We start from the raw sequence: 54,547 nt of genomic DNA, 5'->3' as shown, positions 1-54,547 counted from the left end.
GAAGACGTCGTCCTGCCGGTGCACCTGACCTCGACCGGGAAGCTGCTCGCGGGCGAAGTGCGCATGGCAGCCGATCCGGGGTCGGCGCTCGGGCACCACGCACCGGGACGCCTCACCGTGTTCGCTGCCGACACCCGCGAGCAGGTGGGTGAACTCGAGGTCGGGCTCTTCCCGCTGACCGTCACCTCGTCTCCCGACGGCCGACTCGCCTATGTGGCGTGCGCCGTCTCCTCCACCGTCGATGTCGTCGACCTGGAGACGCTGGATCGCCTGGCCCGGCTGGACATCGCCAAGCTCGGCGAGGCCGGCGCGCACGGCCTGGCGTATCTCCCGCGCCCGGCCTGATCACCGTGCGGGGCGGAAGCGGCCGTCGTCGTCTTCCGCCCCGGCCGCGGAAGCCGGGGCAGTGAGGTGCTCGGCCACCCGACAGACGGCGGGTCCGTGAAATGCCGCCCGACAGCGCGGCCGACCCGTGAGCGTCCGGAAGGCGGCGCACGCTCGCGCATCAGCGGGCGGTTCCCCGCTCCAGAAGTGTCATCAGCGCGCGGGCCGCCGGACTGGTGGACTGCGGCGGTGGCAGCAGGGCGACCGTCTCGTAGACCGCCTCGCCGGTGTAGGCGAGAGGGACGGCGTGCAGGGAGTCCCGCTTGTGCCGGAAATGCCGCGGTACGGCAGCGACACCGAGGTCCTCCTCCACCAGGTCGAGGAGGCTGTGCACGTCGTTCACCTCCAGGGTCACGGTGCGCAGGACGCCCGCGGAGGCGAAGGTCGCGTCCGTGGCCCGACGTGGTCCCCAGCCGGGGTGGAAGTCGACGAAGTCCTCCTCCGCGAGGTCTCGAAGCGCGAGGACCGGCCCGGCCGCGGTGAGCGGGTGCTCGGGGTGGCACAGGAGCGTCATCGGCTCGGACGCCAGGGGAACCGAGCGCAGTTGGTCGGTGTCCGCCCGGGTTCGGTAGGCGAAGGCCAGGTCGAGGCGGCCGGCGGCGACGTCCTCGGCGAGGGCGAGCCCACCCTCCTGCCGGAGCCGTATCTCCACCTCGGGGTGCCGCCGCCTGAACGCCGCCAGCAGCCCCGCCACGTGCACTCCCGCGACGCACTGCTCGGCCCCGAGGCGGAGGGTGCCGCGTACGACGCCCTGCACGGCCGCCACTGCCTCGTGAGCGGCCCGTACCTGCGCCAGGATGCGCTCCGCCTCGGCCAGCAGTGCGCGCCCGGCCTCCGTCAGCGTCACCCGGCGGGTGCTCCGTACGAACAGCGGAGCCCTCAGGTCCCGCTCCAGGGCCCGGATCGACGCCGAGAGACCGGACTGGGAGACCATGAGCCGCTCCGCGGCCCGCGTGAAATGCCGGGCCTCGGCGACGGCGACGAAGTGCTGGAGATGCCGCAGTTCCATGATTCAGAAGCCTACGCGCTGAATCCCATCGGATTCTCCTGTTGGATTCATGCCCATGGGGCAGGGGAGATTGGTGGCGGCACGACAATCTCCCCGCCGCCCCCCGTTCACCGGGGGCGTCCCCAGACCCTGGAGTCGCGTTGTACACCGCACATGCCGATCGCTATGCCGACATGCTGTATCGGCGCACAGGGCGCAGCGGCCTGAAGCTCCCCGCCCTCTCTCTGGGGTTGTGGCACAACTTCGGGCCCGACCGCCCGGCGGAGACCCAGCGCGCCATCCTGCGCCGGGCCTTCGACCTCGGAATCACCCACTTCGACCTGGCGAACAACTACGGCCCCCCGCCCGGCGCGGCCGAGTCCGCCCTCGGCGACTTCCTGCGGACGGACTTCGCGCCCTACCGCGACGAACTGGTCGTCTCCACCAAGGCCGGATACCTGATGTGGCCCGGCCCGTACGGCGAGTGGGGCTCCCGCAAGTACCTGCTGTCGTCGCTGGACCAGAGCCTGCGCCGGCTCGGTCTCGACCACGTCGACATCTTCTACTCGCACCGATTCGACCCCGAGACCCCCCTGGAAGAGACCATGGGCGCCCTGCACTCCGCGGTCCAGCAGGGCAAGGCACTGTACGTCGGCGTCTCCAACTACTCCGCCGAGCAGACCCGCGAAGCTGCTCGCATCCTGGCCGAGCTCGGCACCCCGCTCACCCTTCACCAGCCCCGCTACTCGATGCTCGACCGACGCCCGGAGGACGAGGGCCTGCTCGACGCCCTCGACGACCTGCGGATCGGTTCCATCGCCTACTCACCGCTGGAGCAGGGCCTGCTCACCGGCCGCTACCTGGACGGCGTCCCCGAGGACTCCCGGGCCGCGAGCGACAGCCCCTTCCTGGACCGGGACGCCGTCACCGAGGACGTCGTGACCCGGTTGCGTGCCCTGAACGACATCGCGACGTCCCGCGGCCAGACCCTGGCCCAGCTCGCCCTCGCCTGGGTGCTGCGCGGCGGCCGTGTCACGTCCGCCCTGGTGGGGGCGAGCAGCGCACGACAGCTCGAGGACAGCGTCGCAGCCCTCCACAACCTCGACTTCGACGCCGAGGAACTGGCCCTTGTCGACGAGCTGACCCGTTCCTGAGGCGCGACAGTCGTCGGTCGATCACGGGGGGCACCGTGCCTCGCCGACACCGATCACGTGGGGTGAGAAGCAGACCGTGCCGTTCCACAGTGCGGTCTGCACGCGGTCGGCCTGGTCGAGCGGGGCCGTGCCGCATCGAGCAGCACCGCGCTCACAGGGGTGAGCCGGCTCCACCGCTCCACGCTGCAACGATACTCAAGCGGTATCGACGTCGCGGAAGGGGTCTTGGACAGGCGCCGGGTCCTGGCGGTGCACTCGCCACATGACGGAACAAGCGAAGACCACCGCACCGCAGACCGACCCCGCCGTACCGGTGGTCGGTCCCGACGACGGCGAAACGATCATCCTGGGCACCACGCACATGCGCGTCCTCGAAGACGGCAGCCATACCGGGCACCGCCTCGCGATCGCCGAGTCCGTCCTCGCCCCGCACACCGCCGGGCCGCCGCAGCACCGCCACGCCCAGCACGACGAGGGCTTCTACATCGTCTCCGGCACGGTGCGGTTCACCCTCGGGGACAAGGTCCACGACGCCACCGCGGGCGCGTTCGTGATGGTCCCGCCCGGCACGCCGCACACCTTCGCCAACGTCACCGACCAACCCGCCGTCATCCTCAGCACGTTCACCCCCGACCTGTACGTGCAGTACTTCCGGGACCTCCAGAACGTGATCGCAAGCGGCGGGCCGCTGACGCCACAGGCCGGCGCCCACATGATGAGCCGCTACGCGACCGAGCCCGCCACCGACCTCGCCTGAAGCCGGCGGGACGACACCGCCCGGCCGTCCCCCACCGGACCGCCGCAGCCGGGGGCTCCCGCCCTTCGCTTCCGGATCACCCGGACCAGGCTCGGCCTCCTCCAAGAGCGGCCCTGGGACTCGACGGGTCACCTGCGACCGGTGACCGTGAAGGGAATCATGAACATCGCGTACTGGATCGTCTCCGGACTGCTCGCCCTCTTCTCCCTCTACTCGGGCGCGGTGAAGGTCCTCCATGACCGAGAGAGACTCCGCCCGATGATGGCCTGGGTCGATCGCATGCCACTGGCGGCCGTCAAGGCGCTGGGGACGATCGAGATACTCGGCGCGCTCGGGCTGATCCTGCCGCCTCTGACCGGCATCGCGCCCTGGCTGGCACTGGCCGCGGCCATCGGGTTCGTGCTCCTGCAGTGCGGTGCGATCGCCGTCCACCTGACAGGCGAGGACCGCCGGATCGCACTCAACGTCGGGCTCGTCGCCACGGCGGCCGTGACCGGCCGGCTGGCCACCACCTGGCTGTGATCAGCCACGGTTCTCCACCGGAGGACGCGACTGCGGGTCAGCCGCTTCACATCCGCTGCTGTGCCGGCCCGCCGGGTGGTGAGCGCGGGTGGCCAGGCGCAGTGTGGGAGGTATCCGCAGCCGCAGAAGCCCGGCTCCGTGTTCGGACGAAGGGCGCTCCCGATGATCGAATCAGCCGACATCCGTGAGTGGCGCACGCAGGACGTGGTCGATCCTGACGGCCACAAGATCGGCACTCTCGAGGCGATCTACGTGGACACGAGTACGGACGAGCCCGCCATGGCGACGGTGGAGGTGGGACTCCCGACCCGTCGCCGCCTGGTCTTCGTCCCGCTCGACGGCGCGGTCGTGGGGCCCGGATACGTCCGGGTCGCCTACGGAAAGGCGCTCGTGAAGGACTGCCCCTCGATGGGCACGGACGACGTCCTCCCCGCGGAGGAGGAGCCCGCGGTGTTCCACCACTACGGTCTGGCATACCGGCCCGGAGCCAACGGCGAGCGACAGCTCGCACGGCGCTGACCCGCACCCGCGGACGGTTCGCGATGAGAGCCGGTCGATAGCCTGCGCTTCATGATGCGCATCTGGGCTTTGCCGGTACTGCTCGTGCTCTGCGGCTCGGCCGTCGCGACCCGACTCGTCCGCGGGGAACGCCCCGGCGAGGCAGCAGCACTGCTCGTGGTGTTCCTGGTGCTCGCGGCGACGTACTCCCCTCTGATCTTCCCGAAGTCGATCGGCGCGCTGGAGGCGCAGCGTCGCAGCGCGGACGACGGCCGGCCGATCGTCTTCTGGAGGCCGGGCTGTGTGTACTGCCTGCGCCTGCGCATCCGGTTGGGGCGCAGCGCCCGACGGATGTACTGGGTGAACATCTGGCGTGACTCGGCCGGTGCGGCGGCGGTGAGGGCGGCCAACGACGGCAACGAGACGGTGCCGACCGTCCTCGTGGCGGGCCGGCCCCACGTCAACCCCGATCCCGCCTGGGCACGGGAGCAGCTCCGCCGTCCCGCATGACCGGAAGAGGCGTCGCCCGTCGCGCCGTGGGCGGCAGATCGCCAAGCGCCCGAAGGCCGTCTCACGCGGCAGGATTCGCGAGCCTCTCGCACCAGGTCAGGGTGGCGGCCATGGCCAGGCCTCGGCTCTGCCGGACGTTGCGGACCGTGTGACGCGATCTTGAGACCGGCAGCAGCCCATGGCAGGCTCATGCCGCATGATCGATGAATTCGCGAAGGACAACCTGCACGGGAGACTGCGGCGGGACCGCGAGGCGCTGCTCTGGAAGCTCGACGGCTTGTCCGAATACGACGCCCGCCGGCCCTTGACGGCGACCGGGACCAACCTCCTCGGCCTGGTCAAACACGTGGCCACCGTCGAGGCCAGGTACTTCGGCGAGGTCTTCGACCGCCCTTCCCCGGAATCGCTGCCCCGGTGGCAGGACTCCGACGGCAGCGATCTGTGGGCGGCCGAGGACGAGACCCGGGATCGGATCATCGGGTTCTACCGGCGCACGTGGGAACACTCGGACGCGACGATCAGCGAGCTTCCCCTCGACGCCCCCGGCCACGTGCCGTGGTGGCCGGAGCCTCATACGAACACGAACCTGTTCGCCGTCATGGTCCATGTCCTCGGCGAGTCCATCCGGCATGCCGGGCACGCCGACATCCTGCGCGAGGGCCTCGACGGCCGGACCGGGGTGCGCCCCGAACACGAGCAGCGGATCGACGAGGAAGCCCGTGCCGCCCACAGCGCGAAGATCGAGCAGGCCGCCAGGGCGGCCGCAGCGATCACGGCTTACTGATCGTTTCAGAACGAGGCGCTTGGCCGCAGAGTGGTGCGCTGCGAAGACGCGCATGCGACTGGACGGTGGGGACGGGGGCACGGGGTGGACGAGGTGGCAGCTCTTACAGGGAGACGTCCTGGTCAAGCCGTTGCCGGATTCGGGGCTCACGCCGGCCCCGGTCGACGGCGGGCAGCCGCCGTCGCAGCTTTTCAAGGGGAACCCTCCCCTGCGGCGTCGGAGCGAACGTCGTGTTCGCCGAAGTCGGTGGTGATGGCTGATGGTCGGTCGCAGGGGCTGACCACCCCGGAACGGAACGACGACCCGCGGATCTACGAAGCGACGCCAGGGACCGGGCGGTCGAAGCGATGCCCCGTCGGGGGCCGGGAGCGCCGCCCAGGCGGCTCCTCCGGGCCCGGGTGACGACTGGCGTCCCCGTCCTGGGGTAGCCGCCGGTGGAGGCTGCTTCCACGACAGCGAGGACGCGAGGAGGAGGCCGTGACGGACACGGGAACGCTGGCCCGCTACCAGGGCCGGCGGGACTTCGAGAAGACGCCCGAGCCGAAGGGCGGGGCCGGGGTGCAATCGGCCGACGGTCCGCCGTCGTACGTCGTGCAGATCCACGACGCGCGCAGCATGCACTTCGACTTCCGCCTCGAAGCCGATGGCGTACTGAAGTCGTTCGCCGTGCCCAAGGGCCCCTCCAGAGATCCGCACGACAAGCGCTTCGCCACGCCGACGGAGGACCATCCGCTGGAGTACCGCGATTTCGAGGGCGTCATCGCGCAAGGGGAATACGGCGGCGGCACCGTGATCGTGTGGGACGAGGGAACCTACCGCAACGCCACGACGGACCGGCAGGGCCACGAGGTTCCCCTCGCCGAGGCTCTGGAGCGGGGTCACGCCTCGTTCCGGCTCGACGGTCACAAACTGCACGGCGGCTACGCGCTCACCCGGATCCGCCGCACCGAGGACGGGGGACGCGAGGCATGGCTCCTGGTCAAAGAGGCCGACGAACGGGCCGCCGACACCGGCACGCCTGACCCCCGGCGGGCACGTTCGGCCCGTACCGGCCGCACGCTGCGGCAGGTCGCCGAAGCCGAGCGATCGGCGAGCGACCACAAGTGAGGGCATCGCCCCTCTCCCCTCGCCCCTCAGGGGCGGTCCGCGAACGCCAGGAGGAAGAAGGCCGATGACGACGCACCAGCGATCGAGCGGTCCCCGGCGGATACGGGCCGGCGGCCGGAGCGTCGGGATCGGCCACCCGGACAAGATCCTCTTCCCCGGCGACGGCATCACCAAGGCCGACCTCGCCCGGTACTACCGCGCCGCCGCCCGCAGAATGCTGCCCCACCTGCGCGGACGTCCCCTGATGCTGGAACGGCACCCGGACGGAACGCGGGGACCCGCCTTCATGCAGAAGGAGGTGCCGGACCACTTCCCGGACTGGGTCCACCGAGCCGAGCTTCCCAAGCAGGGCGGCACCGTCACGTACGCGGTGTGCGACGACACCGCGACCCTGCTGTACCTCGCCGACCAGGCATGCATCACTCCGCACCGCTTCCTGTCCCGAGCCGACCGCCCCGACCATCCCGACCGGCTCGTGTTCGACCTCGACCCGCCCGGAGACGACTTCCCCCTGGTGCGGGACGCAGCGCATGGCCTCCACGACCTCCTGGACGAACTGGAGCTGCCGTCCCAGGTCATGACCACCGGATCACGAGGCCTGCACGTCATCGTGCCGCTCGACCGCCGGGCACCCTTCGACGACGTACGGTCCTTCGCCCGCGACGTCGCCGGAGTCCTCGCGGCCCGCCACGCCGACCGGTTCACCACCGAGCCGCGCAAGAAGGCCCGCCGAGGCAGGCTCTACCTCGACGTCCAGCGCAACGCCTACGCCCAGACCGCCGTCGCCCCTTACGCCGTCCGGGCCCTTCCGGGTGCCCCCGTGGCGGTGCCGCTGGCCTGGGCCGAACTCGACGACCCCGGTCTCTCCGCGCGCCGATGGACCCTCGGCACCATCGCCCGGCGCCTCGAAGAGAACCCCTGGCACGACCCGCCCAGACCCCGCTCACTCACCAGGGCCCGCACCCGTCTCACCGCACTGACCCCGTGAACCGGTCCCGGCAGAGGCTGAAGGATGCCGGACGGAGGCCGGACGGGAGGGAGGACCGCCATGACCCGGCGCACCACGGTCCGAGACCTGCTGGACGAGCACGGGCACACCCACGCGGAGGAGGCGGGCATCCGGCTGAAGGACACACCCGCCCCTCTGTACCGACTCCTGACGCTGTGCGTGCTCTTCTCCGTACGGATCAAGGCCGGCATCGCGGTGGCCGCCGCCCGCGAACTTCACACGGCGGGCATGGGCACGGCCCGTGCGATGGCCACCGCATCATGGCAGGACCGGGTGGACGCCCTCGGCCGAGCGCACTACCGGCGCTACGACGAGAGCACGGCCACAGCCCTGGGGGACGGTGCGGAGCTCCTCCTGGACCGCTACCGCGGAGACCTGCGCCGGCTGCGCGACGCCGCCGACGGGGACCCGGACCGGATCCGGGAGCTCCTTCGGGAGGTCCCGCGGATCGGCCCGGTCGGAGCGGACATCTTCTGCCGCGAAGCCCAGGGCGTGTGGCCCGAACTGCGCCCCGCCTTCGACCGCCGCGCCCGCGAGACCGCCGCGAGGCTGGGCCTCCCCGAGACGCCCGCCGGCCTCGCCCGGCTCGTCCCTGACGAGGACCTGCCGCGGTTCGCGGCGGCGTTGGTACGGGCCGGCCTCTCCTGAGGACCCGGACGCCGGGCCGGCCGAGACCCACGAGAATCTCCCGACGCGGACGGTCGGCCGGAATGGAGCACCGGGTGCCGGGTAGGCGTGTGCCGAGTGAGGAGTCGCGATGAATGTCCTGACCATGGGCGTCGAGGAAGAGTTCATGCTGGTGGACCACGTCACCCGCGCGCCCGTGAACCGCGCGCCCCAGGTGATCGACCGGGCCTCCCGTGACCTCGGAGGGCAGCTGCAGAGCGAGTTCTTCAACGCGCAGATCGAAACCGGCACCCGGGCGACATCCTGCCGGACGTCCCTGCGCGACGAACTCTCGTGGATGCGTGGAGCCGTCGCCGCGGCCGCCCGGAACGAGCGCTGCGCGCCGGTCGCATGCGGCACCCCTGTGCTTCCCCCGGAGGAGCAGCTGACGGTCGCGAACACCGAGCGCTACCGACGGATGGCCCGGCGCTACGCGCCCCTGATCACGCGCGACGACGGAACCACGCGCGAGGACGGGCTCGTCTGCGGATGTCACGTCCACATCGGGGAGCTCGACCGTGAACGGGCCCTCGCCCTCGCCCAGCACATGAGACCGTGGCTGCCGATCCTCCAGGCCCTGGCCGGGAATTGCTCGCCGTACTGGTCCGCGGGCTCGCCGGCACGTTGCTGCCCCGCGTCGCCGCCCGTGTGCCCGCGCCGCGGATGTCCTGTCCCGACCTGTCGCAGGCGCACCGGCTCGCTGCCGCCCAGGGCCTCGGGGGGCACGGTCTGGACCCGGTCGACGGCCGGGAGCGGCCCGCGGTGACCTTGGTGGACGCCCTGATCGACTTCGCCCGTACCGCCCTGGACGCGACCGACGACACGGAGTGGGTACGTGCGCAGTGGGATCGGATCCGCACGGACGGGGGCGGGGCGGCCAGGCAGCGAGCCGTGCTCCGTCGTAGCGGGCGGTTCGCCGCGGTGGTCGATTCCCTGGCGGCCGCCACGGTGCGGGGCTGAGCACACCGACGGGTGCCGCGGACGGCCCGGGACCGGCGGACGGCCCGCGACCGTGCGGAGTGCGCAGCGGACGATCGTACGGAAGGGGCGATCCAGGGCTCACATGCCGGATCCATGGCCGTGGACGGGCAGCTGGTACAGGGCGAACGCGCGGTCGATGACCGGTTGGGCGACGTTGCGTACGCGTACCCCGCCCGCTGTCCTGCCGTGTTCCGTGCCGAGGTGCGCATGACCGTGCACGGCGAGATCGGCGCCCACCGCGTCGATGGCCTCGGCGAGCAGATAGCTGCCGAGGAACGGGTAGATCTCCACGGGCTCGCCCGCCAGTGTGTCCGGCACGGGGGAGAAGTGGGTCAGCGCGATCCGGACCTCGCAGCGGTCGGCGGACAGCTCCTCCAGCGCGGTCGACAGACGCTCGGCGCCGATGTGCGCCGTACGGACCCAGGCCTTCATCTCCGGTTCGCCGAACGCGCCGGCGCTGCGGCCGGCGAAGCCGCCGCAGAAGCCCTTCGCGCCGGCGACACCGACGGTGTGACCGGCCACGGAGAACGTGACGGACTGTCCTTCCAGGACGCTCACGCCCGCGGCGGCGAGGGCCCGCGTGATGTCGGCCTCCTGATCCGAGTGGTAGTCGTGGTTGCCCAGCACGGCCACCACGGGGACGCCCAGGTCACGGACCTCGTCCGCCACCACGACGGCCTCGTCGACGGTGCCGTGCCGGGTCAGGTCACCCGCGAGGAGGAGGAGGTCCGCGCACTCCGGCAGCGTCGCGAAGGCGGGGCGCAGCAGTCCGGCGCAGTCGGGGCTCAGATGGATGTCGCCCACGGCCGCCACGCGGACCGCGCCGTCCGGCTGCCGGGCGGCCGGGGCCGGAGTCATGGCAGCTCCTCCATCCGCTCCGGTGCGTCCGTGGAGGCCGACGCGAGGTCGTCGAACACGGTGAGTCCGGCGAGTTCGATCCGCGCCAGCCGCAGGATCTCGTCGCGCCGGGCGGCCGTGGGCACGGTGCCGGAGAGCAGCACGGCAGCGCCCCTGAGTTCCACGCGTACGCCGAGCTCGGCCACGTCGTCGCCGGCCAGCCGGTCCCGCAGCCGGGCGAGCCGGTACTCGACCTCGTGCGTCGCGGGTTCACTCATCGGACCGGCCTCCCTCTGCCCGGCCGTCGTGGGGCGGGATGACGTCGAGCAGTTCGAGCAGGTACAGGAAGGCAGCCGCCATCGGCTTGTCCGCCGTCTCGTGGCGTACGAGGTCCCAGTCGACGCGCTCCCGCAGCCCGCGTGCGACCGGGAGGAGCGGGCCGTAGTCGCAGTGGTGTTCCGAGAGCGCCGCCAGTCGCCCGGTCATGAGGTCGGTCGGGTCGATGACCGGCATGTGAACCGAGTCCACGGGCAGAGTCGGGGCGCGATCGAGCAACTCGGTGGTGACGGGCCGACCGGCCAGGGCGAAGATCAGATCGATCTGTTCGCCGTCCTTGCGTGCCTTCACCAGCCAGTCCTCGGGAGGCTCGACGACCTCGAGACCGCGCTCCCGCAGCAGGCCGGTCACCTTCTCGGCATCCTCGCGCCGCACGACGAAGTCGGTGTCGTGCTGGAGCCCGACCGGGATGCCGTACGCGTAGACCGCGACGCTGCCGACCAGGGCGAAGGGACACCCTGACGACTTGAGGACCCCGGCCACCTCCTTCGTGACCTCCAGGATGGCCTGGGTGTGGTCCGGTGGCAGGGCCTGGGCCTGCCGCACCTCCGCGGCGGCCTCGGCCGCGGACGGCGAGTGCGACCGCATGGGCGGCGAGCCCGTGGTGGGAGGGCCGACGTCGGCTCGGCGTCCTTCGGCGAGGTTCATGCGATGCCTCCTGCCGTATGCCTTGTGCCGTAGTCGCCGTCGTCGGGTACGAGGCGGGGAACACGCGAGTACCCCGTGCGCCGGGAAGAATGCGCGGGCGGGGGAGAGCGCGTGAGCGATCACGCGTTCTGCGTTTGACGGCAGCACGGCAGGGGACTGGACTGGATTCATGGAGGCTGTGGCGACTCCGTCCCAAGGAGCAGCGATGACAACCATGGAGAGTTTCGACCTTCTGCAGCCGTACAAGATCGCCGAGGAGACGTTCGTCATCCCGTGGGCTCTCGAAGCCCCGCCGGTCGGCCACTTCCCGATGAACTCGATGGTGATCAGGGGAACCGAACCGGTCCTCGTGGACACCGGGGCGCCCGCCGTGCGCTCCCAGTGGCTGGAGGCGGCCTGGTCCGTCGTGGATCCCCTGGACGTACGGTGGATCTTCCTCACCCACGACGACCGCGACCACGCGGGCAACCTCCTGGCGGTCCTCGCGGAATGCCCGAACGCGACCCTGCTGACGACATGGTTCTCCATCGGCCGCATGGCCGAGGAGTGGGAGACTCCCATCAACCGGTGCCGCTTCATGACCGACGGCGACACGATCGACGCGGGCGACCGCACCCTGGTCGCCAAGCGGCCGCCGCTGTTCGACAACCCCACCACCCGCGCCCTCTTCGACCCGAAGACCGACGTCCTCTGGGCGGTCGACACCTTCGCCACCAACGTGCCGACTCCCATGCCCGAGACGGCGGCGCTGTCGCCGGGCGAATTCCGCGACGGCCAGCTCTTCGGCGGAAGGCTGGTCTCCCCCTGGGTCGCCCTGCTGGACGCCCGGAAGTTCGGGACGGTCGTCACCGACTTCCAACATCTGAACGCCGAGGTCATCGCCGGCTGCCACTGTCCCGTCCTCCGCGGCAGTCACATCTCCGAGGCCTACGACCTCCTTCGCGGGCTTCCCGACGTCCCACCGTGGACAGAGTTCACCCAGGCCGACCTGGACCAGTGGATGGCGGCTGCCGAGAGCTCGGTTCCGCCGGAGCAGCCGCGGCCGTCGGGGACGTGAGCGGCGCCGCGATGTGCAGACACCGTCACGCGGCACCCCGGCGGTCGGACAAGCCCCCGTGGGGCCTCCTGTGAGGTCTCCGGCCGGAATCAGGGCCTTCGAGCCGGCGCAGGTCGTGTGCGTCCCAGGCACGGGTGTCCCGCGGCTCGGTGTACGGCTCCTCGTCCGGCGGCATACCGCCGAGCACAGCCCGCTGGCGCACCGCCTCGGCGTCGAACTCCAGGCCGAGGAGCAGCGCGAGGTTGCCGATCCACAGCCACACGAGGAAGACGATGACGCCGGCCATGGTGCCGTAGGTCTTGTTGTAGGAGGCGAAGGCGCCGACGTAGAGCGCGAACCCGGCGGAGGCGCCCGTCCACATCAGCAGCGCCAGGACGCTGCCGGGAGTGATCCATCTCCAGCCCTTGACCTTGGCGTTGGGACTGGATGCGTACAGCAGCGCGATCGTGAAGGACACCAGCACCACCAGGACGGGCCACTTCGCGAACGACCACACCGTCAGTGCCGTGTCACCGGTGCCGAGCGCGGCTCCGGCGTGACGCGCCACGGACCCGGTGAACACCAGGATCAGCGCGTTCAGCGCCGCCAGCACCGTCAGCACGGCCGTCATCCCGACCCTGAGGGGGAGGAGCTTCCACACCGGGCGGCCCTCGGGCATGTCGTAGACCTGGTCGGCCGCGCGCATGAACGCTCCCACGTATCCGGACGCCGACCACAGGGCGACCACCACCCCGACGACGGCCATGGCCGAGCCCGTGGCGGAGTGGCCCTGCAGCTCTTCCACCGCACGGCCCAGCACGTCACGGGCAGGGCCGGGAGTCAGCTCGCCGACGTGGTCCAGCACCTTCTCGGTGGTCGACGTCCCGCCGAGGCCGAGCAGGGCCACGAGAACCAGCAGCGCGGGGAAGAGCGACAGCACGCCGTAGTACGTGAGCGCCGCCGCGCGGTCGGTCAGTTCGTCGTCCCTGAACTCCCGTACCGAACCCTTGAGTACGGCGAGCCAGGACCGGCGGGGCAGGTCCGTGGGAGCGCCCGGCGCCCGTCGCTCCACTTCGGGCCCGGGGCCGACGTCTTCGGGGGCCGGCGTCTCGTGCGCCGGTGCCTTGCCGGCCGGCGTCCCGTGCGCGGATGCCTCTCCGGCCGGCGCTTCGCGTGCCGCGGCCTCTTCGGCGCGGCCCTGGTGCACTGATCGATTCGATTCGGCCATGCCGTTCGGGTACCCCGGTGCCGTGTCTCCAGGCCCTCGGGGGAGAGGGGCCGCGACCTGCCACACACGGCCCGCCGTCGTGGCCTGCAGTCGCCCCTGCCTCTTCATGCGGCGTCGGCGTGTCCCGCCTCGTGTCCGACGACCGGAGTGGGGTCCGGGTCCTCGACCAGCCGCAGGTGGCTCTGTCTGGCGTGCCGCGCCCGCTTCGGCGCGGCCGCCACCCGGTTCTCGAAGCGGTCCATCATGAACAGGAGCAACCCCATGGCGGGCAGCAGCAACACGGCAACCGCTATCACGGCCCCTTCTCCTCTCGGCCGAACCTCGCTTCGTCGCTGTTCCTCACTCCCTGTCCGCGTTCCCGCACGAACGGACGGTTCACGGCCGTGGATGTGAAGGTTCTGCGACCGCCGGGAACCGGCGGAAGTCGTGCCGGCGAACCGGGTTCGCTCCGGTGGAGTCGGGCAGACGGACCCTATGAGTGCCAGCGAATCGAGCAAGGAAAACCAGTCACCTCGTGGCGGCGCGCATGCCACCCGGTCGGAGACGGCCGACGCCGACGCGACGGTATCCGGAACCCTCACCGCGCTCCCCGCGCCGATGGCCGAGAAGACGCTGGCGGCCGTGCGTGCCGTACAGGGCACCGTCGGTCGGGGCGGCTGGGTCTGGAGCGACCCACGCGCCCGCAAGGCCCTCGCAGGCGGCGCCGCCGCAGGCACGGCAGCCGCTGTCACCGGGGCGTACGTCCTCGGGCTGAGGGTGGAGCGTCGTCGCCACGGTCTCCTCTCCCGGTTCACCGGGGGTTCGGGGCCGAGCAGCTGGTGGGCGCACAGGTAAGGCAGGACGCGCGAGAGCCGATCGAACCGCAGGCCAGGCCGCCGTCAGACGACGGCGGCCTGGCCTGTGACGGCTGGTGGCCCGCTCAAGCCGCCTCGTACCAGTGGGGGCGGCTGCCTCGCCACGTCACCCAGGCGGGATCGTCGAGCAGGTCTTCCGCTCCGGGAAGGCCGGCGCGGCGGAGGAACTCGACGACGTCCTCGTCGCGGTGGGCCAGACCGAGTATCTCGCCCCGCACGGTGACCCGCCGGCCCCCGGTCGGGGAGGGCGGGTGGACGACGATCGGCGCGGTACCCACCCCTCCAGGGTGCCTCCGACCGGTCGAGAACGCCGAGTCCGCCGCCCCGGACCGGCGGGCCGACGGGCGCCGAGCGGGCCGGCCCACGGGCGGGTACTCGCGTACGGGCCTCTGCCGCCCGCCCCTCATGCCGAGGGGCGGGCGGCAGACTTCGTGGCGGGCGAGGAACAGGCCTGCTGAGCACTCGCCGCGCCGCTGGTGGCCCGGGATCAGGGCGGGCGGGTGCGGCACCGGCGACGGCACAGCGGTGGGTCGCGGCGGTACCCGCGGTGGCCCGCGATCGGTCGGCGCGATCCAGAGCTCAGGTCAGAGCGGTCAAGTGGCTCGACGAGCCGGTGGTCAGCTCGGTCGGTGCCCGTCGGAGCCGCCCGGCGGCATCGGCCAGGCCTCCTGCGCTTCCGAAGGGGTGCTCGCCGGGCCGGGCGCGCCGGGCGTCCCCGGGGCCTCGCGTACCGGCGCGTCGGAGGGCGTCGGTGTGACGGGGGGCGGCCCGTCGGCGGTGTCGGAAGGCTGGACGCGGCCGCGCCAGCCACCGGTCTCGTGACCGTGATCCTCGATGAAGCCCTTGAACCGCTTGAGGTCCCCCTTGACCCGGCGGTCCAGGATGCCGAGTGCGTCGGCCGCCTTCTCGGCCAGGCCGTCGGGTTCCACGTCCATCGCGAGACTCACCCGGGTGTGACCAGCGTCGAGCCCTTGGAAGGTGACGACGCCCTTCTGCTTCACGTCGCCGCCGACCGTGCGCCAGGAGATGCGCTCGTCGGCCAGCTGGTCGACGATCTCGGTGTCGAACTCGCGCCGGACGCCTGCGATCTTGGTCTGCCAGTGGCAGTGTCGCTCGTCGAGCTGCGTGACGTCCTCGACGCCCTCCATGAAGCGCGGGAACTCCTCGAACTGCGTCCACTGGTTGTAGGCGTTCCGTACAGGAACGTCCACGTCGATCGTCTGCTGCACCATGCTCATGGCGGTTCCTCCTGCCTGTGTCGCGAATGATTCGGGGTCTTTCCCCGCGTACCCGACGAAACCGAGTGCAATCGCGCGGGGCGCTCGATCCCCGGCGAAGGGCCCCTCCGCCTCGGCGCAGCCGTCCCGCTTCGCGCCCCCTTCGGGCGTTCGTCACCCGTCACCCTGCGGCGTCCGGGCCGCGTGGCCGTCGGGTGCCTCGATCGCTGCGTCGGGCAGTCGGCGGACGAGTGTGAAGCGGTGCTTCACCTGGGCGTGCTCGATCCCCGCGACGTCGCTCAGGCGCGCCGTCATGTCGTACGTGCCGCAGTGGGCGCGCCCGAGGGGCAGCCGTTCGGGCGGAAGGCGGATCTCGTACGGGCCTCCGGCGCGGAAGCCGCCCAAGGCGGCCCGCCGAGCCACGGGCTCCTCGCCCTGCCCGACCCTGACGGTTTCGAAGACCAGTCCGTCGGTGTCCGCGCCCAGCCGGAAGGTGAGCGCGATGCTGACCACCGCGCCCTCCGGCAATTCGTGGGAGAGGCCGGCAGCCTCGCCATCGAGGGGCACCGTGAACGTCCCCAGCTCGTCGGAGACGAACGCCAGCTCCGTCAGTTCGACGGCTCGCGTGGCGATTCCACTGCCGTCCTCAGGGGCGGGGGCCGGCATGGAGGACCGGGATGCACGCGTGGCGGCCGGCATGGGAATCAACTCCGCGAGGTGGGTGCGAGGCTCTGCTGGTGCTGGTGCTGGTGCTGGTGCTGGTGCTGGTGCTGGTGCTGGTGCTGGTGCTGGTTCCGGCTTGCGACGACCGCGCTGGGGCTCGCGTCAGGCGAGTCCGACGCCGGCACGGTTCGGGACGACGGTGACCAGGCGAAGCGTGCCCGTCCGCAGGCGAGGGCCTCATGCAGGCAGGACACGGTGCTGACGCCGAACGAGCCGCTCAGGGCCAGCACGACGGTGCCGGACTCGGACGAGGCTTCCCGGACGACGTGCGCTCCGCCGTCCTCCGCCCGGCAGGGCGGGAGTTCCGTCGGTGTCGGCCGGGCAGACGCGGGGCGCCGGTTCCTGGTCATGGCGGGGGCATCCAGCGCATGCGTCCGTCGTCGGCGACGGGAGCCAGGACTTCCCGGGGCGGGGTGTTCCGAGACCGAAGGCGGCCATCGTGCGTGCGGCGTCCACGACGATCCTGGCCCGGTGGACGCAGGTCGGGTCCGAGGGGCACGAGGTCGCGAGCTGTAGTCATGGCCGGTCACCTCGTACGGGTCGTGGCGAGCGCTTCCCCCGGGGCGCATGCCCGCTGCTCGGTCCCACAACCGTCGGACGCGCGGTTCCTTGCTCGCCCCCTCGCCCTCCGCGCTGCGCCGCCCCGGTTCGCTCGGCCCCCGCGCGGGCGGAGCGAACCGGCGCTACGGGCATGCCGGGTACGACGGACGCATGACATGGTCGGGAACGGGCAACCGCCAGGCAACGGAGGCCGTGCTGAGGATGGCCCGACGGCCCCGGCGGCATTCGGAGGCGACGTCATGGTTCCCCTGCTCCTCGTCCTGTTGGTGATTCTCATCCTCGTCGGTGCCGGCTTCGCGCTCGAAGTCCTGTGGTACATCGCCATCGCCGTACTCGTGTTGTGGGTGCTGGGGTTCCTGATGAGGAGCGGCGACGGTCGCTGGTACCGATGGTGACCTGGAGCCGAATGCGGCCGCACTGATCGAAGGACATCGACCCGATGCAGCAGCCCACCATCGTTCGACGCCGGGCGACGCGCTCACCGTGCCGCGCCCGGCTGTCGGACCTACGGTGGCCTCATGAGCGACCCGGAGAAGAACAAGGCCACGGCCACGGCGTTCTACGACCTGATGTTCAACGAGTGCCGCCCGGCCGAAGCCATCGACCAGTACGTCGGCGACACCTACATCCAGCACAACCCGCACGTCGGCGACGGCAAGCAGGCGTTCATCGACTATTTCGAGCGCATGGCCGCCGAGTACCCGGGCAAGCGCGTCGAGTACAGGCGTGCCTTCGCCGACGGCGACCACGTCGTCCTGCACTGTCATCAGACCTGGCCCGACGAGGAGTACGCCGGGATCGACATCTTCCGTTTCGACGCCGACGGAAGGATCGTCGAGCACTGGGACGTCCTCCAGGTCGTCCCCTCCACGTCCGAGAACGACAACACCATGTTCTGAGCGGGATCTCGGGCCCGTCGACGCGTCTCGCTCCGAGGGTGCGGTGCGGCTGTCGAGTTCCCGCCGGAAGCCGGGACTTCGGTGAGGCAGGTGGTGGTCATGGCGCGGCCGGTGTGGTCAGGGAGTCTGACGTTCGGACTGGTGAGTCTGCCGGTCGGGATCTACACGGCTACGGAAAGTCACACCTTCCACTTCCACCAGCTGGAGCGCGGCACCTCGGACCGCGTCCGCAACCGGCGGGTGAACGAACGGACCGGCGAGGAAGTCGCCCTCGACGACATCGTCAAGGGGTTCGACACCGGGGGCGAGTACGTGCTCGTGGAGCGCCAGGAGCTGGCGGACGTCGCCCCCGGGCGTTCGAAGGCGCTGGAGATCACCGGGTTCGTCGAGCTCGACGAGATCGCCCGAGGCCGAGGTCCGGGGCCGCTCCACCATGACGCGCGACGAGCTGATCGAGGCCCTCGCCGCCTGAAGCGCCCGGCCGCCGGGCCCCCGCTGCCCCGACACGGCCGAGTACACGACCAGGCTCGCGCACGTGGTAGCGCACGCCGAGACTCGCCGACCGCCGGCCCCACGGACGACCGAAGGAGGTCGACCGAAGGAAGCCGACGGGAAGAAGCCGACCGTACGAAGCCTGACACCCGATAGGGAGAAATCGTGTCACTCGAAGGCAAGAACGTACTGATCCTCACGACGAACTACGGCACGGAGCAGGACGAGTTGATGAAGCCGGCCGCCGACCTGAGGAAGGCCGGCGCCCACGTCACCATCGCCGCACAGAAGGACGAGGCGGTCCACACCGTCGTCTCGGACCGCAAGCCGGGCGCCGTCGTCCCGCCGGACACGACTCTGACGAAGGCGACGGCGGACCGGTTCGCCGCGGTGGTCGTGCCCGGCGGCACCGTGAACGCCGACCGGTTGCGGACCGACGCGGACGCACGGCGTCTCCTCTCGGCCTTCGCCCAGGCCGGCAAGCCGGTTGCCGCCATCTGCCACGGACCCTGGCTTCTCGTGGACAGCGGGCTCGCCGGGGGCCGTGAGCTCACGTCGTACCCCTCGCTCCGCCCCGACCTCGAGAACGCGGGCGCCACCTGGCTGGACCGGGAGGTCGTCGTGGACACCTCCGGAAGGCATCCCCTCATCACCTCCCGCAGGCCCGGAGACCTCGACGCCTTCGCCTCGGCGATCGTCGACGCCCTCGGTGCCGGCGGAGACCGGGACTGACTCGGTCGACCGGCGGAACCGCTCGGCGACGCCGAGACGGCGAGCGCGACCACCGCGAGGACGCCGCCGTCAGCGGCGGTTGGGCCGGTCGCTGTCGGCGTCCGCCCCGTCGGCGGTGAAGACCTGTGCCGCTCGCTCCACGCGCAGCGTGTCCAGGACGTGGATCTGCCGTTCCGCACGCCCCAGCAGTTCCCGAACGTGTGCGACGTCGATGCGTGCGTCGGTGTCGGCCAGGGCTTCGAGACAGCGCCAGGCGCAGGCCTTGCCTTCGACGCCCAGGCGCATGGCCTCCAGTTCGAGAACGTCACTCAGCGGTGAGCGGGAGAGGACGCGCCCGTTGAGCTTGAGCCGGCCGGCCTTCTCGGCGAGCCGGCCGAGCACCACGCGGTGTCGCTTCACGGGGAGGTCGAGGGCGGCCATGATGCGGAGGAGGCTCTCGCGGTCCTGGCTGACTTCCAGGGCCATGGATGCCAGGGGTGGGCCGAACGCCGTTCCCCGGTGGGCCCGGGCCGCGCGGCGGAACAGCTCGACTCCGGCTGCTGCGCCGGCCAGATGGTCGTTGAGGTAGATGCCGAGGAACTGCGGGCGGATGGTCATGAGGGCGGTGCCTCCGTGAGATCGGTTCGTGGCGGGGCGCTGCCACCCCGCCGCCGTGGCGGGCCCGGGCATGCGATCACCTTCCGCCTTCCGCGAGGGCCGTGGTCGCCGGCAGCGGACCACGGCGTGCTCCGGCAGCGAGCGGCGACCCCGAGCCCCGGCTACCCAGGCTCGTGGTCGGATGTCGTCGGCTCTTCGCTGTTCTCGTCCACCCCCGTGTCGACGTGCATCGCGGCCTCCTCGGCGGGCGCGGCTCCGTCGTCCAGTCCCACGTCCCGGGCGACGGCGTGATCATCGTGCCCGGCCGCCGTGTCGACCGGCGCGAGCCGTCCGGCGCGGGTGGCGCCCGCCTGCTCGTCGATGGGCTCTCCGGCGCCGCCCGGGAGGTCCCCGATGCCGTCGTCTTCCGGCGGCGGCCCTTCCGCAGGGTCGGGGATCTCCTGCGCGAGACGCTGGTCGAGCGTTTCACCCTCCTGCTGTTCCCGGTGGGTGGTGCCGTGCCGATCGACGCCCCGAGGGCGCTCGGGCGGGGAGTAGCCGGGTACCGCCATGTCGTCGATCGGATCCGTCATGAGCGCGTTGTCGGGGTCGAGATCGCCGGAGGGTTCCGCCCCGTCGGAACCGGCGGGCTGATACACGTCGTCACCGCGGGCACCGTTCCCGCCCGGCTCGTCGCTGCCGGTGGTGGCGTGGGACTCGTCGCTGGCCATGGCCTTCCCTTTCGCTGTGGCGCCGTCGAGGCGGCCGAGGGTGGTGCCCTCCCCGCTTCGTGGGGCCCCGTGGCGGACGCGGAGTACTGCTCAGCCACCGAGCGCGGGCAGCACCTTCTCGCGGTAGGCGGTGAAGAACTGCTCCTGATCCTGTCCGATCTGGCCGACGTACACCTCGTCGAATCCGGCGTCCACGTACGCGCGAACGGCATCGACGTGCTCCTCGACGTCAGGGCCGCACGGTACGGAGTCGGCCACCTGGTGTCGTGTGACGAGCTCGGTGGCCTGCTCGAAGTGGGCGGGAGTGGGGAGGATCTGGTTCAGCTCGCCGGGCAGCTGCTCGGTCGGCCACATGCGGTGCGCCGTGTCGACGGCGACGTCCCGTTCCTGGTCCCAGCAGACCTTCAGGCCGCCGACGACGGGCTTGCCCTCCCCGCCTGCCTCGCGGAACGACGCGAGGGCCTCCTCGTCGGGGCCCATGGTGACGAAACCGTCCCCGATGCGTCCCGCGAGTGCGGCGGCCTTGGGGCCGAAGCCGGAGACGAGAATCGCGGGCGGCGCCGCAGGAACGGTGTAGAGGCGGGCGTTGTCCACCGTGTAGTGGCGGCCCCGACGGCTGACATCCCGGCCGGTGAACAGCTCCCGCATCACCTCCACCGCCTCTTCCAGCATGTCCGCACGCTCGTCGAACGCGGGCCATCGGTCACCGAGCACGTGCTCGTTGAGAGCCTCCCCGGTGCCCACGCCCAGAGTGAACCGACCGCCCAGCAGCACACTGGAGGTCGCCGCGGCCTGGGCGGTCACCGCCGGGTGCAGCCGCACCGTGGGGCAGGTCACGAGCGTGGTGACGGGCAGCTCCACTGTCTGGGACAGGGCACCGATCATCGACCAGACGAAGGGGCTGCTGCCCTGGGCGTTCGTCCATGGGTGAAAGTGGTCGGATACGGCCAGGCGGGTGAAGCCCGCGTCCGCCGCCAGGCGTGCCTGGCGCAGCAGCTGGTCCGGGGTGAACTCCTCGCAGGACAGGAAGTAGCCGAAGGACGTCATGCCGCGTTTCCCTTCACGTCGGCCCCCTTGGTCCGGCTACCCGGGCAGGGCGTCTCAATGCCCCCGAGGAGCGATCGACAGACTCCGCGACGGCGAAGGCGGCGTCGGGGGCGCTGGCGCGGCGGGGACATCGCCGACCGTCGGCAGGTCTGCCGACACGCGCGGCGCCCCGCGGCAGCGGTGCGCTGCCGGAGGGCCGGGCGGGTTCGACGGCTGGGCCCAGGAGCCGGCTCCGTCGTGTCGCAGCGGTGCCACCTCGCCGGATGACGGAGACTTGGAGGCAGGGGGCACGTGAGGAGAGGCGGCGGCTTCATGCCTCGTACGGCGCTCATCGTGATCGACATGCTCAACACCTACGCGCACGAGGACGCCGAGGCCCTGGTGCCGTCCGTCCGCGAGGCACTCCCGGGGATCACGACGTTGCTGCGGCACGCACGTGCCGACGAATCGCCCGTCCTCTACGTCAACGACAACTTCGGCGAGTGGCGCTCTCACCACGGAGAGATCCTGAGGGTCGCCCTCGAAGGCCGCCACCGCGACCTGGTGGAGCCGGTGGCGCCCGACGAGGACTCCCTCTTCGTGGTCAAGGCGCGTCATTCGATCTTCTTCGAGACCCCGCTGGCCTATTTGTTGGGCCGCCTGGAGGTCGAGCGCGTGGTGCTGTGCGGACAGGTGACCGAACAGTGCGTGCTGTACTCGGCTCTGGACGCCCACATCCGGCACTTCGACGTGGTCGTGGCGGCCGACGCGGTCGCGCACATCGACGCCGACCTGGCCGGAGCGGCCCTGCGGATGATGCGTACCAACATGTCCGCGACGATCTGCCGGGCGGACGAGATCGCCTTCGGCGCACGACGGCCGGAGTGACACCGGGGCCGGACCCCGCTGAACGGGAGGGCCGCCGTTCCCCCCGCCTCATGTGCGCGCGGCTCGATGCCCGTACCGGGGCTACGGTGGAAGTGTCCCGTCCCGCATGCGTGATCCGAGGGTGACGGCTGTGTCGACGTCGAGTCATGAGATCGCGGGCGCCCCGTGCTGGGTCAGCCTGATGGCCCGGGAGCTGGCTGCCGCGCAGCGTTTCTACGCCGGAGTGCTCGGCTGGCGGTTCCGTGCCAGCGGCCTGGGGGACCGCTTCGCGGTCGCCCTCCACGAGGGCACGCCCGTCGCGGGGATCGGCGCGCTCGCGGAACCCCTCGACCTGCCGGTGGCATGGACCCCGTATTTCGCCGTCGACGACGCGGACCTGACGGCCGCGCGGATCTGTGAACGCGGGGCGACCATGGCCGTAGGGCCCCTGACCTTCGGTACAGGCCGGGCCGGGCTGGCCGCGGATCCCGCCGGAGCGGTGTTCGGGTTCTGGGAGGGGGCCGTTGTGCCGGACTGGTCGGTGGGGAGCGGCAGCGCTCCGGCCTGGCTGGAGCTCCGCACACGCGACGCCTTCGAATCCTCGGCCTTCTACGGGGAGGTCCTCGGCTGGGCGGGGAGAGGACCGGGCCGGTGTGTGGCGTCCAACGAGCAGGACCACGTCGTCCTGCGCCATGGCCACGACACCGTCGCGCGCATCAGTGGCGGGGCGGACGCCGGGGCGTCGGACCCGGAGGTCCGGCCGCGCTGGCGCGTCCGATTCCCCGTACCGGACATCGAGGGGACGATCGCGTCCGCCGAGGAACTGGGCGGCGAAGCCGTCTCCCCGGTGGGTACGTCCACGGCGAGCCGGTGGGTCGATCTGGCCGACCCCGACGGGGCGCGCTTCACCGTGGTGGCACCCCACCCTCATGGGAGGGGCCCGGCTTCCAGCTGACGAGGCTCGTCGCGCGAGGTGCGCAGCGCTGACCTCCGCCGCGGGTGGGTTAAGGCCGGCACCGGTCGTCAGATGCGTTGGGCGCGGTGGAGGAGGGTGTGGAGTCCCTGGGCCCGGAGTGCCGCCCGGGCGGCGTTCGCGCCGGGTGCTCCGTGTACGCCGCCGCCCGGGTGGGCGGCTGCGGAGGCCAGGTAGAGGCCCTTGACGGGAGTCTCCGGACGTCCGGTGCCGGGGGTGGGACGGAAGATCGCCTGTTGGTGGAGGGCGGTGGTGCCGTTGTTGATGGCGCCGTTGTGGAGGTTCTCGTCCATGGCCTGGAGGGTGGTGGGGGCGAGGATGCGGCGGGCGCGGATCAGTGTGCGGAAGCCGGGTGCGAACCGTTCCACCTGTGCTTCGATGCGGTCGGCCATCGCTTCCTGTTCGCGGGTGTCCCAGCGGCCGGTGATGTGGTCGGGGCCGGCGTCCGAGGCGATGTGCTGGGGCAGGTGGGTGTAGGCCCATGCGGATTCGGTTCCGGCCGGGGAGCGGCTGCCGTCCGCTGTCGTCATCTGCCCGAAGAGGGCGAAGGGTGCGTCGGGGACGTGGCCCATGGCGATCTGTGAGGCGAATCGGGTCAGGCCGTCGATGCCGTCCGCGACGTGGACGGTACCGGCCCCGGCGGCCTGCTGTGCCGTCCACGGCACCGGGCCGGTCAGGGCCCAGTCGACCTTGAAGGTCGAGAAGTCCCATTGGAAGCGTTCCAGGTCCCGTAGCAGGCGGGAGGGGAGATGGTCCTGCCCGACGAGGTCCCGGTAGAGGGCGGTCGCCGACGTATCGGCGAGGACGGCCCGGCGTGCGCTCACCGTCTCTCCGCCGGCCGTCCTGACACCCACGGCTCTGTCACCGCGTACGACAACGGACGTGACACGCTCCCCGCACCGCAGCACTCCTCCACGGCGCCGGAGGCGTCTGACGAGTGCCGCGGTCAGGGCACCGGACCCGCCGACGGGGACCGGGAACCCGTGGCTCTGGCCGAGCATCGACATCAGCCATCCGAACCCGCCGCTGCCGGCGGCCTCCGGGGCCAGGTCGGCGTGGAGGGCGTTGCCGGCCAGCAGCAGTCGGCCGCCTGCACCAGCGAACTCCTCCTCGCCGAGGCGGCGCACGGGCAGGGTGAGGCTCCGGGCCAGCCGGATTCCGCCTGTGGTCCGGAGCTTCGCGGCCAGGCGGAGTCCGGCGCGGACCGGTGGGAAGGGGGTGAACAGGGCCTGGACGAGATCGGGCCCGACCCGGCTCCAGACCGTGTACATGTCCTGCCAGGCGTCTCCGTCGCCCGGCGCGAACGACGCCAGTCCGGATGCCGTGTCCCGCACGCGGCGTTCGAGCACCGCGCACCTGCCGTCCAGCAGGGGGTGGGCCAACACGCGCGGGGCGTGGCTCCACCGCAGGCCCTCGGCGGCGAGGTCGAGGCGGGCGAGGACCGGGGAGGCGGCGGCGAGCGGGTAGAACGCGCTGAAGAGGTCCGAGACGTAGTCCGGATGGACACCGCGGTCGCTGCGTACCGCCCCGCCGGGTACCTCCTGCGCCTCCAGGACCTCCACGCTCCAGGCGGCGTCCGCCAGCAGGTTCGCGGCCACCAGCCCGTTGGGGCCCGCGCCGATCACGACCGCGTCAGGCATGGCGCACCTTGCCGTGCCTGACTTCCACGACCTTGGCCAGGCGGGCCAGCATGCCGCGGTGGCGGAGCTGGAGCAGTGCTTCCGTGGCGGGGTTGTGGAGGGTGCCGCCGATGCCGCGCAGCGGGTGCTCGTCGCAGACGACGAGGGTCTCCTCGCCCCACGGCCGGAGCTGGAGGAAGATCCGGGCCGTACCGAGGGCCTTGAAGGAGGCCTCCAGCTCCAGCTCCCGGCCGGGCTCGGTGTGCCGGACGGTGGTGACGCCGTCGAGCGACCAGGGGCCGACGCGGACGGCGTAGCGGAGCCGCGAGCCGACCCCGGGCCAAGCGCCGTCGAGGGGCGCGGACTCGGAGGGCCCCACCACCCACTCTCCGTACGCGTCCGGATCCGCGAGGACCGCCCACACCGCCCGAGGGGAACGTCGGATCAACTGGTGTCGGACAGCCATGGGACAAGTCCTTCTGCCGGGGAGGCCGCTCGTTCCAGCCTAGGCGCCTTCGTCGCCGTCGGCCTTCGTCACCGTCGGCGTGCAACGCATGAGGAGGGCCCCCTGTCCGTGCGCGAGGCCCCTTCCGCTCCGGACAGGAGCACCGACCGGCTCCGCGGCGGCGCTGTGTGAAGCCGCGGGTGCGGTGCTGGGCGAACCGGCACGGTCGGCGTGCGCACCGCCGCGATCGCCCCGCCGATCGGCCGGACGCACACCTCGAACGGGTGAGGTGCCGGCTCCGCCGCGCCGTGGTCCGGCTCGCGCTGCCCGATGATCGCAGGCGGTTGGTGGACCGCGTCTCTCCGGGCCGCATCGTTCACCGCGACCCGGAAAGGCCCCCATGCGCATCCTGCTCGTCGCCGGCAGCTTCAACAGCCTCACCCAGCGCGTCCTGGTCGAGCTGTGCGACCGCGGGCACACCGTATCCGTGGAGGTCACCCCCGACGGGGCCGCCGTGCGCGGGGCCGTGGCGCTCCACGCGCCCGATCTGGTCGTCGCCCCCATGCTGAAGGCCGTCGTGCCTCGCGATGTGTGGACGGCACACCGTTGTCTGATCGTGCACCCGGGGCCCGTGGGCGACCGCGGCCCGTCCTCGCTGGACCACGCGATCCGGGACGGGGTCGAGGAGTGGGGCGTGACCGTCCTCCAGGCCGACGAGGAGATGGACGCGGGCGACGTCTGGGCGACCGCGACCTTCCGCGTCCCGGAGGTCGGCAAGAGCGATCTGTACCGCAACGAGCTGTCCGACGCCGCTGTGGCCGCCGTGCTCCTCGCCGTCGAAAGGGTCGCCGCCGGGGCGACGCCGCGTCCGCAGACCGGCGAGGCCCGCGCCCGTCCCGCGCTCCGTCAGGAGGAGCGCCGGATCGCGTGGGGCGAGGACACCACCGAGAACGTCCTGCGTACCCTGCGGGCCGCCGACTCGCAGCCCGGTGTACCGGACCGGATGCTCGGCGCCGAGTGGTTCCTGCACGGCGGCCACGCGGAGGACGGTCTGCGCGGCCGGCCCGGGGCCCTTCTCGCGACCCGGGCGGGCGCGGTCTGCCGCGCCACCGTGGACGGCGCGGTGTGGATCCCCGAGCTCCGCGCCCGCACCGGCCGCGGCCGGCCGCGTGCCTGCAAGCTTCCCGCCACCCTGGCCCTCGCCGGCAGGCTGCCGGAGCTCCCCGAAGTGCCGGCGCCCGCCGACCCGGCGCCGGGCCGGCGGACCTGGTCCGACATCCGGTACCGCGAGCAGGGACCGGTCGGCGTGCTGTCCTTCGCGTTCCCCGGCGGGGCGATGAGCACCGACCAGTGTCGCCGCCTCCTGGACGCGTACCGGACCGCCTGCGGGCGCCCCACCTCCGTCCTGGTACTCGGCGGGCAGCGCGACTTCTTCTCCAACGGCATCCATCTGAACGTCATCGAGGCCGCCGCCGACCCTGCCGCAGAGTCCTGGGCCAACATCAATGCCATGAACGACCTGGTCGAGGCCGTTCTCACCACGACCGACCGGCTTGTCGTGAGCGCGATCGGAGGCAACGCCGCCGCAGGCGGGGTGATGCTCGCCCTCGCCGCCGACGAGGTCTGGTGCCGTTCGGGTGCGGTGCTCAATCCGCACTACCGGCGCATGGGCCTGTACGGATCGGAGTACTGGACCCGCACCCTGCCCGGAAGGGTGGGCGAGGCCATGGCCGCGCGCCTCACCGAAGAGGCCCGGCCGGTGTCCGCCGCGGCATCGCTGAGCATGGGTCTGATCGACCGGGTCGTCGACTGCGGACCCGGGGAGTTCGCTGCCGAGATCACTCGATCGGCCCTCCACCTGGCATCCCGTGGCGGTCTCCAGCCGCGGATCGCGGCCAAGAAGGCGGAGCACGAGCGCCGGGAGTCCGTTTTTCCCCTAGCGGCCCACCGTGAGCAGGAGCTCTTCCGTATGCGGTCGATCTTCGATGATCCCGCCGCGAGCTACCACGCACGGCGCCGGGCCTTCGTCCGGAAGGAGGCCCCCGAGCGGAGTTCCCCGGCGGCCCAGGTGCGGGCGCGGGCGGATCGTCCGATCGTTGAGCAAGACCCAGGCCTGACATGAGGCCTTCGCCCCACCCCTCCTCAGGAGGCGACCTATGAGCGCAGCAAAGCCGGTCCCGGTCGAGGACCAGGGCGCCGCACCCGGCAGCGAAGAGAAGCCGATCCACATCCTCTGGATCAACGCGGGCCTGAGCTGCGACGGCGACTCGGTGGCCCTCACCGCCGCCATGCAGCCCAGCATCGAGGAGATCGCCCTCGCCGGGCTGCCAGGGCTGCCCAGGATCGCGGTCCACTGGCCACTGATCGACTTCGAGTGCGGTCCGGTGGGCGGCGCCGACACGTTCATCGAGTGGTTCTTCAAGGGCGAGCGGGGCGAGATCGACCCGTTCGTACTGGTCGTCGAGGGATCCATCCCGAACGAGGCCATCAAGCAGGAGGGCTACTGGAGCGGCTTCGGCGACGACCCGGAGACCGGTCAGCCCATCACCACCAGCGAGTGGATCGACCGGCTGGCGCCCAAGGCCCTCGCCGTGGTCGCGATCGGCACCTGCGCCACGTACGGCGGCATCCACGCCATGGCGGGGAACCCGACCGGCGCCATGGGTCTCCCGGACTACCTCGGCTGGGAGTGGAAGTCGCATGCCGGCATCCCCATCGTGTGCGTGCCCGGCTGCCCCATCCAGCCGGACAACTTCGCGGAGACGCTGACCTACCTGCTCTATCAGGCGGTCGGCTCCGCGCCCATGATTCCGCTGGACGACAAGCTCCGTCCGACCTGGCTGTTCGGTGCGACCGTGCACGAGGGCTGCGACCGGGCCGGCTACTACGAGCAGGGCCAGTTCGCCTCGACGTACGACTCGCCCAAGTGCCTGGTCAAGCTCGGCTGCTGGGGCCCGGTCGTCAAGTGCAACGTCCCCAAGCGCGGCTGGATGAACGGCGTCGGCGGCTGTCCCAACGTCGGCGGCATCTGCATCGCCTGCACGATGCCCGGATTCCCGGACAAGTTCATGCCGTTCATGGACGAACCTCCCGGCGGCAAGGTCTCCAGCACCGCCAGCGGCGTGTACGGCTCCGTCATCCGCCGCCTGCGGTCCATCACGGCCAAGACCGTGGACAAGGAGCCGAAGTGGCGGCACACCGGCGAGCGCATCACCACCGGATACCGGCCTCCCTGGTGACCGTGACGCCGTCGCACCACCCCCGCAGTACCCCCCATCCATCCCACTGTTCGCGAAGTCGAAGAGTTGACGAAGGGCACCACAGCAACCATGGCATCTCCGGCGAAGACGACGGGTGACGGCTCCGGCCTTGTGGAGATGGCCTGGGATCCCATCACCCGGATCGTGGGCAGCCTCGGCATCCACACGAAGATCGATTTCAAGCAGAAGCGCGTCGCGGAGTGCTACAGCACGTCCTCCGTCTTCCGCGGCTACAGCGTCTTCATGCGGGGCAAGGACCCCCGCGACGCGCACTTCATCACCAGCCGCATCTGCGGCATCTGCGGTGACAACCACGCGACCTGCTCGGTGTACGCCCAGAACATGGCGTACGGCGTGAAGCCCCCGCACCTCGGTGAGTGGATCATCAACCTCGGCGAGTCCGCGGAGTACATGTTCGACCACAACATCTTCCAGGAGAACCTGGTCGGGGTCGACTACTGCGAGAAGATGGTCCGCGAGACCAACCCCGGTGTCCTGGAGCTGGCCGAGCGCACCGAGGCGCCGCACGCCGCCGAACACGGCTACCGCACGATCGCGGACATCATGCGCTCCCTCAACCCCCTCGAAGGCGAGTTCTACCGCGAGGCGCTCCAGGTCAGCCGCTACACCCGGGAGATGTTCTGTCTCATGGAAGGGCGGCACGTCCACCCCTCCACCCTCTATCCCGGCGGTGTCGGCACGGTCGCGTCCGTGCAGCTGTTCACCGACTACATGAGCCGCCTCATGCGGTACGTGGAGTTCATGAAGCGGGTCGTCCCCCTCCACGACGACCTCTTCGACTTCTTCTACGAGGCGCTGCCCGGCTACGAGGAGGTCGGCCGCCGCCGGGTGCTGCTCGGCTGCTGGGGCGCCCTCAACGACCCCGAGCACTGCGACTTCACCTACGCCAACATGACCGACTGGGGCCGGCGGATGTTCGTCACCCCCGGTGTCGTCGTCGACGGCAAACTGGTGACCAACGACCTCACCGAGATCAACCTCGGCATTCGCATCCTGCTCGGCAGCTCGTACTACGAGGACTGGCAGGGCCAGGAGCAGTTCGTCACCCACGATCCCCTCGGCAACCCGGTCGACCCGCGCCACCCGTGGAACCAGCACACGATCCCGGCCCCGCAGAAGCGGAACTTCGACGACAAGTACAGCTGGGTCATGTCCCCGCGATGGTTCGACGGCAAGGACCACCTGGCGCTGGACACCGGGGGCGGCCCCATCGCGCGCCTGTGGTCCACCGCGCTCTCCGGCCTCGTCGACATCGGCTACATCAAGGCCACCGGGCACAGCGTCGTCATCAACCTCCCCCGGACGATGACCAAGCCGGAGACCACCTTCGAGTGGAAGATCCCGAAGTGGAGCAACGCCCTGGAGCGCAACCGCGCCCGGACGTACTTCCAGGCGTACGCGGCGGCCGTCGCCCTGCACTGCGCCGAGAAGGGCCTGGAAGAGGTCCGCGCCGGACGCACGCAGACGTGGGAGAAGTTCGAAGTGCCCGACGAGTCCATCGGCGTCGGCTTCACCGAGGCCGTACGCGGCGTCCTCTCGCACCACATGGTCATCAGGGACGGCAAGATCGCCAACTACCACCCCTATCCGCCGACGCCGTGGAACGCCTCCACGCGGGACACGTTCGGGACCCCCGGACCGTACGAGGACGCGGTGCAGAACACCCCGATCTTCGAGGAGAACACGCCCGAGAACTTCAAGGGCATCGACATCATGCGCGCCGTGCGCAGTTTCGACCCCTGTCTCCCGTGCGGCGTCCACATGTACACGGGCAACGGCAGGACCGTGAAGCAGATGCACGTGCCCACCGGCCTGAGCGGTCTGGCCGGATGAGCACGACCACCGCCGAAGAGGCGGGCCGACGCGTCGAGGAGGTCCTGGACCGGCTGGCCGAGAACGGCGACGCCGAGGCCTCCGCGGCCGCGGAGGAAGTCGTACGCGTCCTCATGGAGTTCTACGGCAGTGGCATCGCCCGCGTGGTCGAGCTCCTCGGGAGCCCCGCCGCCCGTCCGCCCGCCGACCCGCTGGGTCCGCTGCTCGCGGACGAACTCGTCGCGAGCCTGCTCAACCTGCACGGACTGCACCCCGAGGACGCGCCGGCGCGCATCGACCGCGCCCTGTCCGCCCTGCCGCAGCCCGTGGAGAACGCCGGGTTCGACACGGCGACGGGCGTGCTGCGGCTGCGGGTCACCGCCTCGACCGGCTGCGGCTGCTCCGGCACCCAGGAGTCCGTCCGGCAGGCGGCCGTGGACGCCCTCGCCTGCTTCGCGCCCGAGGTCACCGCCGTGGAGCTGGAGACCGGCGCTCCGCGCGAGCCGGCGCTGCTCCAGATCGGCACCCGTCCGTCCCTCGCGGGCGCGGACGGCCGCTCGTCGGCCGCCCTGTGAACGGGCCGCCGAACGGCGCCGTGCGGCCCCCGCGGCCCACGGGCCTGCGCCGGTTCACCACCCCGCGTCCGCCCCGCGAGGAACGGTGCGAACTGTGTGGGGCGGCACTCGCGGCCGAGGTGCGTCACCCGCATCTCGTCGACACGGACAAGCGGGCCCTGGTGTGCGCATGCGGCCCGTGCGCGCAGCTGATGGACCGGTCCGCGGCCTCCCCTGGCCGCTTCAGGGCGGTGCCCGGCCGTTTCCTGAGCGACCCGGGACACCGGATCGACGACCGGGCGTGGGAGTCGCTGCGAATCCCGGTCTCCGTCGCGTTCCTCTTCCGCAATTCCGCCCTCGACCGACCGGTGGCGCTCTACCCGAGCCCCGCCGGTGCCACCGAGAGCGAGCTGGAGGAGGACGCCTGGCGGTCCGTCCTCGACGCCACCCCGCTGGCCGCCCACCTCGAACCCGACGTGGAGGCCCTGTTGCTCCGCCGCCACGAGGGCCGCACCGAGTGCTTCCTCGTACCGATCGACCTCTGTTACGAACTGGTGGGCCGCATGCGACTGCACTGGCAGGGGTTCGACGGAGGCGCGGAGGCACGCGCCGCCCTCGACGAGCTCTTCGCCCACGTACGCGGCCTGGCGCGCGAGCCGCAGGGGAGCCGGCCGTGACCGAGTTCTCCTTCGGCTGCACCGACGTCCGCGCCGATCCCTACGCGGCCGGCCCCACGCTCGTGTTCCGGCTGCGGATCACCGCCACCGGCGGTGACCGGGTGCACGCCATGGCCCTGCGCTGCCAGATCCGTATCGAACCCGCCCGGCGCGGCTACGACGACCAGGAGGCCGCAGCGCTGGGCGACCTCTTCGGGGAGCGCTCCCGGTGGGGCAGCAGCCTCAACCCGGTGCAGTTCGCCCAGGCCTCCGTCATGGTGCCCGGCTTCACCGGCGAGATCGAGACCGACCTCGTCGTACCGTGCACCTACGACACCGACATCGCCGCGTCCAGGTACTTCCGGGCGCTCTCCGACGGCGACGTCCCGCTGCTCCTGCTCTTCTCCGGCACCGCGTTCACCGGCGCCGGCGGCTTCCACGTCGAGCCCGTTCCCTGGGACAAGGAGGTCTCGCACCGCATGCCTGTGAAGGTGTGGCGCGAGATGATCGACCAGCACTTCCCCGGCTGCGGATGGATCCGGCTCCCGGGCGACGCGATGGACGCCCTGCTCGCCTACCGCTCGCGCCGGGCCCTCCCGTCATGGCAGGCCACCGTCGAGTCCCTGCTCGAAGCGGCGGGGGAGAGGACAGCATGACCACCGTCGCCTTCACTCCCGGCACCGAGGCGCGGTTCGCCGTCGCCCGGCATGTCGCCGACGCCGTCCTCTTCGAGGGGTACGTCCTCTACCCGTACCGTGCGTCCGCCGCGAAGAACCGGCTCCGCTGGCAGTTCGGCGTCCTGGTGCCACCGTCCTGGAGCGCCGTCGCCGAGGAGCACGACCTCCAGCGCACCGAGTGCCTCATGGAGCCCAGGACCGGCGCCGAACTCGCCGTGGAGGTCCGCTTCCTGCGCGCCCAGCGGCGCACCGTCGAAGAACTCCGTGAGGACGGGACGTACGCCCCGACCGACGAACTCCGCCTGGCCGACCGGGTCCTGGTGCCCTGGGACGAGGGCGTCGAGGAGCGGGTCACCCTCGCCGTCCCCGTCGCCGAGCTGCGCGGTGACGGTGCCGTCCTGCCCTTCACCCGCCCCGCGGCCGACGAGGTCGAGAAGGTCACCGACGACGGCCGCGTCCTCGGCCGACTCGTACGCCGGCGCGACGAGATCAGCGGTACTCTGCGCATCTCCTCGGCAGAACTCGACGGCCCGTACCGTGTCGAGCGCCTCTCGGTCACGGTGGAGAACACCAGCACCTGGACCGCCGAACGGGACACCGACCGCCACGCGGCACTGCCGTACTCCCTCGTCGCCGCGCACGCCCTGCTGCGCCTCGACGGCGGCTCGTTCCTGTCGATGACAGACCCGCCGGAATGGGCCAAGGGTGCCGTCGCGGCCTGCCGCAACCTGCACACCTGGCCCGTCCTGGCCGGCGAACCCGGCCGTGACGACCTGATGCTCTCCTCGCCGATCATCCTGGAGGATCATCCGGCCATCGCGCCCGAGAGCCCCGGCGCCCTCTACGACGCGACCGAGATCGACGAGATCCTCGCCCTGCGCACGGCGGCCCTCACCGACGAGGAGAAGCGCGAGGCCAGGGGGACCGATGCCCGCGCGGCGGCGGTGATCGAACTGGCGGACACCATGCCCCCCGAGGTCCTCGAACGTCTGCACGGAGCGGTGCGGAGCCTCCAGAGCGTCACCGGGACCCCGAAGCCGGCCGGAAACATCCTCGAACCGGAGACGCCCTGGTGGGACCCGGGCGGCGACACCGGTGTCGATCCGGGCAACGACCACGTCCTCGTCGACGGACGCGCCGTCCGCGCGGGCAGCAGGGTCGTCCTGCGCCCACGGCTCCGCCACACGGACGCCCAGGACCTGTTCCTCGACGGGCGCAGCGCCCTGGTCGAGGCGGTCCTCCACGACGTCGACGGAGGAGTCCACATCGCGGTCACCGTGGAGGACGACCCGGGCGCCGACATCCGTCGCGAACAGGGCAGGTTCCTCTACTTCCAGCCCGACGAGGTCGAAACACTGGAGGACAGGTGAACGGCCCCGCGCCCGAGGCCGGAACGCCCGGTACGGCCCGCACCCTCGTGGCCGGGGTGGGCAACATCTTCCTCGGCGACGACGGCTTCGGCGTGGAGACCCTGCGGCGGCTCACCCGCGAGGAACTCCCCGCCTCCGTCGAGCTGGCCGACGTCGGCGTCCGGGGCGTCCACCTCGCCTACGAACTCCTCGAAGGCTGGGACACGCTCGTCCTCGTCGACGTCACCGCCCGCGGCGGTCCACCGGGGACGCTCTATCTGATCGACGCCTCGGCGGCGAACGACCGCGGCCACGGTACGGAGCCCGCGCCGCTCGACGGCCACCGGATGACGCCCGACGCCGTCCTCGCCCTGCTCGACACCCTGTGCGCGGGAACCGGGGCCGCGCCGCCACGGCGGATCCTCGTCGTCGGCTGCGAACCGGCCTGCCTCGACGAGGGCATCGGGCTCAGCCCCCAGGTCGCCGCGGCCGTACCCGAAGCCGTGCGCATGGTGACCGAACTGGTCCGGCAGGAAGCCGTCGTATGAACAGGGAAACGGAGAGCACCATGCACAGGAACATCCTCGGCATCGCAGCTGTCGCCACCGCCGCACTGGCCGTCGCGGCCGTCGTCGCCGGAGTCCTCCCCGACCTCCGGCGCTACCTGCGGATCAGCAGGATGTGACGCACCCGCAGGTTCGGTGGCGGCGGCTGCACCGAACGGACGACACCGACGGCCGGTCCCGGCGCGCCGGGCGTTCCTCCGCCACCCCCCGTTCTCTAATGGCGCCCGAGACCCACCCCGGCGCCCAGGACGGAGACCGATGCACGAGATGTCCCTCGCGGTCGCCGTCGTCGACCAGGTCGAGACCGCGGCGAGGTCCCGGGGGGCCATCGGTGTCAGCAGCATCGAGCTGGAGGTGGGCGAGCTGGCCGGCGTCGTCGCCGACGCCCTCGCCTTCTGTTTCGAACTCGCCTGCGCCGGAACCGTCGTCGAAGGCGCCGAGCTGATCACCCGAACCGTCCCCGGAACCGCGCGCTGCACCCCATGCGCCGAGGTCTGGCCGGTCGGCATGCCGCCGTGCCTGCTCTGCCCCGGCTGCGGCGCCGCGGCCGACGGACTCGTCTCCGGCCGCGAACTCCAGATCCGGGAGGTCCGCTGGGCCGACCCGGAGGCGTCGCGCGAAGAAGCGCACCAACCGATCACCGAGGAGAGCTGAGCATGTGCCGAGCAGTCGATCTCCAGCGTGCCGTTCTCGCGAAGAACGAGGCCGCGGCACAGATCCTGCGCACCGAACTGACCGCCCGCGGCACCACCGTGGTCAACCTGCTCTCCAGCCCCGGCAGCGGCAAGACCGCCCTGCTGGAGCGAGAACTCCGCCTCGCCGCCGAACGGGGCGTCAGCGCCGCCGCGCTCACCGCCGACCTCGCCACCGAGAACGACGCCCGTCGCCTGGCCCGCTCGGGTGTCCCCGTCAAGCAGGTGCTCACCGACGGCCTCTGTCATCTGGAGGCCGACATGGTCGCCCGCCACCTGCACGACTGGCTGCCCGAGTCGACCCGGCTGCTGTTCGTCGAGAACGTCGGCAACCTCGTCTGCCCCGCCGGCTACGACCTGGGAGAGTCGCTCCGCGTCGTGCTCGCCTCGGTCACCGAGGGGGAGGACAAGCCGCTCAAGTATCCCAGCGCGTTCGGCCTCGCCCAGCTGGTGATCGTCACCAAGACCGACATGGCCGAGGCCGCGGAGTTCGACGAGACGGCCTTCCGCACCCACGTGGAGCAGGTCAACCCCGGCGTCGAGGTCGTTCTCAGCTCGGTGCGGGACGGCCGAGGAGCCGGCACGCTGCTCGACCGGGCCCTCGCCACGGCCGAGGGCAACCGTGTCCACACCCCGGTGATGGCCCGGGCCGGCGCGTGACCACGGCGCGGCCCGGACCCGCACCCGCCACGGCCCTGCGGCGCAGCCGCGTGGTCGTCCGCGGCGTTGTGCAGGGTGTGGGTTTCCGGCCCTTCGTCTACGGTCTCGCCACCGGACTGCGGCTGTCCGGCCACGTCACCAACACGGCGGACGGCGTCGTCGCGGAGGTGGAGGGCGACCCCCAAGCCGTCGAGACCTTCTGTGCCCGCCTCGCGCCCGACGCCCCGCCCCTGGCCCGGGTCGAGTCGGTCGAGGCGGCCGACGTCACCGCGAGTGGCGCCAGCGGATTCACGATCGTGCCCTCCCGCCGGGGCGGCGCCGTCCGCACCCTCGTCCCGCCGGACACCGCCACCTGCGACGCCTGCCTCGCGGAACTCGCGGACCCGGCCGACCGGCGGTACCGGCACCCCTTCATCACGTGCACCCACTGCGGCCCGCGGTACACCATCGTCACGGGACTGCCGTACGACCGGCTCCACACCACCATGGCCGGCTTCCCGATGTGCCCGGACTGCGCCCGGGAGTACGCGGACCCGGCCGACCGGCGCTTCCACGCGCAGCCCGTCGCCTGCCCCCACTGCGGCCCCCGGCTGCGGCTGATCACGGCACCGGGCGACCCCGCGTCGTCCGGTACGGATCCGTCCCCCGACCACCCCCGCGCCGACCCCGGCCGCGATCCCGATGCCGACCCGATCGCCGCCGCACGCAGGATGCTCGCCTCCGGCGCCATCCTGGCCGTCAAGGGCCTCGGCGGCTACCACCTGGCCTGTGACGCGACGAACCCCGCGGCGGTGGCCGAACTGCGCCGCCGCAAGGCACGCGGTGACAAACCGTTCGCGATGATGGCCGCGGACCTCGCCGACATCGAGCCCCTCGCTCACCTCTGCCCGCTCGAACGTGAACTTCTCACCGGCAGCGTTCGGCCCGTCGTGCTCCTGCGCCGCCGCGACGACGCGCGGCCGCGCCAGGGGGCCGCGCCCGCGGAGGCGGTGGCGCCGGGCAGCCCCGACCTCGGCTTCATGCTCCCGTACACCCCGGTGCACCATCTCCTCCTCGGCCTCGGCCTCGGCGCGGCGGACGGGCAAGGGCCCCGACTGCTGGTGATGACCAGCGGCAATCTCGCGGGCGAGCCCATCGTCACGGACGACGGGGAGGCACTGACCAGACTCGCCGGCCTGGCGGACGCCTGGCTGCAGCACGACCGGCCCATCCACGTTCCCTGTGACGACTCCGTCGTGCGCGTCTGCGACGGCGAGCGGCTGACGCTGCGCCGCTCCCGGGGCTATGCGCCGCTGCCGGTCGCGCTGCCCGTGGAGGTCGCCCCCTCCCTCGCCGTCGGAGGGGACCTCAAGAACACCTTCTGTCTCGGCGACGGACGCCAGGCCTGGCTCTCCGCCCACATCGGCGACATGGACGACCTCGCCACCCAGCTCGCCCTCACCTCCGCCGAGTGGCGGCTCGAGTCCGTCACGGGCGTGCGGCCCGGACTGCTCGCCGCCGACCGTCACCCCGCCTACCGGTCCACCCGCTGGGCCCGCGAACACGCGGAAGGACGGCCTGTCGTCGCCGTACAGCATCACCACGCGCACGTCGCGGCGGCGATGGCCGAGAACGGGCTCGACGGCACGGCTCCCGTCATCGGCGTGGCCTTCGACGGCACCGGCTACGGTCTCGACGGCGCCGTGTGGGGCGGTGAGTTCCTGCTCGCGGACTACGCCGGGTTCGAGCGGTTCGCGCACCTGTCCTACGTACCCCTGCCCGGCGGCGACGCGGCCGTACGACGGCCCTACCGCATGGCCCTGGCCCACCTTCGCGCCGCGGGTCTCGCCGCCGACCGCGCTCTGCCCTGCACGCGAGCCTGTCCTCCGGGCGAACTCCCCGTACTGGAAAGGCAGTTGGCCGGCGGAGTGAACTGCGTGCCCACGTCCAGCATGGGGCGCCTGTTCGATGCCGTCTCGTCCCTCGTGGGGATCTGCCACCACGCGGGATACGAGGCGCAGGCCGCGATCGAGCTGGAGGCCGCGGCCCTGCGCGCACCCGATGTGGCCGAGGACGAACGGTACGCCTTCCGGCTCGGTTCACCGCAGTCCGGCGCCCCGCTCACCGCCGACCCCGCACCCCTTCTGAGAGCGGTGGCCGCCGACGTCCTGGACGGGACCCCGACAGCCGTCGTCGCGGCGCGGTTCCACCGCGCCGTGGCCCGACTGGTGCGTACGGTCTGCGCCGCCGCCCGCGGCGGAACCGGCGTGGAGACCGTGGCCCTGACCGGGGGAGTGTTCGCCAACACGGTGCTCTCCTCGGCCTGCGCCGAAGGGCTGCGGGAGGACGGCTTCACCGTGCTGCGCCACCGCTCGATCCCGCCGAACGACGGCGGTCTGGCTCTCGGCCAGCTCGTCGTGGCCGCCCGGATCACGGACCGGACGGCCCCCGTCACGCCGCGACGAGAGCGGCATTGAGGAGACACCCATGTGCCTGGCGGTACCCGGAAGAGTGCTGGACGTCGAGGACCGGGACGGCACCCGGATGGCCACGGTCGACTTCGGCGGTGTGGTCAAGGAGGTGTGCCTGGAATACCTGCCGGACCTGAAACCCGGCGAGTACGCCATCGTCCATGTGGGCTTCGCCCTCCAGAGGCTCGACGAGGAGTCCGCCAAGCGGACGCTGGAGCTGTTCGAGACCCTCGGCCTGCTCCAGGAGGAGTTCGGGGACCCGTGGGAGGCCGCCGAGGCCGCGGGAAGCGAGTGGCAGGCGCAGGACGACGTCCACGGAGAGGTGCGGCCGTGAAGTACATCGACGAGTTCCAGAACCCGGACCTGGCACGTCGGCTGCTCGACGAGATCAGCGCGACGGTGACCCGCCCCTGGGCCCTGATGGAGGTCTGCGGCGGCCAGACGCACAGCATCATCCGGCACGGCATCGACCAGCTCCTGCCCTCCGAGATCGAGCTGATCCACGGCCCGGGCTGTCCGGTCTGCGTCACTCCGCTGGAGATGATCGACAAAGCCCTGGAGATCGCTTCCCGGCCAGGGGTGATCTTCTGCTCGTTCGGCGACATGCTCCGCGTCCCCGGCACGGGCCGCGACCTGTTCCAGGTCCGCGGGCAGGGCGGCGACGTCAGGGTGGTCTACTCCCCGCTGGACGCGCTGCGGATCGCCGAGCAGAACCCGGACCGGGAGGTGGTCTTCTTCGGGATCGGCTTCGAGACCACGGCGCCCCCCAACGCGATGACGGTCCATCAGGCGCGCAAGCGGAACATCCGCAACTTCAGCCTGCTCGTGTCCCACGTCCGTGTCCCCCCGGCCATCGACGCGATCATGCGGTCCCCGGACTGCCGCGTCCAGGGCTTCCTCGCGGCCGGACACGTCTGCAGCGTGATGGGCACGGCCGAGTACCCCGACCTCGCACAACGCCACCAGGTGCCGATCGTGGTCACCGGATTCGAGCCGCTGGACATCCTGGAAGGCGTACGCAGGACCCTGCTGCAGCTGGAACGGGGCGAGCACACGGTCGAGAACGCCTACCAGCGCGCCGTGACAGCCGAGGGCAATCCGGCAGCGCAGGCGATGCTGAGTGATGTCTTCGAGATCACCGACCGGGCCTGGCGCGGCATCGGCGTCATCCCGGACAGCGGCTGGCGCCTGTCCGATCGCTACCGTGACCACGATGCCGAGCACCGCTTCTCCGTCGAAGGAATCGTCACTCGCGAGCCCGCGGAGTGCCGCAGCGGCGAGGTCCTCCAGGGCCTGCTGAAACCGAACGAGTGCGAGGCCTTCGGCACCACCTGCACGCCTCGCTCCCCGCTCGGCGCCACGATGGTGTCCAGCGAGGGCGCCTGCGCCGCCTACTACCTCTACCGGCGGCTCGACGCGGGAACCCCGGGACCGCGGCCCGCGGTCGCGGCCCGTGTGGGCTCTGGAACCCCGTCCCCGGCCACCGCCTCTCTGGAGGGCAGCCCCCTTGCCTGACACCGTCAGCACCACCCCTGCGGTCGACGCCGCACAGCCGGCACCCGACATGCTCGCCTGGACCTGCCCGGCGCCCCTGCGCGACCAGTCACGCATCGTCATGGGCCACGGCGGCGGAGGCGCGCTGTCCGCCGAGCTGATCGAGCACGTCTTCGCGCCCGCGTACGGCGGACCGGCCCTCGCCCACACCGCCGACGCCGCCGAGCTCCGCATCGGCGGCGCCCGCCTGGCGTTCTCCACGGACTCCTTCGTGGTGCGCCCGCTGTTCTTCCCGGGCGGCAGTATCGGCGACCTCGCCGTCAACGGCACCGTGAACGACCTCGCCATGATCGGCGCCCGGGCGAGCCACCTCTCCTGCGGGTTCATCCTGGAGGAAGGCGTCGAGACCCACGTGGTCGCCCGTGTGGCGCAGGCCCTCGGTGCGGCGGCGCGCTTGGCCGGCGTTCAGGTCGTCACCGGCGACACCAAGGTCGTGGAGGCCGGTCACGGCGACGGCATCTACCTCAACACCTCGGGGGTCGGGCTGATCCCCGACGGAGTCGACCTGCGTCCACAACGGGTGGTGCCCGGAGACGTCGTCATCGTGAGCGGCCCGATCGGTATGCACGGCGTGGCCATCATGAGTGTGCGGGAGGGTCTCGAATTCGGTGTCGAGATCACCAGTGACTGCGCACCGCTCGGTGGCCTCGTCGAGGCGATGCTCGCCGTCACGCGGGACCTGCATGTGCTGCGCGACCCCACACGCGGAGGCCTGGCCGCCTCGCTGAACGAGATCGCGGCCGCCTCGGGCACGGGTGTCGTCATCCAGGAGCGGGCCGTTCCGATCCCCGAAGCGGTCGCCAACGCCTGCGCGGTGCTCGGCCTCGACCCCATGTACGTGGCGAACGAGGGGAAGCTCGTGGCCTTCGTCCCGCGAGAGCACGCGGACGCCGTACTCGCCGCGATGCGCGCCCACCCCTCGGGTAGCGGGGCAGCGGTGATCGGCGAGGCGGTCGAGACCCATCCCGGCATGGTGGTGGCTCGTACCGGACTCGGCGGTACCCGGGTCGTGGACCTGCCGCTGGGAGAGCAGCTGCCGCGGATCTGCTGAGCTCAGGCCCGGCGGCCGCGTCGCTCACGGGAGGTGTCGAGGGTCCACATGTGCGTGCAGTTCGGGCACTGCAGGTGGACCCGGTGCCCGTCGTTCCCGATCAGATAGCGCCAATGGCTCCGGCAGTTCCGGCGGTCCAGGCAGGTTCCGCAGTCGCGGGCGTCGTCGCAGCCGGGGCACGCGACCCAGGCCCGCCGGGCCAGGTCGGCGTGGGGATCAAGCGGAAGACGCACGGCCCGGCACCTCCCCGGGCAGGACCCCGGCCGCGACCAGCATCGCGTGGATCCTCTGCTGCTCCTCGTCCAGGCCCGAGTACAGCAGGGCGTGTGCCGCCTCCTCCTCGCGCAGCACGGCCACGGGGTCCCAGTCGGGCCCGAGGGCCGCCACGACTTCGACACGCCGGCGTGCCTCTTCGGCGGTGAGGTCGATGCTGAAGTCGACCAGGGCGGAACGAGGGTCTGGGCCGTGGTTCATAGCTGGGCTTTCAGGGGGAATCGAACACGTACGCCACCAGCTCTACCAGAGCGGCCGCCGCGTTCGGAAGCGCCTGACCTGCCTTCGGTGGTCGTTGTGGCACACCTCATGCCGAACACGCGGAGGCGCTGCCCGGCGTTTCACGGGAGCCGACCCAAGGCGGCATCCGGGCCTGGCGCGGTGGCTCGGCCCGATCGACACTCTTTCCCTGCAGGTCTCTTGACGGGACACCTGCAACGCTGGCTTCATGAATTGATGGGAGCGCTCCCATCGATCTGCTCCCCTTCGTGGAAGGCCCCCACCCTTGCCTCCTGTCATCCTCCCCGGCGTGTTACGTCGCGCCACCGTCGTGCTCACCGGTCTCGCCCTGGCCGCCGGCACCCTGGCCACCACCGCCTCCGCGGCGGACACCACCGGCGCGGACAGCGGTGCGGTCCTCGCGGCGCCCGCCGACTTCCCCGTCCGGGTCAACCAGCTCGGCTACCTGCCGGACGGGCCGAAGCGGGCCACCCTGATCAGCTCGGCCACCGCTCCGCTCGCCTGGCAGCTTCGCGACGCGACCGGCGCGCAGGTCTCGTCGGGTACGACCACGGTGAGAGGCGCCGACCAGGCGTCCGGCCAGTCGACGCACCTGGTGGACTTCGGCGGCTACACCGGCACAGGGTCAGGCTTCACCCTGGTCGTCAGTGGACAGACCAGTCACCCGTTCGACATCTCCGCCGCGCTGTACGACGGCTTGCGCACCGACAGCATGTCGTTCTTCTATCAGCAGCGCAGCGGCATCGCGATCGACGCCGGTCTGGTGGGCGGCGAGTACGCCCGCCCCGCCGGCCACCTGGGTGTGGCACCGAACAAGGGCGACACCAGCGTGCCTTGCCAGGCCGGAGTGTGCGACTACCGGCTGGACGTCCGCGGCGGCTGGTACGACGCGGGCGACCAGGGCAAGTACGTGGTCAACGGCGGGATCGCGACCTGGCAGGTGGTCAACTCCTTCGAGCGGGCCCGTCGCTCGGGCGGCGACGCCGCACTCGGCGATGCGACCCTGCGGGTGCCCGAGCGCGGCAACGGAGTGCCGGACGTGCTGGACGAAGCCCGCTGGGAGCTGGAGTTCCTGATGCGGATGCAGGTCCCGGCAGGCAAGCCGTCAGCCGGCATGGCCTTCCACAAGATGCATGACACCGAGTGGACCGGCCTCCCCACACGTCCCGAACTCGACGAGAAGCAGCGCGAGTTGAACCGTCCGTCCACGGCCGCCACGCTGAATCTGGCGGCCACGGCCGCCCAGTGCGCCCGGGTGTACGCACCCTACGACTCCGCGTTCGCCACCCGCTGTCTGGACGCCGCGCGCCGGGCCTGGACGGCGGCCGAGGCCGACCCGAACGCGCTCGCCCCGGCGACCGACAACGCCGGAGGCGGGGCGTACGAGGACGCGGACGTCTCGGACGAGTTCTACTGGGCCGCGGCCGAACTGCTCGCCACCACCGGCGAGACGCGGTACCGGGACGCCGTGACCACCTCTCCGCACCACACGAAGCCCGCGGACGCGTTCTGGTGGGGAGGCACGGGCACCCTCGGGCGGATCACCCTCGCCACCGTCCCCGGGGTGACCCTGCCCGCCGACGACCTGACCCGTGTACGCGGCCTGCTGACCGCCGCCGCCGACGGGCACCTTTCCACCATGGCCGCAGGGGGCTACGCGGTGCCGATCCCCGTCACGGGATACGGGTGGGGATCCAACAGCGCTGTCGCCAACAACGCGATGACCCTCGCCGTCGCCTACGAGATCACCGGTGCACAGCGCTACCGCGCGGGCGCCCTGGAGTCGCTCGACTACCTGCTGGGACGCAACGCCCTGGACCACTCCTACGTCACCGGCTACGGCGAACGCGCCTCCGAGAACCAGCACCACCGCTTCTGGGCCCGTCAGAACGACGCCTCCCTGCCCCACCCGCCGGCCGGCTCCTTCGCCGGCGGGCCGAACGCCGGGCTCGACGACCCGGTGGCGAAGGAGCGTCTGAACGGCTGCGCCCCGGCGGCCTGCTACATCGACGACATCGGTTCGTACTCCACCAACGAGGTGGCGATCAACTGGAACTCCTCGCTGGCGTGGCTGGCGGCGTTCGCCGCGGAGCGGCGCGGCCTTCCGGCGACACCCGCGGTGCAGGTGGCGCCCGCCGCGGTGACCGTGCCTGAAGGCGGCGCCGCCTCCGTGAGCGTACGGCTGTCGGCCGCGCCCGCGCAGAGCGTCACGGTGACGGTGTCCCGCGCCGCGGGCGACCAGGACCTCACCGCGACCACGGGCTCGACGCTCGTCTTCACGCCCGCCGACTGGGCCGCCGCGCAGCAGGTTTCCGTGTCCGCCGCGCAGGACGGCGACACGGTCGCGGGCAGCGCGACGTTCACCGCCGGTGGCACCGGCGTATCGGCGGCGACCTTCACCGCGACGGAGGCCGACGACGACGTCGCGCCGCCCACGGCGTCCTGCGCGGTGACGTACCGGGTGGAGAACTCGTGGGGCAACGGCTTCACGGCCACAGTGGCCGTGAAGAACACCGGCGCCTCGGCGATCTCCGGCTGGATCCTCGGGTGGGCCTTCACGGGTGACCAGAGGATCAGCAGCGCCTGGAACGCCACGGTGAGTCAGTCGGGCAGCACCGTGACCGCCCGGGACGCCGGGTGGAACGGCACGCTGGCGGCAGGCGCGAGCGCTTCCTTCGGGTTCCAGGCGACGTACGCGGGTGTGAACGCGGCACCCGCACGGTTCGCCTTGAACGGTGCGATCTGCTCCTGAGGCGCATGAGTCCGCCGCCGGCCTCTGCCGGCGGCGGCTCCGGTGCCGGAGATCAGCTGGAGTGAATCGGCGCTCTTTTCGATCACCGCATCGGGTCGCCGGGCCGCCGGGAGGTCGGGTAGCCCTTCGGTTCAGGCCTCGGGGTCGCGCAGGCCGACGCAGTCGAAGGCCCAGAAAGCCTCGGAGTAGACGAAGGTGCCCGTCATCCACGGCTCGTGAGCGGACAACCGGGCGACCTGAAAAGCGGCTTCAGGAATACGCAGCGACGGCGAGCGAAAGCCCACCGCACCGGCTCCCTCGAAGCCGCGCGTGCCGTAGTAGTGCGGCGAACCCTCCAGGAACACCAAGGGCACACCCTGGCTGTCGGCCGCCTGGAGGGCGTGGGCGATGAGCTGTGTACCGATGCCCCGCCGCTGGAACTCGGGGACCACGCCCAGTGGTGACAGCGACAGGACGTCCACGATCCGGCGCGGGGCGTCCAACCGCGTCGCACTCAGCAGGACATGCCCGACGACCTGGTCATCGACGACGGCCACGAAGGACATCGGCGCCCATGCGGCCTCCGCGACGCGAAGTGCCTCCACGAGCCCGGGAACCCGATCGCTGTCACCGAACGCGCGCGTATGAACCTCGCGCACATCTCGGTGATCGTCAGCGGTCTCTCGCCGGATCACGAGTCCGGCACCACCGGGATCGTTCCGGGAGTCTTCGAGTACACCGGGAGACGCCATGGCCGCGAGGGTAGATCGCGGGGCGGCTCACGCGCGACTCAATTGCCCACGGGGCAGGCCTCGTCACGTCACCGGAGATCGCGTCGGCCTGGACGCTACGCACCCGGCGCCCGGTACTGGACCCGTTCGGCCTTGCGCAGCGCATCCATGGTCTCGTCGACGGTCAGGAGGACTGTCGTCTCGAACGAGCTGAGCGCGCCACCGCCGCTGATCGCCAGCGCGACCGCGGCCATGGACACGTTGTCAGGGGCCTCCCACAGGTTGTAGCCGTCGTGCGTGCCGAAGGCGTACCAGAAGCCGTGGAGCTTCCCGCCGACGGACTCGATGTACGCCTGAGCGGCCTTCGCGCGGTCCTCGGGGTGGCCGGTCAGCCTCGCCCAGGTCTCCGGTGTGTAGCTGAACCTCGAAAGATAGAGCGGCATCACGTTTCCCTTTCGTTCCACCAAGGGATGCCCGGCGCGGCGGGAAACGCCCCGGATGCGGCCCGTGTGTCCCCTGAACGGCCGGGGACGACGACCGTGACGGCCACACCAGGCGGCTTGGTGGCGCTGCTCTTCACCCGGTAGGGGGTAAGGGGGGCCGAGCAGCGCCGGCTCACCGCCCGGTTCACAGGCACCGGGCACCGGTCAGCCGCGTCTCGCGTCGAGCTCCTTCGGACCGTAGAGGGCCGCGGCTTCGCCTGCCGTCAAGGCCGCGTAACGGTCCCCGAAGGACCAGTGCCACCACTCCGTGGGATAGTTCACCAGCCCCGCGGCCGTGAGCACCGTGCACAGCAGCTTCCGGTGGGCGCGGGCCTCGTCGGTGATGTTCGTGGCGTGGGTGTAGCAGGCGCCCGCGCTCTCCTCCGGGTCCGCGTTCATGCGCGTGCCGAGGTCCAGCTCGTACCCGTCGGCATCGGCGAGGGTGAGGTCGACCGCCGCGCCGGCGCTGTGCGGCGCGATGTCGGGGGGTGACACGTATCTGCTCGCCGCCGAGTGGATCTGATGGGAGGACCACCCGGGGTTGTCGGCTCGCAGCCGGCCGGCGTACTCCTCGAAGTACTCCTGCTGGAGAGAAGGGGGCCGGTAGCCCTCGACGAACAGCAGCCGCATGCCCGCCGGAAGCAGCGTCTGCGCCGTGAGCAGCCGCTCCAGCACACCTTCCCGCAGGTGGGCGAAGGCGTCCGCCGGGTCCTGCTTGCGGGTGTCGACGAGCAGCCGGCCGCCGATGCGGACGTCCACGAGACGTTCCCCGGACTCGATCACAGGTATGGCGGCGACCCTCGGATCCGACATCAGCACGATCTCGTTCACGGCGTTGCCCTTCATCCGGCCCGCGTGGCCGGGGGACGCACGCCGAACCACTGGTCGGCGCCGTACTCCTCGAACCGCTCGACCTCGGTGAAGCCCAGCTTCGCCGCGAGGCGCATGGCGCGGTCGTTGGCGCTCTGGGTGGAGAGCACCACGGGTTCGCCGGGACGTGCGCCGGTGAACCAGTCGAGTGCCGCCGCGCACGCCTCGAAGGCATAACCGCGTCCCCATGCCGCCCGCAGGAACAGGTAACCGAGCTCGGCCTCACCGGCCTCGGGGCGGACATGCCCCGGGCGCTCGGTACCGCGGGGGTCGAAGGTGATCATGCCGATCATCGTTCCGTCGAGTTCGACCACGAAACAGCCGGGACGTCGGCCAGGTGCGTCGGGCATCGCGCGCTCGAGTTCTTCGCGGGGCTGGGCGCCACCGATGTAGGTGCCCACATCCGGTGAGGCGAACAGCTCGACGAACGCCGCCCGGTCCCGTGGCTCGGACTCGCGGAGCACGAGCCGTTCGGTCGCTATCGGGGCGGGTGGCCAGGCGAAGGTTCCAGGTTCGATCATGGCCCGGAACCCTAGCGCACGCCCCGTCAGAACGATCGGCGAAGAAGCCCGGATCCGCCGTGGTGATCAGGCCGTGGTGATCTTTTTCCAGCAGTCTGCAACCGGGACCACCGCGGCGCGCGTGTCGATGATCTGAGAAGTGCGAAGCGGGAAGCCGTTGTCCGTACGGCCGTCACGAGGGTGCGAACCGCCCGGCCGAGAGAATCTGGAGCCGTTCCATGTCGGATGAGATCGCCCTGCGTCATGTCACCGCCGAGGATCTCGACCTGTACGAGAGGGAGTTCATCGGGCAGGACGGCTACGGCGTCCATCCGTGGAGCGGGCTCCGGTCGGCAGCCGGCCCGCGTCGTCGATTCGACGGGACGGCGAAGTGAGCGTGCTGCGCCGAACGGACGGAGGGCGGCACGGCGTGGACCACGACCTGGTGCTCGAAGCCTTCCGGCAGGAATGCGGAGCCCTCAGCGGCGCTGTGGCCGGACTCTCCGAGGCTGCGTGGAACCTCCCGACACGCTGCACACCGTGGACCGTACGCGACCTGCTCGGGCACGTTGCCGTGGTGATCGACTGGCTCCCGGCCATGCTGGACGCTCCGGCACCCGACGAAGCGGAGACCTCCGCGGTGGAGTACTACCGTCCGGACGACCGCTTCTCAGCCCGGACCAATGCCATGCGGATCGCCTTGGCCCAGGACCGGGCGGCGGGACCCGTCGACGGCGCCGCCTTCGCCGAGGACTTCGCCGCGACGTGGCGGCGATGCGACAGGCTGTGCCGGACCCAAGCACACGCTCGGACTGTCCGGACACGCCATGGCGACGCCATGTTCCTGTCGGAGTTCCTCCTCACCCGTGTCGTGGAGGTCGCCGTCCACGGCCTCGACCTGGCCGACGCACTCGGACGCGAAGCCTGGCTCACCCCGGCGGCCGGTGACGCCGTGACGGAGCTGCTCCTCGGCCCGGAGCACGCCGCGGCGGCCGACAGGCTGGGGTGGAGCCGTCCTCATTTCCTGCGCAGGGCCACGGGCCGCGAGCCGTTGAACGAAGCGGAGGCCGCACAGATCGAACAGCTCGGCGTCCGCTGGATCGCCCTGGGCTGACCTCGCACCTGCCCGTACCCCGCGCAACCGGCGATCGCTCGGTCTGCGAGTCCCGTATCCGCCACGTCCAGCGGATCATCCGGTTCGGATGACGAGCAGGGGGTGGGCGGGCCGCCCGGCTTCGTGCGTGCCGGGCGACCCACCAGGTGTTACTTGACGTTGATCGCCGTCCAGGCCTTGGCGACCGCGGTGTACTCGGCGCTGCCCGCGCCGTAGAGGTCGGTGGCCGCGGACAGGGTCGCCGTGCGTGCGCCGGCGTAGTTGGTGGAGGAGGTCATGTAGGTGGCGAGGGCCTTGTACCAGATCTTGTAGGCCTTGGTGCGGCCGATGCCCGTGAGGGTGGAGCCGTCGCTGGTGGGGGAGTTGTAGGAGACGCCGTTGATCGTCTTGGCGCCGCTGCCCTCGGACAGCAGGAAGAAGAAGTGGTTGGCCGGGCCCGAGGAGTAGTGGACGTCGAGGCGGCCGACGCTGCTGGACCAGTAGTCGGCGGAGTTGCCGTCGCGGCTCGGCTTGTCCATGTAGCGGAGCGGGGTGCCGTTGCCGCGGATGTCGATCTTCTCGCCGATGAGGTAGTCGCCGGCGTCCGTGGTGTTGGCCGCGTAGAACTCGACCGAGGTGCCGAGGATGTCGGAGGTGGCCTCGTTGAGGCCGCCCGACTCCTTGCTGTAGCGCAGGCCGGCGGTGGAGGCGGTCAGGCCGTGGGACATCTCGTGGCCGGCGACGTCGAGGGAGGTCAGCGGCTTGAGGTTGCCGGCTCCGTCGCCGTACGTCATGCAGAAGCAGGAGTCCGACCAGAAGGCGTTGACGTACGCGTTGCCGTAGTGGACGCGGGAGTAGGCGGCGACACCGTCACCGCGGATGCCGTTGCGGCCGAGCTCGTTCTTGTAGAAGTCCCAGGTGACGGCCGCGCCGTAGTGGGCGTCCGCGGCGGCGGTCTCCCGGTTCGTCGCGAGGCCGTTGCCCCAGGTGTCCGTGCCGTTGGTGAACAGGGACCCGGTGCCGTTGGTGCCACCGTTCAGGTCGTACGTCTTGTGGCCGCCCCGCGCGGTGTCCGTCAGGGTGTACGAGGGCGCCGTGCCGAGTGTGACCTGGCCGCTGTACTGGGTGTTGCCGGTGCCCGTCTCGATCGCTTCGTAGGAGTACAGCTCCTTGCCCGAGGTCGCGTCGGTGATGACGTGACGCTCGCTCGGGGTGCCGTCGGCCTGGACGCCCGTGACGGTCGTCTCCCAGGCGAGCGTCGGCTTGCCGGTGGCCGCCCAGATCACCTTGCGGGACGAGGCGGGGGCGGCGGACCGCGCGTCGGAGGAGGCCGCGGCGGCCTTGCCCGCGGTGGTGGCCGTGACCGACGGGGCCGTGCTCGCCACGGCTATACGGGCGTTGGTCGCCTTGGTGGTGGCGCGGGTGCCGTTCTTCTTCTGGTGCACGACGAGGTCGCCGCCGAGGACGGGGAGACCCTCGTAGGTGCGCTCGTACCGCGTGTGCACCGTGCCGTCGGCGTCCTTGACGACATCCCGGACGAGGAGCTTCTCCTGGCCGGAGAGGCCGATGGCCCTGGCCGTGGCGGCGGCTCCTGCCTGGGCCTCCTGGACGGCGGCGGCACGCTGGGTGCCGGAGAGCACGAGCGCGGTCGCGCCGGCTTCGCGCTGGACATCGGCGCTGGCGGATCCGGTCTGGACTCCGACGACGACCATGGCGGCCGATGCGATCAGGGCGGCGGCGGTGGCGGTGCGGCGGTGCGAGGACTGCTGGCGGGTCACGCGGGCTCCTTCGCTGAAAAGCGTGGGGATCGTGGGGGGTGTGGTGCGGCTGCGAGCGTGCCAGCGAAAGAGCCCGTTTGACAGGTATGCAACAAGGATTTGACCATCTGTTGTCCGAAGGACAGAGAACCGTGTCCGCTATGCGGCCAGTTGACCGCTCCGTCGGCCCGATCCTCCTCGGGAGCCGGCCCGTTCCTCCCGGCAGGGGCAGGGGCAGGGGCAGGGGCAGGGACGGGGGCCGCAGGTCGCGACGGAAGCGCCTCGCCCCCGTCCCGCTGGCTGCGGGACGGGGGCGAGGGATCGTACGGACACCGTGTGATGGGTGTCAGAGCTGCTTCTCGAAGAACGTCACCCGGTCGAAGCTCCAGTTGCCCGGGGCGGCGTACCAGCTGTCCATGGGAGCGTCGAGCTTGTTGGAGGCGTTCGCCAGCCAGGTGAACGTGCGTACGGCCCCCGTGTTCGGTGCGACGTCGTACCCGTACAGGCCGGCGAACTCGTCCTTCCCGTCACCGTTGTAGTCGCCGGTGACGAGCTTGATGTTCCCGCGGAACATGAAGTCCTTGGCGCCGGTCCACGCCGGGTATGCGTTCGCCAGACCACCGGCCACCGTGCTCGTCCAGATGTGGATGCCGTCGGTGCCGTCCGCGTAGTCGTACCAGGCGGCCACGTCGTCGCGTCCGTCACCGTTGAAGTCGCCCGCGTGGATCGTGGTGCGGTTCCAGTCTCCCCAGGTGGTGGCACTCCACTTGTCGGCGGGGACGAAGGTGCTGTTCACCGTGGCCGAGAAGATGCGGATCTTCTCGCTTCCGTCCGGCAGGTGGTAGAAGGTCGCGAGGTCGTCGCGTCCGTCGCCGTTGAAGTCACCGCTGACGGTCTTCGCGCGGGACTGCTCCCAGCCGGTGAGGCCGCGCCAGTACTGCACCGGGTGGTTGAACGTGCCGGTGACCGTGGTGGTGAACGTGAAGAGGGTGTCGGTGGTGTCCGAGTAGTCGTACCAGACCGCGAGGTCGTCGCGCCCGTCGCCGTTGAAGTCGCCGCTGTACGGGGTCATGTTCTCGAAGTACCAGTGGCCGGGATCGGCGGTCCAGGACCTCGTCGCGCTGCCGAACGTGCCGTCGCCCTTGCCCAGCCAGGTGAACAGCGAGACGCGCCCGTCGCTGTAACCGTAGATGCTGGCGAGATCGCCCACGCCGTCACCGTTGAAGTCACCGGTGACGCGCTTCATGTGCTCCGAGTAGAACTCGCCGGCGGGGACGGACCAACCCGCACGGGGCGACGTCTCGAACTTGCCGTTGGAGGCCGGGGTGAAGACGTGCACCGAGTCGTGGCCGTCGTAGTAGTCGTACCAGTTGGCCATGTCGCTGCGGCCGTCGCGGTTGTGGTCGTGGCGGACGGAGGTGCCGCTGGACCAGAGGGCCTGGCTCTTGTCGTTGTAGACGACGAGGTCGCCGGAGTCCTTGAGGACGGCGAAGCCTTCCCCGAGGTTGACGGCGCCCGTGGTCCACGGGCAGCTGTTGTCGGCGTCGCAGACGGAGAGGTTGCCGTTGTTCTCGACGCGGGCGAAGGAACCGGGCGTTCCTGCTGCGCTGCTCCAGACCTTGGCGCCGGCCTTGTTCGCGATGGACAGTTTGCCGTCGAGTCCCATGGTCAGGGTCGAGGACTGGGCCGTGACGGAGTGACCAGAGGCGATCACGGTCTTGGGCGCCAGGCGCATGCCGCCGGTGATGCCGTCGATGACGTACGGGGCGTCGAACCCGGTGAGGTTGGTCGGCGTGCCCTTGCCGCGCCAGCCGACCATGGTGTTGTCGGCCTTGCGGGCCCACAGGTCCATGATCCCGTCACCGTCGACGATTCCGTCGCCGGAGCCGTCGCCGTCGAGGTCGCCGGAGACGCCGAGCTGGGGGTACAGGGCCTTCGTCAGACCGCTGCCGACCTTGACTCGGTTCCTTCCCCACGTGGCGAGGTTCATCCTCCCCGGGTTGGCGGGGTCGGGAGTGGCGTACGAGCGGAGGAGGTCGCCGGTGGCGTCGTCGCGCAGCAGCAGATCCGGCAGGTCGTCCCCGTTGATGTCGCCCGTGGAGACGATCGTGTACTTGTTCCACTGCGATTCGGGGCCGCCGACGAGGGCGAGGCCACCGCTCCTGCCGAAGCCGATCGTGGCGGCGCGGGTGCCGCGGTAGAACCACAGCTTGTCGGCCGTCTTGACGAGGACGTCGGGCTCCGCCTCAGGGTCCGCGTCGAAGTCGCCGCCGATGACCTGGTCGGCCGCGGACCAGTAGTTGGGGGTCGACGATGTCGTCCGGAGGGTCAGGGGGCCCTCCTCGGCGTTGACGAGCCCGGAGCCGTTGTTCTTGTAGACCTGGAGGTCCTTGGCTCCGTTCTGGTTCGGGTTGGGCACGAGGGCGAGGAGGTCGTTGAAGCCGTCTCCCTGCCAGTCGCCGACCGCGGAGACCTGCTGACCCGGGAAGGTCGCCGCTCCGGAGGCGGCGTTCATGGTGGAGAACGCTCGGTCGCCGTGGCCGGTGTAGGCGATCAGGGTTCCGTTGCCGTCGGGGCTCCAGATGTCCTTGAAGCGGTCTCCGTTGACGTCGTTGGACTCGTCCCGCTCCTGGTCCTTGTTGGCGTAGTAGAGGTAGGTCGCGGTGTCGGAGCGATTGCCGGCCGCGTCCACGCTGTATGCGTAGATCATGTGGGGGCCGTAGGACGGGATCGACACCAGGCCCGCGTAGACGCCGCCGGCTGGCGACACCTCCTTGACGTCCGGGTCGGAGTCGGTCCACCAGTAGATCTTCTTGACGTCCGACTCGACCGGCTGGAAGGTGAAGGTCGCCTTCTGGCGGGCCGGCCCCGTCGGCGTCGGCCATCCCGCGTCACCCGAGGGGAAGACGGGCTTGCCGTCGGCACCCACGGGCGAAACGATCTTGGGCGGGGTGCCCGGTCGCTGACGGTCCAACTTGAAGGCGCAGGGAGCGTTCTTCCAGGCCGACTCCGCCTTGTCGGAGTCGACGGCACGCACGCGCCAGGAGTACGTGATACCGGTGCCCCCGACGGTCAGCGCCACCGGCACGGACAGTGTGGCGACTCGGCCGTTGAGTGCGGGGACGGTCTTGGTGAACACGCGAGTGCTGCTGCCGGCCTTGTTCTCGTAGAGCTCGAACTCGGCACTGAGGTTGCCGTAGTCGGCATCCTTGATCGTGGCGTACAGGCCGACCGTCGCGTTGCCGAGGGTCGCGCCGCTCGCGCACGGGGTGGCCGGGCTGGTGCCGAGCTTCTCCGGAAGCTCCGGGGGCGTGTTGTAGACGGTTTCGAGGACGACGGTCTTGGGGTCGAACTTCTTCCAGCCGAAAGTGTCGTTCTCGTCGGCGTACAGACCGAAGGAGATGCTCTCCGCGCCCTCGGACGCCTTGGTCCTGACCCAGCTGGTGGCGTCGAACTCGAGGTTGCCGGCGGGGCAGGACGAGGAGGAGCCCGAGGGAGGCACCCAGCCCTTGGCGTCGTTCACCGTGTCGAGAGGAGAGCTCGTCAGCTTGCCCGGCTGGTTGGTCCAGTTGGTCTTGGAGTTGATCGCGCCGGTCGGGTACAGGTGCACCTCACGGGCCTGGCAGGACCAGGACCACGTGTTCTTCACCCGGAAGGTCGCGGACTTGACCTCGGTGTTCTTGAGGTGCGAGACGTCGAGTTGGAAGAAGGACCGTGAGACGCGGTCGGAGCCGCCGGTCTGGGCCTCGTAGCCCACGCGGACGGGATCCTTGGAGTTCCAGAACGACTGTCCCGGGTACGCCTTGTAGACGCGGGTCCAGTTCCACTTCTGGCGGTCGCCGAAGCCCCAGCTGGGGTCGATGTAGACCGGGTAGGTCGTCTCGGCGCCGGTCAGGAGCTCCTGGTCCGGAGTGATGGTGAGCGTGTCCGACGTCAGCTCGGTGGGCATCACGGCGTCCTGCGCGCCCAGCCCCGGGTCGAAGGCGCTACCGTCGTCCGACGCCCCGGCGGTTGCCGTGGCTTCGGTCGTCATCGCCATCGCGCCGCGCAGGGTGGTCGCCGCGGCCTGCTGGCTGGTCGTCGTGGTGGAGTCCCACATCATCGGGGCGGAGCTGGAGAAGACGATCTGGCCGGCCGGGTCCTTGGCCGTCAGGCTCCCGGTCTCGGCGTCCTTCTCGACCGTCAGACCGTCTGCGGCGATACCGAACTGCAGCCGGGCGAGCTCTGCGTTCTGCGCGGCCTGTGGTGTCTTGACGACGAAGACCTGGGAGAAGCCTTCGATCTCCGCCTTCAGCTGGAGGTCGACGCCCGGCAGTACCTCGGCGTATGTGGCGACGTTGCCGTCCAGAGTGGGCTTCGGCAGCGCGTTCGGCCAGGTCAGTGTCAGCGTGCGGCCGTTCATGGCGCCCTGGATCAGGGGTGCGGTCCCGCCGCCGGAGAACTTCGTGGCGATGTCGGTGGCCTTCGTGACCACGGACCCGTCCGGGGCGAACTCCAGGGTCGGGTCGGCGGCGACCCATTCCCCCTCACGCCACAACCGTACGGGCGTGCCGTGTTCGGTGACCTTGAACGAACCCTCGGGCTGTGCCCAGGTCTCGGAGCTCTCGGTCCGCCGGGAGACGACCTCGAAGGGCTGTCCCGTCGTGGCGGCCTGCTGCAGCGCGTAGTCCTCCTCGCTCAGCGAGCCGTCGGCCACGGGGTTGTTCACGACCGGCGCGCTCGCGGCCGCCGCGGGGGGCGCCTGCGGGGCGAGGGCCCCTGCGGGCACCGCCGCCATGACGGACGTCATCATGGCGCCGGCCAGGACGCCCGGTATCAGCGCAGCCCCCCTGCCACGTCTGAAGCCTTTATTTCTGGCATGGACACGCCTTAATTCCTCCCCTTGCTTGTGTCCCGATTTCGCTCGTCCTGGCGCCCGAAAATCGCTCCAGTGCGCGCGAAGTGGCTCGACTCTACAGGGCCGCTCCGATTGCGCCGGGCCTGATAAGGCGCCTGGAAAGGCCATGTGTTTACGGTGTAAAGACGGGCAAGATCGGGGAACTCGGGAGGGTTCGGATGCCATGCGCCGATCGGCCCCGACCTGGGACTCTGTGGGACAGCTGTGCGGTAACAGGGCTCATCGGAACCTTGCGGTGCAATTTCCGTACGCGAGGGTGGGCCGTGGCATTGTCCGCGGTGATGGCAGTGGGACTGCTGCCGGCCACCTCCGTCGCACTCACAGAACAGGACCCGGGCATCAGCACCTCGCTGCCCGGTCTGAAGCAGCCGAAGCCGGTACCGGTCGAACCGCTTCGCGCGGGGGGAGCCAGGCGTCCGGACGTCAGCATCGTCAAGGCGCCCGTCCGTGCGGCGTGGCCGCAGCCTGGCGTGCAGACGGTGAGCGTCTCGGCGGGGCGGACGCCGCTGGG

General features: G+C 71.2%; 61 protein-coding genes and 1 pseudogene (1 of these 62 cut by a window edge). 39 read left to right on the top strand and 23 right to left on the bottom strand.

Annotated elements, in window-relative coordinates; all coding sequences use genetic code 11:
- Positions 1-345, top strand: the end of a protein-coding gene (locus IF00_RS0117260; protein ID WP_030318992.1) for a YncE family protein. 705 nt of this gene lie to the left of the window's left edge; only the last 345 of its 1,050 coding nucleotides appear in the window; its start codon lies off the left edge, out of view; it ends in the stop codon at positions 343-345.
- 160 nt (positions 346-505) lie between these two features.
- On the opposite strand, the gene IF00_RS0117255 is transcribed toward IF00_RS0117260, so the two are convergent.
- Entirely contained in the window at positions 506-1,393 is an 888-nt protein-coding gene (locus IF00_RS0117255; protein ID WP_030318990.1) for a LysR family transcriptional regulator, read from the bottom strand.
- A gap of 140 nt (positions 1,394-1,533) precedes the next feature.
- On the opposite strand from IF00_RS0117255, the gene mgrA reads away from it, so the two are divergent.
- From mgrA to IF00_RS46980, 11 genes are all read left to right on the top strand, one after another.
- Entirely contained in the window at positions 1,534-2,526 is a 993-nt protein-coding gene (mgrA, locus tag IF00_RS0117250) for an L-glyceraldehyde 3-phosphate reductase (RefSeq protein WP_030318988.1), read from the top strand.
- A gap of 262 nt (positions 2,527-2,788) precedes the next feature.
- Positions 2,789-3,283 carry a cupin domain-containing protein gene (locus IF00_RS0117245; protein WP_030318987.1) on the top strand — a complete coding sequence of 165 codons (495 nt, stop codon included), beginning with the start codon at positions 2,789-2,791 and terminating at the stop codon, positions 3,281-3,283.
- A 159-nt stretch (positions 3,284-3,442) separates the two neighbouring features.
- Positions 3,443-3,805, top strand: coding sequence for a DoxX family protein (locus IF00_RS0117240; protein ID WP_030318983.1), 363 nt, complete (start codon positions 3,443-3,445; stop codon positions 3,803-3,805).
- A 162-nt stretch (positions 3,806-3,967) separates the two neighbouring features.
- Entirely contained in the window at positions 3,968-4,324 is a 357-nt protein-coding gene (locus IF00_RS0117235) for a PRC-barrel domain-containing protein (RefSeq protein WP_030318981.1), read from the top strand.
- Positions 4,325-4,375: 51 nt separating this feature from the next.
- Entirely contained in the window at positions 4,376-4,813 is a 438-nt protein-coding gene (locus IF00_RS0117230; RefSeq protein ID WP_030318980.1) for a glutaredoxin domain-containing protein, read from the top strand.
- Positions 4,814-5,009: 196 nt separating this feature from the next.
- Positions 5,010-5,597, top strand: coding sequence for a DinB family protein (locus IF00_RS0117225; protein ID WP_030318978.1), 588 nt, complete (start codon positions 5,010-5,012; stop codon positions 5,595-5,597).
- Positions 5,598-6,074: 477 nt separating this feature from the next.
- Positions 6,075-6,704 (top strand): DNA polymerase ligase N-terminal domain-containing protein, encoded by a 630-nt coding sequence (locus IF00_RS0117220; protein WP_030318977.1) that lies wholly within the window; start codon positions 6,075-6,077, stop codon positions 6,702-6,704.
- 64 nt (positions 6,705-6,768) lie between these two features.
- Complete coding sequence (gene ligD / locus IF00_RS0117215; protein WP_030318975.1) at positions 6,769-7,692, top strand: non-homologous end-joining DNA ligase; 924 nt, start codon at positions 6,769-6,771, stop codon at positions 7,690-7,692.
- A gap of 60 nt (positions 7,693-7,752) precedes the next feature.
- The gene (locus IF00_RS0117210) at positions 7,753-8,361 is read left to right on the top strand and encodes an endonuclease (protein WP_030318973.1); all 609 of its coding nucleotides are present in this window, start codon (positions 7,753-7,755) and stop codon (positions 8,359-8,361) included.
- A 109-nt stretch (positions 8,362-8,470) separates the two neighbouring features.
- Complete coding sequence (locus tag IF00_RS41300) at positions 8,471-9,145, top strand: carboxylate-amine ligase (RefSeq protein ID WP_051820324.1); 675 nt, start codon at positions 8,471-8,473, stop codon at positions 9,143-9,145.
- Entirely contained in the window at positions 9,142-9,339 is a 198-nt protein-coding gene (locus IF00_RS46980) for a hypothetical protein (RefSeq protein ID WP_051820322.1), read from the top strand. Before IF00_RS41300 ends, IF00_RS46980 begins: the two co-directional genes overlap by 4 nt.
- Positions 9,340-9,438: 99 nt before the next feature.
- Here the strand turns inward: IF00_RS46980 and IF00_RS0117200 are convergent, their stop codons facing one another.
- From IF00_RS0117200 to IF00_RS0117190, 3 genes are read right to left on the bottom strand one after another with little or no spacing between them, the layout of a single operon-like run.
- The gene (locus tag IF00_RS0117200) at positions 9,439-10,218 is read right to left on the bottom strand and encodes a metallophosphoesterase family protein (protein ID WP_051820320.1); all 780 of its coding nucleotides are present in this window, start codon (positions 10,216-10,218) and stop codon (positions 9,439-9,441) included.
- Complete coding sequence (locus IF00_RS0117195; protein ID WP_030318970.1) at positions 10,215-10,475, bottom strand: BON domain-containing protein; 261 nt, start codon at positions 10,473-10,475, stop codon at positions 10,215-10,217. Before IF00_RS0117195 ends, IF00_RS0117200 begins: the two co-directional genes overlap by 4 nt.
- Positions 10,468-11,181, bottom strand: a complete 714-nt coding sequence (locus IF00_RS0117190) for a nucleotidyltransferase family protein (protein WP_342451041.1) — start codon at positions 11,179-11,181, stop codon at positions 10,468-10,470. Before IF00_RS0117190 ends, IF00_RS0117195 begins: the two co-directional genes overlap by 8 nt.
- Before the next feature lie 205 nt (positions 11,182-11,386).
- On the opposite strand from IF00_RS0117190, the gene IF00_RS0117185 reads away from it, so the two are divergent.
- Positions 11,387-12,238, top strand: coding sequence for an MBL fold metallo-hydrolase (locus tag IF00_RS0117185; RefSeq protein WP_030318967.1), 852 nt, complete (start codon positions 11,387-11,389; stop codon positions 12,236-12,238).
- Positions 12,239-12,263: 25 nt separating this feature from the next.
- Here IF00_RS0117185 and IF00_RS0117180 read toward each other — a convergent pair whose 3' ends face one another.
- Together IF00_RS0117180 and IF00_RS0117175 are read right to left on the bottom strand one after the other, a co-directional pair.
- On the bottom strand, positions 12,264-13,445 hold the full coding sequence (locus IF00_RS0117180; RefSeq protein WP_078944716.1) for a YihY/virulence factor BrkB family protein: 1,182 nt from the start codon (positions 13,443-13,445) through the stop codon (positions 12,264-12,266).
- A gap of 104 nt (positions 13,446-13,549) precedes the next feature.
- Positions 13,550-13,741: a hypothetical protein gene (locus tag IF00_RS0117175; RefSeq protein ID WP_030318964.1), complete on the bottom strand. Its 192-nt coding sequence runs from the start codon at positions 13,739-13,741 to the stop codon at positions 13,550-13,552.
- Positions 13,742-13,919: 178 nt separating this feature from the next.
- On the opposite strand from IF00_RS0117175, the gene IF00_RS0117170 reads away from it, so the two are divergent.
- The gene (locus IF00_RS0117170) at positions 13,920-14,279 is read left to right on the top strand and encodes a hypothetical protein (protein WP_030318963.1); all 360 of its coding nucleotides are present in this window, start codon (positions 13,920-13,922) and stop codon (positions 14,277-14,279) included.
- Between the two features lie 85 nt (positions 14,280-14,364).
- On the opposite strand, the gene IF00_RS0117165 is transcribed toward IF00_RS0117170, so the two are convergent.
- The 4 genes and pseudogenes from IF00_RS0117165 to IF00_RS45645 form a co-directional block, all read right to left on the bottom strand.
- Positions 14,365-14,577: a hypothetical protein gene (locus IF00_RS0117165; protein WP_030318961.1), complete on the bottom strand. Its 213-nt coding sequence runs from the start codon at positions 14,575-14,577 to the stop codon at positions 14,365-14,367.
- 489 nt (positions 14,578-15,066) lie between these two features.
- A pseudogene (locus IF00_RS0117160) lies at positions 15,067-15,537 on the bottom strand (SRPBCC family protein); the annotation flags it as partial.
- Between the two features lie 153 nt (positions 15,538-15,690).
- Positions 15,691-16,182 (bottom strand): hypothetical protein, encoded by a 492-nt coding sequence (locus IF00_RS42675; protein ID WP_106975822.1) that lies wholly within the window; start codon positions 16,180-16,182, stop codon positions 15,691-15,693.
- Positions 16,183-16,220: 38 nt separating this feature from the next.
- Positions 16,221-16,589: a hypothetical protein gene (locus IF00_RS45645; protein WP_030318957.1), complete on the bottom strand. Its 369-nt coding sequence runs from the start codon at positions 16,587-16,589 to the stop codon at positions 16,221-16,223.
- Between the two features lie 450 nt (positions 16,590-17,039).
- Here IF00_RS45645 and IF00_RS0117145 point away from each other — a divergent pair, with 450 nt between their 5' ends.
- The 4 genes from IF00_RS0117145 to IF00_RS0117130 all read left to right on the top strand — a co-directional run bounded on the left by IF00_RS0117145 (position 17,040) and on the right by IF00_RS0117130 (position 18,923).
- Positions 17,040-17,195: a hypothetical protein gene (locus IF00_RS0117145; RefSeq protein WP_030318955.1), complete on the top strand. Its 156-nt coding sequence runs from the start codon at positions 17,040-17,042 to the stop codon at positions 17,193-17,195.
- A gap of 123 nt (positions 17,196-17,318) precedes the next feature.
- Positions 17,319-17,699 carry a nuclear transport factor 2 family protein gene (locus IF00_RS0117140; protein WP_030318954.1) on the top strand — a complete coding sequence of 127 codons (381 nt, stop codon included), beginning with the start codon at positions 17,319-17,321 and terminating at the stop codon, positions 17,697-17,699.
- A gap of 141 nt (positions 17,700-17,840) precedes the next feature.
- Positions 17,841-18,347 (top strand): Ku protein, encoded by a 507-nt coding sequence (locus IF00_RS48230; RefSeq protein WP_466728711.1) that lies wholly within the window; start codon positions 17,841-17,843, stop codon positions 18,345-18,347.
- Between the two features lie 9 nt (positions 18,348-18,356).
- Entirely contained in the window at positions 18,357-18,923 is a 567-nt protein-coding gene (locus IF00_RS0117130) for a type 1 glutamine amidotransferase domain-containing protein (RefSeq protein ID WP_030318950.1), read from the top strand.
- A 69-nt stretch (positions 18,924-18,992) separates the two neighbouring features.
- Here the strand turns inward: IF00_RS0117130 and IF00_RS0117125 are convergent, their stop codons facing one another.
- The 3 genes from IF00_RS0117125 to IF00_RS0117115 form a co-directional block, all read right to left on the bottom strand.
- Positions 18,993-19,520 carry a hypothetical protein gene (locus IF00_RS0117125; protein ID WP_037638428.1) on the bottom strand — a complete coding sequence of 176 codons (528 nt, stop codon included), beginning with the start codon at positions 19,518-19,520 and terminating at the stop codon, positions 18,993-18,995.
- Positions 19,521-19,681: 161 nt separating this feature from the next.
- On the bottom strand, positions 19,682-20,230 hold the full coding sequence (locus tag IF00_RS41295; RefSeq protein ID WP_209439771.1) for a DUF5709 domain-containing protein: 549 nt from the start codon (positions 20,228-20,230) through the stop codon (positions 19,682-19,684).
- Positions 20,231-20,320: 90 nt separating this feature from the next.
- The gene (locus IF00_RS0117115; protein ID WP_030318943.1) at positions 20,321-21,277 is read right to left on the bottom strand and encodes a TIGR03557 family F420-dependent LLM class oxidoreductase; all 957 of its coding nucleotides are present in this window, start codon (positions 21,275-21,277) and stop codon (positions 20,321-20,323) included.
- Positions 21,278-21,589: 312 nt separating this feature from the next.
- On the opposite strand from IF00_RS0117115, the gene IF00_RS0117110 reads away from it, so the two are divergent.
- Positions 21,590-22,144, top strand: coding sequence for a cysteine hydrolase family protein (locus tag IF00_RS0117110; protein WP_030318941.1), 555 nt, complete (start codon positions 21,590-21,592; stop codon positions 22,142-22,144).
- Positions 22,145-22,325: 181 nt separating this feature from the next.
- Positions 22,326-23,078 carry a VOC family protein gene (locus tag IF00_RS0117105; RefSeq protein ID WP_037638425.1) on the top strand — a complete coding sequence of 251 codons (753 nt, stop codon included), beginning with the start codon at positions 22,326-22,328 and terminating at the stop codon, positions 23,076-23,078.
- 68 nt (positions 23,079-23,146) lie between these two features.
- Here IF00_RS0117105 and IF00_RS0117100 read toward each other — a convergent pair whose 3' ends face one another.
- Positions 23,147-24,736 carry a phytoene desaturase family protein gene (locus IF00_RS0117100; RefSeq protein ID WP_030318938.1) on the bottom strand — a complete coding sequence of 530 codons (1,590 nt, stop codon included), beginning with the start codon at positions 24,734-24,736 and terminating at the stop codon, positions 23,147-23,149.
- Positions 24,729-25,181: an SRPBCC family protein gene (locus IF00_RS0117095; protein WP_030318936.1), complete on the bottom strand. Its 453-nt coding sequence runs from the start codon at positions 25,179-25,181 to the stop codon at positions 24,729-24,731. The genes IF00_RS0117100 and IF00_RS0117095 overlap by 8 nt, the downstream gene beginning before the upstream one ends.
- Before the next feature lie 379 nt (positions 25,182-25,560).
- On the opposite strand from IF00_RS0117095, the gene IF00_RS0117090 reads away from it, so the two are divergent.
- From IF00_RS0117090 to hypE, 15 genes are all read left to right on the top strand, one after another.
- Positions 25,561-27,282, top strand: coding sequence for a hydrogenase maturation protein (locus tag IF00_RS0117090; RefSeq protein ID WP_030318934.1), 1,722 nt, complete (start codon positions 25,561-25,563; stop codon positions 27,280-27,282).
- A gap of 34 nt (positions 27,283-27,316) precedes the next feature.
- Positions 27,317-28,399 (top strand): NADH-quinone oxidoreductase subunit B family protein, encoded by a 1,083-nt coding sequence (locus IF00_RS0117085; protein WP_030318932.1) that lies wholly within the window; start codon positions 27,317-27,319, stop codon positions 28,397-28,399.
- Positions 28,400-28,489: 90 nt separating this feature from the next.
- Positions 28,490-30,274, top strand: coding sequence for a nickel-dependent hydrogenase large subunit (locus IF00_RS0117080; protein WP_026057905.1), 1,785 nt, complete (start codon positions 28,490-28,492; stop codon positions 30,272-30,274).
- Positions 30,271-30,828, top strand: coding sequence for a hypothetical protein (locus tag IF00_RS0117075; protein ID WP_030318931.1), 558 nt, complete (start codon positions 30,271-30,273; stop codon positions 30,826-30,828). Before IF00_RS0117080 ends, IF00_RS0117075 begins: the two co-directional genes overlap by 4 nt.
- A complete protein-coding gene (locus tag IF00_RS0117070; RefSeq protein WP_051820317.1) occupies positions 30,825-31,484 on the top strand; it encodes a DUF5947 family protein in 660 nt (219 codons plus the stop codon). The genes IF00_RS0117075 and IF00_RS0117070 overlap by 4 nt, the downstream gene beginning before the upstream one ends.
- A complete protein-coding gene (locus IF00_RS0117065) occupies positions 31,481-32,119 on the top strand; it encodes a DUF6084 family protein (RefSeq protein ID WP_030318929.1) in 639 nt (212 codons plus the stop codon). Before IF00_RS0117070 ends, IF00_RS0117065 begins: the two co-directional genes overlap by 4 nt.
- Positions 32,116-33,510, top strand: a complete 1,395-nt coding sequence (locus IF00_RS0117060; protein WP_030318927.1) for a hypothetical protein — start codon at positions 32,116-32,118, stop codon at positions 33,508-33,510. Before IF00_RS0117065 ends, IF00_RS0117060 begins: the two co-directional genes overlap by 4 nt.
- Positions 33,507-34,037, top strand: coding sequence for a hydrogenase maturation protease (locus IF00_RS0117055; RefSeq protein WP_030318925.1), 531 nt, complete (start codon positions 33,507-33,509; stop codon positions 34,035-34,037). The genes IF00_RS0117060 and IF00_RS0117055 overlap by 4 nt, the downstream gene beginning before the upstream one ends.
- 20 nt (positions 34,038-34,057) lie before the next feature.
- Positions 34,058-34,174, top strand: coding sequence for a DUF6893 family small protein (locus tag IF00_RS48030; protein WP_425338331.1), 117 nt, complete (start codon positions 34,058-34,060; stop codon positions 34,172-34,174).
- Positions 34,175-34,313: 139 nt separating this feature from the next.
- A complete protein-coding gene (locus IF00_RS0117045; protein WP_030318922.1) occupies positions 34,314-34,709 on the top strand; it encodes a hydrogenase maturation nickel metallochaperone HypA/HybF in 396 nt (131 codons plus the stop codon).
- Positions 34,710-34,711: 2 nt separating this feature from the next.
- Positions 34,712-35,407, top strand: coding sequence for a hydrogenase nickel incorporation protein HypB (gene hypB, locus IF00_RS0117040; protein WP_030318920.1), 696 nt, complete (start codon positions 34,712-34,714; stop codon positions 35,405-35,407).
- Positions 35,404-37,863, top strand: coding sequence for a carbamoyltransferase HypF (hypF, locus tag IF00_RS0117035; protein WP_030318919.1), 2,460 nt, complete (start codon positions 35,404-35,406; stop codon positions 37,861-37,863). Before hypB ends, hypF begins: the two co-directional genes overlap by 4 nt.
- A 10-nt stretch (positions 37,864-37,873) precedes the next feature.
- Positions 37,874-38,191, top strand: coding sequence for a HypC/HybG/HupF family hydrogenase formation chaperone (locus IF00_RS0117030; RefSeq protein ID WP_078944713.1), 318 nt, complete (start codon positions 37,874-37,876; stop codon positions 38,189-38,191).
- Positions 38,188-39,372 carry a hydrogenase formation protein HypD gene (hypD, locus tag IF00_RS0117025; protein ID WP_030318913.1) on the top strand — a complete coding sequence of 395 codons (1,185 nt, stop codon included), beginning with the start codon at positions 38,188-38,190 and terminating at the stop codon, positions 39,370-39,372. The genes IF00_RS0117030 and hypD overlap by 4 nt, the downstream gene beginning before the upstream one ends.
- A gap of 49 nt (positions 39,373-39,421) precedes the next feature.
- Entirely contained in the window at positions 39,422-40,462 is a 1,041-nt protein-coding gene (gene hypE, locus IF00_RS0117020) for a hydrogenase expression/formation protein HypE (RefSeq protein WP_106975829.1), read from the top strand.
- A 2-nt stretch (positions 40,463-40,464) separates the two neighbouring features.
- Here hypE and IF00_RS0117015 read toward each other — a convergent pair whose 3' ends face one another.
- Both IF00_RS0117015 and IF00_RS0117010 read right to left on the bottom strand, forming a co-directional pair.
- Complete coding sequence (locus IF00_RS0117015) at positions 40,465-40,695, bottom strand: hypothetical protein (RefSeq protein WP_030318909.1); 231 nt, start codon at positions 40,693-40,695, stop codon at positions 40,465-40,467.
- Complete coding sequence (locus IF00_RS0117010; RefSeq protein ID WP_030318907.1) at positions 40,679-40,936, bottom strand: DUF6400 family protein; 258 nt, start codon at positions 40,934-40,936, stop codon at positions 40,679-40,681. Before IF00_RS0117010 ends, IF00_RS0117015 begins: the two co-directional genes overlap by 17 nt.
- Before the next feature lie 328 nt (positions 40,937-41,264).
- On the opposite strand from IF00_RS0117010, the gene IF00_RS0117005 reads away from it, so the two are divergent.
- The gene (locus tag IF00_RS0117005) at positions 41,265-43,727 is read left to right on the top strand and encodes a glycoside hydrolase family 9 protein (RefSeq protein WP_245234547.1); all 2,463 of its coding nucleotides are present in this window, start codon (positions 41,265-41,267) and stop codon (positions 43,725-43,727) included.
- A gap of 131 nt (positions 43,728-43,858) precedes the next feature.
- Here the strand turns inward: IF00_RS0117005 and IF00_RS0117000 are convergent, their stop codons facing one another.
- The 4 genes from IF00_RS0117000 to IF00_RS0116985 form a co-directional block, all read right to left on the bottom strand.
- Positions 43,859-44,401 carry a GNAT family N-acetyltransferase gene (locus tag IF00_RS0117000; protein ID WP_030318904.1) on the bottom strand — a complete coding sequence of 181 codons (543 nt, stop codon included), beginning with the start codon at positions 44,399-44,401 and terminating at the stop codon, positions 43,859-43,861.
- A 152-nt stretch (positions 44,402-44,553) separates the two neighbouring features.
- Positions 44,554-44,880, bottom strand: coding sequence for a GYD domain-containing protein (locus tag IF00_RS0116995; RefSeq protein WP_030318902.1), 327 nt, complete (start codon positions 44,878-44,880; stop codon positions 44,554-44,556).
- 204 nt (positions 44,881-45,084) lie between these two features.
- Complete coding sequence (locus tag IF00_RS0116990) at positions 45,085-45,750, bottom strand: M15 family metallopeptidase (RefSeq protein ID WP_030318900.1); 666 nt, start codon at positions 45,748-45,750, stop codon at positions 45,085-45,087.
- Positions 45,751-45,761: 11 nt separating this feature from the next.
- A complete protein-coding gene (locus IF00_RS0116985) occupies positions 45,762-46,310 on the bottom strand; it encodes a GNAT family N-acetyltransferase (protein WP_030318898.1) in 549 nt (182 codons plus the stop codon).
- A 218-nt stretch (positions 46,311-46,528) separates the two neighbouring features.
- Here IF00_RS0116985 and IF00_RS45640 point away from each other — a divergent pair, with 218 nt between their 5' ends.
- Both IF00_RS45640 and IF00_RS0116975 read left to right on the top strand, forming a co-directional pair.
- A complete protein-coding gene (locus tag IF00_RS45640) occupies positions 46,529-46,684 on the top strand; it encodes a hypothetical protein (protein WP_158710473.1) in 156 nt (51 codons plus the stop codon).
- A 35-nt stretch (positions 46,685-46,719) separates the two neighbouring features.
- Positions 46,720-47,403, top strand: a complete 684-nt coding sequence (locus IF00_RS0116975; RefSeq protein ID WP_030318896.1) for a maleylpyruvate isomerase N-terminal domain-containing protein — start codon at positions 46,720-46,722, stop codon at positions 47,401-47,403.
- A gap of 149 nt (positions 47,404-47,552) precedes the next feature.
- Here the strand turns inward: IF00_RS0116975 and IF00_RS0116970 are convergent, their stop codons facing one another.
- Positions 47,553-49,094: a M4 family metallopeptidase gene (locus IF00_RS0116970; RefSeq protein WP_078944737.1), complete on the bottom strand. Its 1,542-nt coding sequence runs from the start codon at positions 49,092-49,094 to the stop codon at positions 47,553-47,555.
- 391 nt (positions 49,095-49,485) lie between these two features.
- Positions 49,486-53,931, bottom strand: coding sequence for an FG-GAP-like repeat-containing protein (locus IF00_RS0116965; protein ID WP_158710472.1), 4,446 nt, complete (start codon positions 53,929-53,931; stop codon positions 49,486-49,488).
- A gap of 368 nt (positions 53,932-54,299) precedes the next feature.
- On the opposite strand from IF00_RS0116965, the gene IF00_RS46440 reads away from it, so the two are divergent.
- Positions 54,300-54,547 (top strand): hypothetical protein (locus IF00_RS46440; protein WP_209439770.1); only part of this gene is annotated, 248 nt, incomplete at its 3' end.

Source organism: Streptomyces flavochromogenes, assembly GCF_000717595.1.
In the GTDB taxonomy this organism is placed as follows: Bacteria; Actinomycetota; Actinomycetes; order Streptomycetales; family Streptomycetaceae; genus Streptomyces; species Streptomyces flavochromogenes.
The sequence above is the reverse complement of the archived record's forward strand: the minus strand, read 5'-3'. Positions and strand labels throughout refer to the sequence as shown.

What these genes read in the sequence shown, in the direction of transcription:
- IF00_RS0117030 (WP_078944713.1), top strand. Translation starts at nt 37,874, where the DNA reads ATGTGCCTGGCGGTACCCGGAAGAGTGCTGGACGTCGAGGACCGGGAC.
- IF00_RS0117125 (WP_037638428.1), bottom strand. Translation starts at nt 19,520, where the DNA reads ATGACCATCCGCCCGCAGTTCCTCGGCATCTACCTCAACGACCATCTG.
- IF00_RS48030 (WP_425338331.1), top strand. Translation starts at nt 34,058, where the DNA reads ATGCACAGGAACATCCTCGGCATCGCAGCTGTCGCCACCGCCGCACTG.
- IF00_RS0117210 (WP_030318973.1), top strand. Translation starts at nt 7,753, where the DNA reads ATGACCCGGCGCACCACGGTCCGAGACCTGCTGGACGAGCACGGGCAC.
- IF00_RS0116985 (WP_030318898.1), bottom strand. Translation starts at nt 46,310, where the DNA reads ATGATCGAACCTGGAACCTTCGCCTGGCCACCCGCCCCGATAGCGACC.
- IF00_RS0117185 (WP_030318967.1), top strand. Translation starts at nt 11,387, where the DNA reads ATGACAACCATGGAGAGTTTCGACCTTCTGCAGCCGTACAAGATCGCC.
- IF00_RS0117045 (WP_030318922.1), top strand. Translation starts at nt 34,314, where the DNA reads ATGCACGAGATGTCCCTCGCGGTCGCCGTCGTCGACCAGGTCGAGACC.
- IF00_RS0117115 (WP_030318943.1), bottom strand. Translation starts at nt 21,277, where the DNA reads ATGACGTCCTTCGGCTACTTCCTGTCCTGCGAGGAGTTCACCCCGGAC.
- IF00_RS0116995 (WP_030318902.1), bottom strand. Translation starts at nt 44,880, where the DNA reads ATGCCGCTCTATCTTTCGAGGTTCAGCTACACACCGGAGACCTGGGCG.
- IF00_RS0117105 (WP_037638425.1), top strand. Translation starts at nt 22,326, where the DNA reads ATGGCCCGGGAGCTGGCTGCCGCGCAGCGTTTCTACGCCGGAGTGCTC.
- IF00_RS0117010 (WP_030318907.1), bottom strand. Translation starts at nt 40,936, where the DNA reads ATGAACCACGGCCCAGACCCTCGTTCCGCCCTGGTCGACTTCAGCATC.
- IF00_RS0117255 (WP_030318990.1), bottom strand. Translation starts at nt 1,393, where the DNA reads ATGGAACTGCGGCATCTCCAGCACTTCGTCGCCGTCGCCGAGGCCCGG.
- hypE (WP_106975829.1), top strand. Translation starts at nt 39,422, where the DNA reads ATGCTCGCCTGGACCTGCCCGGCGCCCCTGCGCGACCAGTCACGCATC.
- IF00_RS0117240 (WP_030318983.1), top strand. Translation starts at nt 3,443, where the DNA reads ATGAACATCGCGTACTGGATCGTCTCCGGACTGCTCGCCCTCTTCTCC.
- IF00_RS0116970 (WP_078944737.1), bottom strand. Translation starts at nt 49,094, where the DNA reads ATGGTCGTCGTCGGAGTCCAGACCGGATCCGCCAGCGCCGATGTCCAG.
- IF00_RS0117095 (WP_030318936.1), bottom strand. Translation starts at nt 25,181, where the DNA reads ATGGCTGTCCGACACCAGTTGATCCGACGTTCCCCTCGGGCGGTGTGG.
- IF00_RS0117110 (WP_030318941.1), top strand. Translation starts at nt 21,590, where the DNA reads ATGCCTCGTACGGCGCTCATCGTGATCGACATGCTCAACACCTACGCG.
- IF00_RS45640 (WP_158710473.1), top strand. Translation starts at nt 46,529, where the DNA reads ATGTCGGATGAGATCGCCCTGCGTCATGTCACCGCCGAGGATCTCGAC.
- IF00_RS41295 (WP_209439771.1), bottom strand. Translation starts at nt 20,230, where the DNA reads ATGGCCAGCGACGAGTCCCACGCCACCACCGGCAGCGACGAGCCGGGC.
- IF00_RS45645 (WP_030318957.1), bottom strand. Translation starts at nt 16,589, where the DNA reads ATGACCAGGAACCGGCGCCCCGCGTCTGCCCGGCCGACACCGACGGAA.
- IF00_RS0117060 (WP_030318927.1), top strand. Translation starts at nt 32,116, where the DNA reads ATGACCACCGTCGCCTTCACTCCCGGCACCGAGGCGCGGTTCGCCGTC.
- IF00_RS0117235 (WP_030318981.1), top strand. Translation starts at nt 3,968, where the DNA reads ATGATCGAATCAGCCGACATCCGTGAGTGGCGCACGCAGGACGTGGTC.
- IF00_RS0117085 (WP_030318932.1), top strand. Translation starts at nt 27,317, where the DNA reads ATGAGCGCAGCAAAGCCGGTCCCGGTCGAGGACCAGGGCGCCGCACCC.
- IF00_RS0117230 (WP_030318980.1), top strand. Translation starts at nt 4,376, where the DNA reads ATGATGCGCATCTGGGCTTTGCCGGTACTGCTCGTGCTCTGCGGCTCG.
- hypB (WP_030318920.1), top strand. Translation starts at nt 34,712, where the DNA reads ATGTGCCGAGCAGTCGATCTCCAGCGTGCCGTTCTCGCGAAGAACGAG.
- ligD (WP_030318975.1), top strand. Translation starts at nt 6,769, where the DNA reads ATGACGACGCACCAGCGATCGAGCGGTCCCCGGCGGATACGGGCCGGC.
- IF00_RS0117195 (WP_030318970.1), bottom strand. Translation starts at nt 10,475, where the DNA reads ATGAGTGAACCCGCGACGCACGAGGTCGAGTACCGGCTCGCCCGGCTG.
- IF00_RS41300 (WP_051820324.1), top strand. Translation starts at nt 8,471, where the DNA reads ATGAATGTCCTGACCATGGGCGTCGAGGAAGAGTTCATGCTGGTGGAC.
- IF00_RS0116965 (WP_158710472.1), bottom strand. Translation starts at nt 53,931, where the DNA reads ATGATGACGTCCGTCATGGCGGCGGTGCCCGCAGGGGCCCTCGCCCCG.
- IF00_RS0117080 (WP_026057905.1), top strand. Translation starts at nt 28,490, where the DNA reads ATGGCATCTCCGGCGAAGACGACGGGTGACGGCTCCGGCCTTGTGGAG.
- IF00_RS0117090 (WP_030318934.1), top strand. Translation starts at nt 25,561, where the DNA reads ATGCGCATCCTGCTCGTCGCCGGCAGCTTCAACAGCCTCACCCAGCGC.
- IF00_RS0117145 (WP_030318955.1), top strand. Translation starts at nt 17,040, where the DNA reads ATGGTTCCCCTGCTCCTCGTCCTGTTGGTGATTCTCATCCTCGTCGGT.
- IF00_RS0117100 (WP_030318938.1), bottom strand. Translation starts at nt 24,736, where the DNA reads ATGCCTGACGCGGTCGTGATCGGCGCGGGCCCCAACGGGCTGGTGGCC.
- IF00_RS0117170 (WP_030318963.1), top strand. Translation starts at nt 13,920, where the DNA reads ATGAGTGCCAGCGAATCGAGCAAGGAAAACCAGTCACCTCGTGGCGGC.
- IF00_RS0117180 (WP_078944716.1), bottom strand. Translation starts at nt 13,445, where the DNA reads ATGGCCGAATCGAATCGATCAGTGCACCAGGGCCGCGCCGAAGAGGCC.
- IF00_RS0117190 (WP_342451041.1), bottom strand. Translation starts at nt 11,181, where the DNA reads ATGAACCTCGCCGAAGGACGCCGAGCCGACGTCGGCCCTCCCACCACG.
- IF00_RS0117225 (WP_030318978.1), top strand. Translation starts at nt 5,010, where the DNA reads ATGATCGATGAATTCGCGAAGGACAACCTGCACGGGAGACTGCGGCGG.
- IF00_RS0117140 (WP_030318954.1), top strand. Translation starts at nt 17,319, where the DNA reads ATGAGCGACCCGGAGAAGAACAAGGCCACGGCCACGGCGTTCTACGAC.
- IF00_RS0117075 (WP_030318931.1), top strand. Translation starts at nt 30,271, where the DNA reads ATGAGCACGACCACCGCCGAAGAGGCGGGCCGACGCGTCGAGGAGGTC.
- IF00_RS42675 (WP_106975822.1), bottom strand. Translation starts at nt 16,182, where the DNA reads ATGCCGGCCCCCGCCCCTGAGGACGGCAGTGGAATCGCCACGCGAGCC.
- IF00_RS0117200 (WP_051820320.1), bottom strand. Translation starts at nt 10,218, where the DNA reads ATGACTCCGGCCCCGGCCGCCCGGCAGCCGGACGGCGCGGTCCGCGTG.
- IF00_RS0117245 (WP_030318987.1), top strand. Translation starts at nt 2,789, where the DNA reads ATGACGGAACAAGCGAAGACCACCGCACCGCAGACCGACCCCGCCGTA.